This is a genomic window from Methylobacterium sp. GC_Met_3 (assembly GCF_026540775.1).
Taxonomy (GTDB): Bacteria; Pseudomonadota; Alphaproteobacteria; order Rhizobiales; family Beijerinckiaceae; genus Methylobacterium.
On record NZ_JALNUL010000005.1, the window covers coordinates 210132 to 266658 of the forward strand.

Here is a 56527-nt window from a genome sequence, read left to right on the forward strand (position 1 = left end):
GATGCAGCCGAGCGCCATCAGGGCGTTGAGCTGCATGCCGTCCGCCTCGTTGAATTCGTTGGCGATCCGGGACGCGATGGTCGAGCCGGGATCGAAGATCGAGGCCGAGAGGCGGTTGGCGTTGCCGACCACGAAGGTCACCGCCATGGTCTCGCCGAGCGCACGGCCGAGGCCGAGCATGATCGCGCCGATGATCGACACCGAGGCGTGCCGGATCAGGACGAAGCGCGTCACCTCCCAGGTGGTGCAGCCGACGCCGTAGGCGCTCTCGCGCAGGATCGTGGGGATCTGGTCGAGCATGTCGCGGGCGATCGAGGCCACGAACGGCACGATCATGATCGCCAGGATGATGCCGGCGGTGAGCACGCCGACGCCCGAGGGGATGCGGGCATACAGCACGGTCCCGACGATCGGCAGGCCCTCGACGATGTTCGAGATCGGGATCTCGACGAAGCGGGCGAAGAGCGGGGCGAAGATGAACAGGCCCCACATTCCGTAGATGATGCTCGGCACGGCGGCGAGCAGCTCGATCGTCATCGCGACTGGCTTGCGCGCCCAGCCGGGGCAGAGCTGCGTCAGGTAGATGGCGATGCCGAGTGAGACCGGGACGCCGATCACGAGGGCCAGGAGCGCCGACATCACCGTTCCGATCACGGCCACGAGCGCGCCGTACTGTTCGGTCCCGACGTTCCAGACGCTGGAGGTCAGGAAGCCGAAGCCGAATTCCCGGAAGGCCGGCAGGCCGCCGTAGACGATGGAGCCGATGATCCCCACGAGGACGGTCAGCACCAGCAACGCCGCGCCGTACGCGCAGCCGCGGAACACGGCGTCCATGTTCCGGCTCGGTCCCTTCCGCGCCGCCGACGTACGGGTTCGGCCGAGGGCAATCGTTTCAGTCAAAGCAGACATCCGCGGTTCTCTGCGAAGGATAACGTGGTAGCGCGGCGGGATCTCAGAAGCGAGGGAGGAGGTCGAAGCCTCCTCCCCGTTGGACTTACATGTTGTAAACCGGCTTCCCGTCCTTGCCCTTCACGTTCTTCCACTCTTCGTGGATCAGCGCCACGACGTTGTCCGGCAGCGGAACATAGTCGAGATCCGAGGCAAGCTTGTCGCCGTTCTTGTACGCCCAGTCGAAGAACTTGAGCACATCGGCGGCCTTGGCCGGATCGGCCGGGTCCTTGTGGACCAGGATGAAGGTCGCCGCCGTGATCGGCCACGCATCCTCGCCCGCCTGATTGGTGAGCGAGATGCCGAAGCCGGGGGCCGACTTCCAGTCCGCGCTGGCGGCCGCCGCCTGAAACGCCTTGTCGTCGGGCTGCGGGAACTTGCCGGCTTTGTTCTGCAGCAGGGCGTAGGCCAGCTTGTTCTGCTTGGCGTAAGCCGACTCGACGTAGCCGACGGAATTCGGCACCTGCTTCACGGTGGCGGTCACGCCCTCGTTGCCCTTGCCGCCCTGACCGACCGGCCAGGAGATCGTCGTGGCCGCGCCGTACTCCTTCTTCCACGTCTCCGAAGCCTGGGACAGGTAGGTGGTGAAGATGTTGGTCGTGCCCGAGGCGTCGGAGCGGTAGACCGGCGTGATGTTCGTGTCGGGCAGCTTCAGACCGTCATTGAGCTTCGCGATCCGCGGATCAGTCCACTTGGCGATCTTCCCGGCGTAGATGTCGGCGAGCACGTCGCCGGTCAGCTTGAGCTTGCCCGGCTCGATTCCCGCGATGTTCACCACCGGCACCACGCCGCCCATCACGGTGGGGAACTGGACAAGGCCGTCCTTGGCCAGCTGCTCGCCCTTCAGCGGCGCATCGGTGGCGCCGAAATCGACCGTCTTGGCCTGGATCTGCTTGATCCCGCCGCCGGATCCGATCGATTGATAGTTAAGACCCGAGCCGGATTCCTTCCGGTAGGCCTCGGCCCACTTCGAGTAGACCGGGAAGGGGAACGTAGCCCCGGCTCCGGTGATGTCGGCGGCCAGCGCCGCAGACGCCAGCTGTACCGTCGCAAGGCCGACGGCGAGCGCGTAAGCGAAGGGTCTCATGGAATCTCCGTTGCCGTCGGGCTGGAGCCTGCGCTGCTCCGCCGGCATGCTCATGCCCGCGGCAGAGCCTTGCGGCCGATCCTTGAGAGATCCAGCGCCAGCCGCCCGATGGCTGCGCGGTTACGACAGGTAGATGACACCGGCATGACATCGCGCCGCAGGTCGTGCGGCACGGTTCGCGGGTCTCGCGCGTTCCTACCGGCAACGGCGCGGGAAGGGACTGGGAACCGTGGAGGGCGAACACGCCGATTCAGCGACGGAAACCGATCCGAACTGGCTTGCCCTGCATGCCGAACGGGAGGCGGTGGAGCGCGCCCTGACTCTCGCGCAGGCACGTCAGAAGTTCAGCGGCGATCCGGAGGCGGCTGCGGCAGCGCGGCGCGAGGAGGCGGATCTGCTGAAAGATCTCGACCGGGTCCTCACCCTGATTCGAGCAGCCGAGTATCGGCGGCGGCCTGGGGCGCGCCGCTGGTGAAGCGTTCGAAAGCCGGATCGCGTTAGCCGACCCGGCGCAGCTCCCGCTCCTTCTGGCGCAGGCGCAGAAGCAGCTCGACATGGGTGTCGGTGATCGGCTGCGTATCGACGCTGCCTTCATAGACGGTGCGCAGCGAGAGGCCGAGCCGACGCGTGTCGATCGTCCGCTTCGGAGGCTGTCCCACGTGCGAAAGTTCCTCGGAATCGACGCCTGACAGCTTCATGGCTCCCTCTCGTCCTTCGGCCGCTCCAGATCGCTGCGGCGCCGGGATGCGAAGAGAGTCACCAAGAATGGTTAACGAACCGTTACCGTGAACCAATGGTTAAGCTTACCTGTCAGTTAACCGTCAGCGCCCTGAAGAAGCCGCGCAGCCGCCGCGCGGGCTTCATCGGTCACCGTTGCCCCCGCGAGCATCCGGGCAATCTCCTCCCGGCGCTCGGCCACCGGCAGGCTGGCGACCCGGGTAGCGACACGGCCGGCCCCTTTCACGGGCGCCTTCGCGATCAGGAAATGCGTCTCGGCGCGAGCCGCGACCTGCGGCGCATGGGTGACGGCAACCACCTGTACGGTCGCGGCCAGGCGTGCGAGGCGCAGCCCGATGGCATCCGCGACGGCACCGCCGACGCCGGTGTCGATCTCGTCGAAGATCAGGGTCGGGGCCGAACCCTTGTCGGCCAGCACCACCTTCAGGGCGAGCATGAACCGCGACAACTCGCCGCCCGAGGCGACCTTCATCATCGGTCCAGGCTTGGTGCCGGGATTGGTCTGCGCCCAGAACTCGACCCTGTCGGTGCCGGCCGGATCGCGCGATTCCGGGTCGGTGACGATCTCGGTGATGAACCGAGCGCGCTCGAGCTTCAGGGGTGGCAGCTCGGCCTTCACGGCGGCGTCGAGCTGCTTGGCGGCGCGGCGGCGACCGGCACTCAGCTTCTCGGCGGCCTCGGCATAGGCAGCCTCCGCGGTGGCAAGAGTCTGTTCGAGGCCTGCCAGTGCCGCTTCGCCGGCATCGATCGCCGCAACGTCGCCGGCGTAGCGCTCGGCAAGCACCGCAAGATCGTCGGCCGCGACGTCGTATTTGCGGGCGCCCGCCCGCAGCGCGAACAGCCGTTCCTCGACCCGCTCGAGGTCGCGGGGATCGAACTCGGTCTCCGCCACCGCCGCGTCGAGCACGGCACGGGCCTCGTCGAGGGCCACGATCGCGGCGTCGAGGGCGTTGACGCAGGGATCGACGAGGGCGGGGAGCTGCGACGCGCGGCGCTCCAGTTTGCGCAGGGCGGCCGAGATGTGGGGCACCCCGGAATGGGTCCCGCCCACCGCTTCCAACGCCGCATTGAGTTCGCGCGCGACCTTCTCGGATTGCTGCATGATGCTGCGGCGTTCGGCGAGCTGAGCCTCCTCGCCGGGTTGCGGCGCGAGTGCGGCCAGCTCCTCCACGGCGTGACGCAGAAAATCGGCCTCCTTGCGGGCCGCCTCCACCCGCGCGCGGTGCTCGGCGAGGTCGGATCGGGCGGTGCGGACCGCGCGGGCGGCCGCCGCGACCTTGGTGAGCTGGCCCTGTAGTCCGCCGAACGCATCGAGGATCGCCCGGTGCGAGGCCGGATCGGCCAACGCCCGGTCGTCGTGTTGTCCGTGGATCTCGACCAGGGCCGCGCCGATCGCGCGCAGGACCTGGACGCCCACCGGCTGGTCGTTGACGAAGGCGCGGGTGCGGCCGTCCGCCATCTGGCTCCGGCGCAGGATCAGATCGCCCTCCGTGTCGATCTCGGCCTCCGTGGCGATCCGGCGAGCCGGATGGTCCAGGGGCAGATCGAACACGGCGGTGACGACGCCCTGCGCCTCACCGTGCCGGACGAGGCGGCCATCGCCACGCCCGCCCAGCGCCAGCGCGAAGGCGTCGAGCAGGATCGATTTGCCCGCGCCCGTCTCCCCGGTCAGGACGCTGAGGCCCGTCCGGAAATTCAGTTCGAGACGGTCGATCAGAACGATGTCGCGGATCGCGAGCTGCGCCAGCATGCGGCGGGGGCATTCCTCAGGAGGGGACCGCAGACATAAGGCCGTCGCGGCGCCGATTCACCCCAAAAATGCGACGCACAATGGGAAAGGCCCGGAGCGAACGCTCCGGGCCTCAACGTGTTCGTGGCGGCCGACCTGTCCTATCAGGGTTTCGAAAGGTCGAGACCTTTGGAAACCCGGCAAGTAGGTCAAACCGCTTTTCACTCGGCCGATGCGGTCTTACCGGCGACCGAGCGGTAGATCTTCGACAGGAACGAGGCCTTCTCCTCCCGCGGCTCGAGGCCGTTCTGGGCGAGGAGCGCATGCGCGTCCTTGTACCACGAGCTGTCCGGGAAGTTGTGGCCGAGCACCGCGGCGGCGTTTTGCGCCTCCTGGGTGATGCCGAGCGCCCAGTAGGCCTCGGTCAGGCGCTCCAGCGCCTCCTCGGCGTGGCGGGTGGTCTGGTACTTGGAGACCACGTCACGGAAGCGGTTGATCGCCGCCGGGAAGTTGCGCCGCTCCAGGTAGAAGCGCCCGACTTCCATCTCCTTGCCGGCGAGCTGATCGCGGGTGATCTGGATCTTCGCCTTCGCGTCGATGGCGTATTCCGAGGTCGGATACTTCTGGACAAGTTCCTGAAGCGCCGTCAGCGCCTTCTCGGACCGCTCCTGATCGCGGGTCACATCCGGGATCTGCTTATAGTTCGACATCGCCATCAGGTACTGCGCGTAGGCCGCATCCTTGCTGGCCGGGTGCCGCTGCAGGTAGCGCTTCGAGGCGCTGATCGCGTCGTCGTACTTCTGGCCTTCGTAGTTGGCGTAAGCCGTCATGAGCAGCGCCTTCCGGGACCACTCGGAATACTGGTACTGCTTGTCGAGGCTGTCGAACTTCTTGACCGCGCCGTCGTAGTCGCTGTCCTCAAGCTTGGCCAAGCCATCGCTGTAGAGCTTGTCGGCCGGAATGTCCGGAACGACCTCCGGCTTGTACTTCTCGGAAAACAGATTGGTCGGGTCGAAATCGCAGCCGCCCAGGCCCAGGCCGAGGATGGCCACGAGAGGCGCCGCGAAGGCTGCCGCCCGGCGGAAACGAATGGTGACAGGCATCTGGCGCTCTTTCCCGGAAGCGGCGCCATCCCGCGCCGTCATGCCATCGCGTGCGTGGATCCGGCCTTCTGAGCCGAACCCGCCGTTCACGGACCGTTAAACCGTGACGTTTGATTCGGGCACGAAAGCGGCAAGGCTGAGGCGGTACGGAACGATCGCCAAGTGTGGCTTGCGGACCACAGGTTGATCGTCAGAGGTCGCCCGCGAAGGCGGCGATGCCCAAACCGACGCCGAGTTCCGAGAGGACGGTCTCGCGGCGCGGGCCCTGCGCCTCGACGATCGCGTAATTGGCCCGGTCGGCCAGAAGGGCGGAGAGGACACCGACATTCATCCGGTGGCCGCCGCAATAGGAGCGGTACGCGCCCTGGATCGGCAGGCCGGCCAAGGCGAGGTCGCCGATCGCGTCGAGGATCTTGTGGCGGACGAATTCGTCCGGGAAGCGCAGACCTTCGGGGTTGACCACCGCGGTTTCGCCGACCGCCACGGTGTTCTCCAGGGAAGCACCGAGGGCGAAGCCCGCCTTCCAGTAGCGTTCCACGTCCCGCATCATCCCGAAGGTGCGGGCACCGGCGATCTCACGGCGGTAGGTGGCGGGCGAGAGGTCCATGGCCCGGCGCGAGCGGCCGATGACCGGGCTCTTGAAATCGATCTCCACATCAAGGCGGAAGCCCCGGTCGATCGGCCGGAGTTCCGCGAAGGACCGGCCGGTCTCGATGCGGACGTGTTGCAGCACCTTGAGCCAGCGCCGGGGCGCGCCGCATGTGGCGATTCCGACCTGATCGATCGCCTTCACGAAGGGAAGTGCGGAGCCGTCGAGGATGGGCATCTCGGGCCCGTCGATCTCGATCAGGGCGTTGTCGACGCCCAGCCCGTAGAGGGCGGACATCAGATGCTCGACGGTTGCCACCGCCCCCGTCTCGACGTCGCCCAGGACGGTGCAGAGCTCCGTGGCGGAAACGAGGGCATGATGCGCCTTGATCAGGCGGTCATTGCCGTGGGGCGTGCCGGTGCGGAGGAAAGCAATACCGTGATTGGCGGGTGCGGGCCTGAGCGTGATCTCGGCGGGGTTCCCGGAATGAACCCCGATACCCGAGAGAGTCGCCGGCCCCTTAAGGGTCGTCTGTTTCAGCGTACGCATTCCTTAGCCCCCGGCCGCGATCAGGCTCCGCCATTCCAACCGGGAATGGGCGAACACTGACTGATCCGTCCGCTGCTTGATGCCCCTGCTCACGCAATCAGGTTGTATCCCGATGCATGTCTCGTCGGTCTTGATGCTTCTATAGCTGCACCGCACAGGGCAGCCAAATCACGGATTCTTACGCTCTGTTACAGACACGCTTGCGGTCCGGCAGACGCAAAATGCTGTGAGATCAAGGGCTTAAAAAGTGGTTAACGCGTGGCTAACCCAGGGCCGATCTGTGTCATGGATGCACCACGGGTCCCCGCTTCCCACAGCTCAAGCATCTGCGAGCGCGCCAAAGTCCCAGATGGCCCTAACCTGAAGTTGAATATGTCCAACGCGAAAGGCCGGCGGTCGCCCGCCGGCCCTCCCCGTCGCCGCAGTGCAGCGGCTGATTAATTCGCCTGGCGGCGGAGGAAAGCCGGGATCTCCAGCTGGTCGTCGTCCATCATCCGGCTCTGGGGCGCGACGCGGCCCTGGGCGTCGAGATGGCCCTGGGCCGGACGGTATTGCGGGACTGCTGGCGTGGCCGGTGCGCGCGGTGCCGGCGGCACGTGGGGCTGGGCCATCTGGGGCAGCGGCGCGGCCGGGTTCGCCCGGGCCGCGGGCGCACCCTCGATCTCGTCGCGCCGACCGCCGAAGCCCACCGTAGCCAGCCGCCGCAGGAGCGAGGTCCGCTTCGATTCCGGAGCCGCCTCCTCCGCCGCGCGATTGGCCAGGATCTGGTTCTGGGCGATCGGCGGCAGCTCGTGGATCTGCGGCATGCGCGGGGCGCGGGCGAGCGGCGTGCCGCCCGGGGCGGCCGGGCGCGGCGGCACGAACGGACCTGCCTGGTACTGCGGCGCGGGCTCGGCCGGCAACGGCGCGGGCGGCGGGGTGAAGTGGGCCGCAGCGCGGGGCTGGACCGGAGCGAGCACCACGTCGTCGCGGTTCATCGGGGCGGCGGGCTCGCGGTTGACCAGCGCCTCGGACCGCATCTCGGGGGCCTGAAGCGGCGCGGGGGCCGGCATCTGGCTGGTGATGGGGGCCGGAGCGACCGATTCCGTGCGGATACTCGGCACCGGCGAGGCGGCGCGCGTACGGGCCTCGGCGCGCAGGCGCTCGGCAACCTCGGCGATACGCTGCTCGGTCTCGGCGATGGCCGGGTTGTTGGGCGAGTTCGCTGAGATCAGGGCCGGCTCGATGCCGGTGGCAACCACCGACACGCGGATGATGCCGTCCAGGCTCTCGTCGAAGGTGGCGCCCAGGATGATGTTGGCGTCCTGATCGACCTCCTCGCGGATGCGGGTGGCGGCCTCGTCGAGCTCGTACAGGGTTAGGTCGGAGCCGCCGGTGATCGAGATCAGCAGGCCGCGGGCGCCCTTCATCGAGACGTCGTCGAGCAGCGGGTTGGCGATGGCGGCCTCAGCGGCGCGGTTGGCGCGCTTCTCGCCCGACGCCTCACCTGTGCCCATCATGGCCTTGCCCATGCCGCGCATGATCGCCCGCACGTCGGCGAAGTCGAGGTTGATGAGACCCTCCTTCACCATCAGGTCGGTGATGCAGGCGACGCCCGAGTAGAGCACCTGGTCGGCCATCGCGAAGGCGTCCGCGAAGGTGGTCTTCTCGTTGGCGACCCGGAACAGGTTCTGGTTCGGGATCACGATCAGGGTGTCGACCGCGGCCTGCAACTCCTGGATGCCGCTCTCGGCGGTCCGCATCCGGCGGACGCCCTCGAACTGGAACGGCTTGGTGACGACGCCGACCGTCAGGATTCCCATGTCGCGGGCCGCCCGGGCGATGACCGGCGCCGCGCCGGTGCCGGTGCCGCCGCCCATGCCGGCGGTGATGAAGCACATGTGTGCGCCCGAGAGCTGATCGCGGATCTCGTCGATCACCTCGTCGGCGGCGGCCGAGCCGACCTCCGGGTGCGAGCCGGCGCCGAGGCCCTGGGTCACGCCCAGACCCATCTGGATCACCCGCTCGGCCTTCGAGGAGGTGAGCGCCTGCGCGTCGGTGTTGGCCACGACGAACTCGCAGCCCAGCAGGCCCGACTCAATCATGTTGTTGACCGCGTTGCCGCCGGCGCCACCGACGCCGAAGACGGTGATGCGGGGCTTCAGTTCCCGGATGTCCGGCGCCTGGAGGGTGATGGCCATGGTGTCGAGCCTCTCGCTAACTGTGCTGTCCGTGCGACGCCGTGGCGCCGGATACTCTTCGACCCACCCGTGGGGTGGGGGCGAAACCTAGAAGCTGTCCCGGAGCCAGCGGCCGACCCGGTTCAGGTAGTTGTCGGTTCCGGTGGCCGCGAAGGCGCTGTGCCCACGCGGCTCGAAATGCTCGGCATGGGCGACCTGCGGGTAGACCAGCAGACCGACCGCCGCCGAGAAGGCCGGGCCCTTGGCGGCTTCCGGCAGGCCGCGGATCCCGAGGGGGCGGCCGATCCGAACCTGACCCTGGAGGATGCGGCGAGCGACCTCCGGCAGGCCGACGAGCTGGCTGGCGCCGCCGGTGAGCACCACCCGCCGGCCGGCTTGCGCCGCGAAGCCGGCCTCGCGGAGCCGGTCGCGCACCAGCTCGATCACCTCCTCGACCCGCGGCTTGATGATCCGCACGAGCTGCGAGCGCGGGATGTGGGCCGGGGCCTCGCCCTCGTCCTCGCCGACGCCGTGGACCGCGATCATGTCCCGGTCGTCGGAGGGGGTTGAGAGGGCCGAGCCGTAGAGGGTCTTCAGCCGCTCGGCCGCCGCCATGCGGGTCGAGAGCCCCCGGGCGATATCCATGGTGACGTGGTGACCGCCGACCGCCACCGCGTCCGCATGGACGAGGTGCCCGCCCGAGAACACGCCGACGCTGGTCGTGCCGCCGCCCATATCGACGACGCAGACGCCCATCTCGGCCTCGTCGTCGACGAGTGCCGAGAGGCCGGCCGCGTAGGGCGTGGCGATCACCGCCTCGACCCCGAGATGGCAATGCTCCACCGCCAGCATGACATTGCGCGCCGCAGCCAACTCGCTGGTGACGACGTGCAGATCGACGCTCAGCGCCTCGCCGATCATGCCCGACGGGTCGATCACCGCCCCCTGCCCGTCCAGCGCGTAGCCGGTAGGGAGCGCGTGGAGCACGGCCCGGCCGGGGCTGACGCCGTGGGCGCTCGCGGTCTCGAGCACCCGCTCGACGTCGCTGCCCGTGACGGTGCCGGAGCGGACGTTCACCCGCGCCTGGAAATGCTGGGAGGCCAACCGGCCACCCGACATGTTGACGATGACCGACTGGACCTCGACCTTGGCCATCCGCTCGGCGGCGTGGACCGCCTGACGAATCGCGCCCTCGGCGGCGGCGAGATCGACGATGGCGCCGCCCTTCAGCCCGAGCGAGCGCTGATGGCCGATGCCGATGATGCGCGCGAGGTGCGTGCGGCCGCGCAGCGTGGAGAGCGCTTCGGCGGGCTGCAGCTCGGCGATGAGGCAGACCACCTTGCTCGTCCCGATGTCGAGCACCGAGAGGGTGGTCGAGCGTCGGGCCGAGAGCGGCTTCAGGCGCGGCGTGAGGCCGTGTTGGCTGTGCATTGACGCTACCAAACGCGGGGTGCGGGACGGGCGGAGATCGATCGGAAGGGCATCAGCTGGCCGCGCCCTTCTTCTTCGCCTTCTGGGCTTCCGCGCGGGTTGCGGCGGCCTCCTCGGTCAGGCGCACCACGACGCGGTCCGACATGCGCAGATCCACCGCGATGATGTCCTTTTCCAGGAGGCCGGCCTCGCGCTCGAACCGGACGAGACGGGCGAGCGCGGCGGCCGGGTCGACCTCCGGCAGGCGTACATCGACGCCGTCGAGCTTGAGGGTCCAGCGCCGGCCGGAGACGTAGGTGCCGGCCTTGATCCGGTCGGCGAGCGGGCCGGCGGCGGCGACCAGCGCCAGGTATTCCGGCAGCTTGGTGTTGGCCTCTTCGCCGACCACCAGGGGCAGGCTGGCGTAGCGGTCGTCCCGCATCGCGTCGATCACCGTGCCGTCGGCCGCGATGACGCTGAGCTCACCGTTCTTCTGCCAGAGGGCGGCGGGCTCGCGCTCCACCTGCATGATGGCGATCTCGTTGGGGTAGATCTTGCGCACCGAAGCCTGGGCGATCAACGGCACGCGCAGCAGCTTTTCGCGCACGGCGCCGACGTCGAGGAACGGCACCGAGGAGCGCCAGTCGATGCCGGCCGCAGCCAGGACTTCGCGATCGTACATCCGGGAGATGCCCGAGATGGTTACGCGCTCGACGCCGAAGCCGAGAACCCGCGCCGCGATATCAAGGGGGCGTCCCTGCTCGGCCACGAAGGAGTCATAGCGCCCGCTTGCCACGAAGCCGGCAAGCGCAAAGGCCGCGAAGGTCATGGAGACGGCGACGGTTCCGGTCCCGCGGGACAGGCGTGCGCCCAGGCGCTGGCCGGAGCGCGCGCGGCGAACCGAGAGCGACCGGGACGGGAGCCGGCCCATCACAGCCCCGGCGAAACGCGCGGGACCGCTCCGGCCGGCGGCGTCGCCGCTCAGCGATTCAGGGAAGCGTCCTCCACCATCCATCGGACGAGCTCACCGAAGCTAAGGCCCGCATGGGCCGCCATATCCGGCACAAGGCTCGTCTGGGTCATGCCGGGTTGCGTGTTGACCTCGAGAACCACGAGTCGGCCGGTTCCACCCGGCGTGTCGTCGAATCGAAGGTCGGCACGGCTGACGCCCCGGCAGCCCAGTGCTTGATGCGCCGTTAACGACAGTTCTTGGACACGCTGGTAAACATTTGGTTTAAGTTCGGCCGGCAGCACGTGGACCGAGCCCCCGGGCGCATATTTCGCGTCGTAGTCGTACCAGTCCCCCGTGGCGGCCTTCACCTCGATCACCCCCAGTGCCTTGTCGCCCATCACCCCGCAGGTGAGTTCGCGGCCGGCTATGTAAGGTTCTGCAAGGACTTGCTCGCCGTAGGTCCAGGCGTCCGAGCCCAGGATCTGGGGCGGATGCGAGCGCCCGTCGCGGACGATGATCACCCCCATGGATGAGCCCTCGGCGATCGGCTTCACCACGTAGGGTGGCGGCAGGGCGTGTGTCCGGGCGGCCTCGTGACGGTTAACGATCCGGCTCTCCGGCACGTCGATGCCGGCCGCGCGCATGGCGGTCTTCGCCCGCTCCTTGTTCATGGCGAGCGACGAGGCGAGGACGCCGGAGTGGGTGTAGGGGATCTTGAGGATCTCCAGCAGGCCCTGGATCTTGCCGTCCTCCCCGTCCGGGCCGTGCAGCGCGTTGAAGGCCACGTCGGGCCGGAGCGCGGTCAGCACCGTGGCGATGTCGGGCCCGACATCGACGCGCGTGACCCGATAGCCCTCGCCTTCGAGGGCGTCCGCGCAGGCCTTGCCGGAATTGAGCGACACTTCCCGCTCGGCGGAGGTGCCGCCCAGGAGGACGGCGACGTGCTTGGACATGGGGGGGCTCCGGGGCGAGACTTTGTGGGGGGGATCGGCTCATGCCGGGCCGATCAGGCTCTTAATTGCAATGAAAACCTGGGCGGCCGTGTCGGCCGGCAGCGTCCCGATACGGCGCAGGATTCGGGTGGGCTCGATGCAGGCGATCTTGAGCGGGCGAACCACGGAAGCGACGCTGAGGCCGGCCGCGGTACCATCGTCGATGCGGACATCGCCCATGGCCTGCGTGTTGCGCGCACTCGTGATCATCGCGATCCAGACGTAGCCGGCTTCGGCCACAGCCGGCCCCGATACGATGAGGGCGGGGCGCCGCTTCTCCGCCAATCGATCGGAATAGGGAAACGGAACGACTACGACGGTCCCGGCCGGCAGCTCAGAGGTCGGCATAGTCTTCATCGTCGATCGGGCCGGCCCATTCCGTGAAGGCCACGAACGGATCCTCCCCGTCAGGGGGAGCCTTATCGATTCGGATGCCGTCCGGCGTGATCCGGTAGCGCAGGCGGTCCCCCGGCCGGATCGCAAGGTGCTCCCGCACCTCCGGTGGCAGCACGGTCTGGCTCTTCACCGAGACTTTTGAATATGCGGTCCGTGCGAGTTGATCCGCCATGTCAATCCCCCAGAGCCGCCGGACTTACATCTTACCGTCTTACCGCCGAAGTCGCCAATCCGATCCGCCGGATCTCCCAGCGCAGTTCGACGCCGCTGGTCTCCCGCACCCGCTGCCGGACTTCTTCGCCCAGCCCTTCGATGTCGTCCGCGGTGGCAGCGCTGGTGTTGATCAGGAAATTGCAATGCATCTCGCTGACCTGGGCGCCGCCCCGTGTCAGCCCCCGGCAGCCGGCAGCGTCGATGAGCTGCCACGCCTTGCCGCCCGGCGGGTTGGCGAAGGTCGAGCCGCCGGTGCGTTCGCGGATCGGCTGGGCGGCCTCGCGGGCGGCGGTGACCCGCTCCATTTCGGCCTCGATGGCGGCCCGGTCGCCGGGCTTTCCGCGGAACCGAGCGCGGGTGAAGATCACGTCCTCCGGCGCGTCCGAATGCCGATAGGAGAAGCCCATCTCGGCGTGGCTGAACGTGCGGAGCGCGCCCCGGCGGTCGAGGCCGGTTGCCTCGATCAGCACGTCGGTGGTCTCGCCACCATGGGCGCCGGCATTCATGCGCAGCGCGCCGCCGATCGAGCCCGGGATACCGCGGTAGAACGCGAGCCCGTCGAGCCCGGCCTCGGCGGCGGCCTTGGCGAGGCGCATGTCGGGAACGGCTGTGCCGACCGTCAGAGTATCGCCGTCGATCGCGATGCCACCGAACGTCTTTCCCCCTAAGCGGATCACCACGCCGGGCACGCCGCCGTCGCGGACAATCAGGTTGGAACCGAGGCCGATCACCGTCACCGGCACGTCCGGTTCGAGGGCGGCGAGGAGGTGGGCGAGATCCTCCTCATCAGCCGGGGTGAACAGCACCTCGGCCGGTCCGCCGACGCGGAACCATGTGAGATCTCCCAGCGGATGCTCGGCGAGCAGGCGCCCGCGGAGATCGGGCGCGGCGGCGCGGATTCGGTCGTGGAGGGATGCGGTCATTGGTGTTTCTCCCCTCGCCCCGCTTGCGGGGAGAGGGATGCGACGACCTTGTCGTCGTCGCATCGAGGCGGCAGCCGAGGGTGAGGGGGCGGTTCCGGACGTGACTCGACCGGAGCCGCCCCCTTACCTTCGCCCTGTGGGCTCGCCGCGCCGACGACGGGGTTGTCGCGGCCCTCTCCCCGCGCGCGGGGAGAGGGGGGAAGCGCGGCCAGGATGGTGTCCGAGACACCGATGATGTTGTTCACAATCTCTGCGTTCCAGAATCGCAGGACGCGATAGCCCTGCGTGGCCAGCCACGCGTCGCGAACGCGATCATGCTCGCTGTCGGCATGCTGGCCACCGTCGAGTTCGATGATCAGTCGAAGATCCCGGCAGCAGAAATCTGCGACGTATCGGCCGATCGACTCCTGACGGGTGAACTTGAAACCAGCCAGACGCCGGTCGCGCAGGCGATACCAGAGGCGGCGTTCTGCTTCGGTTTGCATCTCGCGTAAGCCCCGCCGGAAACGACTCCGTTCCGGATCGGCTTCGCGCATCCCCTCACTGCCCCCGCGCCGCCAGCTCATCCGGCAGCGCATAAGCCCATTGGGTGATCGTGCCGGCGCCGAGGAACACCACGTAATCGCCCGGCTTGGCGAGGTCGGCGATGATCCCGGCCAGCTCCTCCGGCCGCTCCAGCGCCCGGGCGTCCCGGTGGCCGCGGGACCGCAGGCCCGCCACGAGGCTGTCGCGGTCGAACCCTTCGATCGGCGCTTCGCCGGCCGCGTAGACCGGGGCGACGATCACCGTGTCGGCGTCGTTGAAGCAGGTGCAGAAATCGTCGAAGAGCGATTGCAGCCTTGTGAAGCGGTGCGGCTGCACGATCGCGATCACCCCGTGCTCGGTCGAGGCGCGGGCGGCCTTGAGCACCGCCTTGATCTCCACCGGATGGTGTCCGTAATCGTCGAAGATCGTCGCGCCGTTCCATTCGCCGGTGCGGGTAAAGCGCCGCTTCACGCCGCCGAATCCGGCGAGTGCGTTGCGGATCGCCTCGGGCTTCACGCCGAGTTCGTGGGCTACCGCCAAAGCCGCGGTGGCGTTGAGCGCGTTGTGCTTGCCCGGCATCGGTAGGACCAGATCCTCCATCTCCATCCGGTAGCCCGGACGGCGGTCGCGGATCATCACCCGGAAGCGGCTCTGGCCGCCGCGCAGGTCCACGTCGATCAGGCGCACGTCGGCCTGCGGATTCTCGCCGTAGGTGATGATCCGCCGGTCCTCGATATGGCCGACGAGGTCCTGCACCACCGGATGGTCGGTGCACATCACGGCGAAGCCGTAGAACGGGATGTTGTCGATGAAGCGCCGGAACGCGTCCTTGACCGCCTCGAACGAGCCGAAATGGTCGAGATGCTCGGGATCGATATTGGTGACGATCGCCACGTCGGCGGGCAGCTTGAGGAAGGTGCCGTCGGATTCGTCGGCCTCCACCACCATCCAGTCGCCCTCACCCATCCGGGCGTTGGTGCCGTAGGCATTGATGATGCCGCCGTTGATCACGGTCGGATCGAGGTTGCCGGCATCCAGCAGGGTCGCGACCAGGGACGTGGTCGTGGTCTTGCCGTGCGTGCCCGCGATGGCGACGCAGGATTTGAAGCGCATCAGCTCGGCCAGCATCTCGGCCCGGCGCACCACGGGCAGGCGGCGCTCCCGGGCGGATTCCAGCTCCGGGTTGTCGCGCTGGATCGCGGTCGAGACCACGACCAGCGCGGCCTCCGCGACGTTGTCCGCGTTGTGGCCCACGAAGGTGCGCATGCCCTTCTCGGCGAGACGGCGGACATTGGCGTTGTCGTTGGCATCCGAGCCCTGCACCGTGTAGCCGAGATTGTGCATCACCTCGGCGATGCCGGACATGCCGATGCCGCCGATGCCGATGAAGTGGATGGGACCGAGCTTGTCGGGCAGCTTCATGGGTCGAACCGTCTGGTGGCGGGATCGCCGGTGCGGAATCCCGTAAGGATCAGGTGCGGGCCGCCGTCTTGACGACGACCTCGGCCAGCCGTTCGGCGGCATCATGGATGCCCGCGCTTCTGGCCGCATCGGCCGCCGCGGTCAATTTTGCCGGCGTTGCGAAGCAGGCGGTCAGCTCTGCGGCGAGGCGATCCGGGGTGAAGTCCGACTGCTTCACGGCCAAAGCGGCGCCGATGGCGTCGAGGGTCGCGGCGTTGGCAGCCTGGTCCTGATCGAGCGAGCCGGGCAGCGGCACGAGGATCGCCGGACGACCGATCGCTGCGAGTTCCGAGACCGTCGAGGCGCCCGAGCGCCCGACCACGAGGTGGCTTGCCGCCATCCGGGCGGGCAGGTCTTTAAAGAACGGCGCCGCCTCGATCCCGGCGAGACCCATCGCAAGGTAGCGGTTCTGCACCGCCGTCAGATCCTCGGGTCGAACCTGCTGCACGAGGTGCAGCCGGGCGCGCAGGGCGTCAGGCAGGCGCGCGAGCGCCTCGGGCACGACCTCGCCCATGACCCGAGCACCCTGGCTGCCGCCGAATACCAGAAGGCGCAGAACGTCACCGTCGCCGAAGGCAGGGTACGCGACCTTCGCGGCCTCGATCACCGCTGGGCGAAGCGGGTTGCCGGTGTGGATGCGCGGGGCCTTCGCCTTGTCGGGCACCCCGCGCACCACCTTGAAGCCCGTGGCGATGGTGCGCGCGCCCCGCGCCAGGAAGGCGTTGGCCCGGCCCATCACGGCGTTCTGCTCGTGCAGGATCGTCGGGACCCGCAGGATCTGGCCAGCGAGCACCGGCGGCACGGTCGGGTAGCCGCCGAAGCCCACGATGGCGGCCGGGTTGATCCGGCGGATCTCCTTGGCGGCGACGCCGAAACCGCGGCCGAGCGTCAGAACGGCATTGGCCCGTTTCAGCGGAGAGCGGCCCGAGGGCGTCGCGGACGCGATGGTGATGACCTCGGAAGCCGGGAACTCGGAGGCGATCGAATCGACCCGGGCATCGGTGGCGAGCGCCACCCGGATGCCGCGGGCGCGGAGCGCGTGGGCGAGGCTCTCGGCCGGGAACAGGTGGCCGCCGGTGCCGCCCGCGCAGAGCAGGATCGTGGGGGTGAAGACCGTCACCGCATCACTCCGGCCACGGTGGCGGGTGCGGTGCCGGGGGGCTTCTGGCTGAGCAGGATGGTGCGCGGACGCTTCCGGGTCAGGGCGACGAGGAAGCCCGTGCCGAGCGCCAGCGATATCAGCGACGAGCCGCCGTAGGACACGAAGGGCAGCGTCATACCCTTGGCGGGCATCAGCTGGGTGTTCACCGCCATGTTGATGCACGCCTGCAAGCCGAAGAGTGTGGTCAGGCCGGTGATCGCCAGCCGCGAGAACGTGTCGTCGGTGCGCCGGGCGAGCTTGAGGCCGCGCAGCACGATGAAGGCGAACAGCGCCACGAGGCAGAGGCAGACGATCACGCCGAACTCCTCGCCGGTGACCGAGAAGATGAAGTCGGTGTGGGCGTCCGGCAGGTGCCGCTTGGCCACGCCCTCCCCCGGCCCGGTGCCGAACCAGCCGCCCGAGCGGAAGGATTCGCGCGACCAGAAATCCTGGAAGCCGCCGCCGGAATCCCGGTCGAGGAACTTGTTGAAGCGCTCGCGCACGTGGTGGAAGAACAGGTAAGCCGCAAACACGCCCCCGAGCCCGAGCACCCCGAGCACCGCGACCCAGATCAGGTGCAGGCCGGCCACGAAGAACAGCGCGCACCACACCATGGTAATCAGCATGGTCTGGCCGAAATCGGGCTGAAGCAGCAGCGGCACGATGGTGATCGGCAGGAGCAGCATCGCCAGGAAGCCGCCGGGCATGTCGCGGCGCTGCGCCCCCTCCGAGAACGCCCACGCGGACACCACCACGAAGGCCGGCTTCACGAATTCCGAGGGCTGGAGGCCGAAGGGGCCGAACTGGATCCAGCGATGTGCGCCCTTGATCTCGGGGCCGAACTTGCCGGCGAGCAGGCAGAGGGCGACGCCGCAGATCCAGGTGACCAGAGCCAGCCGGCGGATGCCGCGCAGGGACAGGAACGAGACCGCGCAGATCAGCAGGATGGTCGGCGCGAGGTACATCGCCTGCCGGTTCAGGAAGTAAAAGGTCGGCAGGCCGATGCGCTCGGCGACCGGCGGGCCGCCGCCCATCAGGAAGACGAGGCCGGCGACCATGAGCGCGAACAGGGCCGCGAGCAGGCCGCGGTCCACGGTCCACCACCAATCTGTCAGGGGGGTGCGTTCAGCACGTGACATCATGCCGGGTAACGACTCCAGTCCGTGCGGACGACGATCCGCGCGGGTCGGGCTGGATCCTGTGCAGGAATGGTAAACGGAGCCTTATGGCGGGCCGCGTCCGCGCGCGCTGCGGCGGCGACGGATCAAGCATACTGGTATCCGAATACTGGACTTAAGATACGCTATGTTAATTTTGGTAACGCAACTTGCAGGTGTATTTACCCGGCGACACGGAGCGTGAGGCGTCCGGTCCGCCAACCGGAAGTCGGCACGCCATGTTCAAGACCCTGAACGTCCGTGAAGCCCAGGCCAAGCTCGCGGCCCTCGACCGGGTCCAGGGCGTGATCGAATTCGATCTGAACGGCCGGATCCTCTCGGCGAACCAGAACTTCCTCGATGTCGTCGGCTATACGCTGCCCGAGATCGTCGGCCAGCATCACAGCCTGTTCCTGGAGCCGGCCCAGCGCGACTCGGCCGACTATCGGGCGTTCTGGGAACGGCTGCGGGCCGGGACGTTCGAGACCGGGCAGTTCCAGCGGAGCGGTCGCGGCGGCCGCCCGATCTGGATCCAGGCCTCCTACAACCCGATGCTCGACGGTCGCGGCCGGCCCTACAAGGTGGTGAAGTTCGCCACCGACATCACCCGGCAAAGGACCGAAGAGGCCGATCGCGCCGGCCAGATCGCGGCGATCGACAAGGTGCAGGCGGTCATCGCCTTCGACCTCGACGGCACCGTGATCGAGGCTAACGACAACTTCTTGGCGGTCATGGGCTATGACCGCACCGAGGTCGTGGGGCAGCATCACAGCCGGTTCGTCGAGCCGGGCTACCGGGACAGCGAGGCCTACCGCGCCTTCTGGGCGGCTCTGCGCAACGGAAGCTATCAGGCGGCGCAGTTCCGCCGGATCGGCAAGGGTGGCCGCGAGGTCTGGATCCAGGCCTCCTACAATCCGATCCTGGATGCGGCCGGGCGCCCCTACAAGGTGGTGAAGTTCGCCACCGACATCAGCGAGCAGGTTCGCCTGTTCGCCGACCTGCGCACGCTCATCGATCAGAATTTCGGCGAGATCGAGCAGGCCGTGTCGCATTCGACCCAGGCGGCCGTGCTGGCCTCCTCGGCCGCCGATTCGACCTCCGGCAATGTCCAGACCGTTGCCGCTGCCGCCGAGGAACTGGCGGCGTCGGTGGCCGAGATGTCCCAGAGCATCGTGCGCTCCCAGAGCGCCACCGACACCGCCTATGCCTGCGTTCAGGATGCCGACGCCCATACGAAGCGGCTCGCCCTCACCGCGACCGCGATGACGGGCATCGTCGGCTTGATCCAGAACATCGCCGGCCAGATCAATCTGCTGGCGCTCAACGCCACGATCGAGGCGGCGCGCGCCGGCGAGGCCGGACGGGGTTTTGCCGTGGTGGCGTCCGAGGTGAAGGCTTTGGCCGATCAGGCCGCCCGCGCCACCGGCCAGATCAACGGCGAGATCGCCAGCATACAGCGGGTCTCGCAGGAGGTGGTGGTGGCGCTGGGCTCGATCGGGGCTTCGGTCTCGGTGATGCGGGAGACAGTGGTGGCGACGGCGGCCGCCATCGAGGAGCAGAGTGCGGTGACGCGCGACCTTGCCGAGAACATGCAGAGCGCCTCCGGCGCGGTCACGGCGATCACGGGCAATATCGGCGCGATCGTGCAGTCGGTGGCCGGCGTCTCGCAGGCGGTGGGGACGACCCGCGAGGCCGCCAAGGTACTGGCGCGCTGAGCTTCCCTCAGTCGAGCGCCTGCACCAGCTCGCGGAACCGGTTGCCGCGCACTTCGAAGTTCGGAAACTGATCGTAGGACGCGCAGGCCGGCGAGAGCAGCACCACCGGCTCGGGGGCGCCCGAAGCGGCGGCGTTCTCGGCGGCTTTCGGGACTGCCACCTCCAGTGACTCGCAGCGGGTGTAAGGTACGGCGCCGTCCAGGGTCGCCGCAAAGGCGTCGGACGCCGCACCGATCAGGTAGGCATGGGCGACCCGCTCGAAATACGGCACCAGCGGGAAGATTCCCCCATCCTTGGCCTTGCCGCCGAGGATCCAGTGGATGTCCCGGAAGGCCAGGAGTGCCTTCTCGGTGGAATCGGCGTTGGTCGCCTTGGAATCGTTGACGAACAGCACGGGGCCGCGCCGTCCGACCTCTTCCATCCGATGCGGCAGGCCCGGGAACGAGGTCAGCCCGGCCTGGATCTGCTCGCTCGACAGACCGAGCGCTCGCGCCACCACCGCCGCGACCGCCGCGTTTTGCCAGTTGTGGGCGCCCCGCAGCGAGCCGATCCCGTTCACATCGGCGAGCGCCGTGCCGTCCGGTTCACGGACGATGCCGTCGCGCACCGTCAGGGCATCGGTGGCGAGCACCTCACCGTGGGGCACGTGGACACGCACGAGGTCGATGCCGCGCCTTTCGGCGATGGTGCGGCTCGGTGCATCGTCGATGCCGACAATCGCGAGCCCTGCGCCCTGGATCAGACGCTCCTTGATGGCGGCGTACTGCTCCATGGTGCCGTGACGGTCGAGATGGTCGGGGGTGATGTTCATCAGCACGCCGATGCTCGGGTCGAGGCCCGGCGTGAGGTCGATCTGGAAGGACGACATCTCGATTACGTGGACGCGGTCCGCGGAGGGCGGCTCCAGCGACAGGATCGCGGTGCCGATATTGCCGCCCATCTGCACGTCGCGGCCCGCCTGGGCCAGGACATGGGCGATTAGCGCCGTGGTGGTCGATTTGCCGTTGGTCCCGGTGATCGCCACGAACGGTGCCCCCGGCGCCTGCGCCCGGCGCTCGCGGCAGAACAGCTCGATGTCGCCGATGATCTCGACGCCGGCTTCCTTGGCAAGGCGGACGCTCCAATGCGGTTCCGGGTGGGTCAGGGGAACGCCTGGGCTCAGCACCAGGGCGGAGAGGCCTGACCAGTCGGACACACGCAGATTCTCGATGCCGATTCCAGCGTCCTGCGCGCGGACGCGGCTATCGGCGTTGTCGTCCCACGCCCGCACATCGGCACCGCCCGCCTTCAAGGCCAGCGCCGTGGCGAGTCCGGAGCCGCCGAGACCGAACAGGGCAACGGTTTTTTCCTGAAAGACGGTGACGGGTGTCATGCGGAACTCTGGATGCGGCAGTCGATCCGACCGGTCCCACTCACGCCCTCATCCTGAGGTGCTGCGCAGCAGCCTCGAAGGAGGGCTCCAGGGCTCGCGCGGCTGGCTGGAGGCCTCCTTCGAGGCCTCCGCTACGCTCCGGCACCTCAGGATGAGGGCCAGACAGGGATCTGGCCGCTCAAGACAGTTATTTAGCACACTTCTTCAGCGCAGCTTCAGCGTCGCCAAGCCCGCCAGCGCCAGGATCACCGCGATGATCCAGAACCGGATCACGACCTGCGGCTCCTTCCAGCCCTTCTGCTCGAAATGGTGGTGGATCGGCGCCATCCGGAAGACGCGCTTGCCCGTCAGCTTGAACGAGGCGACCTGGATGATCACCGACATCATCTCCAGGACGAACAGGCCGCCAACGATCGCCAGGACGATCTCGTGCTTGGTCGCCACCGCGATGCTGCCGAGCAGGCCGCCGAGCGCGAGCGAGCCGGTATCGCCCATGAAGATCTGGGCCGGCGGTGCGTTAAACCAGAGGAAGCCGAGGCCGGCTCCGATCACCGCGCCGCAGACTACGGCGAGTTCGCCTGTGTCGCGGACGTAGTTCACCTGCAGGTAGCTCGCCGTGAAGGAATTGCCCACGAGGTAGGCGATGAACCCGAAGGTGCCGCAGGCGATCATCACCGGCACGATGGCGAGCCCGTCGAGTCCGTCGGTCATGTTTACGGAATTGCCGGCGCCGACGATCACGAAGGCGCCGAACAGCGGGTAGAACCAGCCGAGGTTCAGCAGCGCGTCCTTGAAGACCGGGAAGGCGAGCTGGTTCTGCAGCGCGGAGGGGGAATAGACCGCGACGGTGACGCAGGCCGCGAGCGCGATCACAGCCTCCAAGGCCAATCGGAACTTGCCGGAGAAGCCCTTGTGCGACTGCTTCGTCACCTTGAGGTAGTCGTCGTAGAACCCGATCGCCCCGAACCCGAGCGTGACGGTCAGCGTCACCCAGACGTAGTGGTTGCGGGGGTTGGCCCACAGCAGGATCGCCACCACGGCGCCCGCCAGGATCATCAGGCCGCCCATGGTCGGGGTGCCGCGCTTGGTCAGCAGATGGGTCTGCGGCCCGTCCTCGCGGATCGGCTGACCCTTGCCCTGCCGGATCCGCAGGAGCGAGATGATCCAGGGGCCGAACCAGAACACGAACAGGCCCGCCGTGAACAGCGCGCCGCCGGTGCGGAAGGTGATGTAGCGGAACACGTTCAGCGGCGTGAAGCTGCCGCTCAGTTCCGAGAGAAGGTACAGCATGCGGGCGCTCGGCCCCTTCGTTCAGGCGAGGGTTTCAGGGAGCGGCACCGATCGTCCATGACGCTGGGCCGCATCGATCAACTCAGGCGCGCGATCAGGGGGCCGTCGCGAGGGCGCGCCGCGCCGGGTCGTCCGCGTAGCGGGCTTTCAGCGCGTCGACAATCCGGCCCATGCGGCTACCGTTCGATCCCTTGATCATGACGGCATCCCCGGGCCGCAGGATCCGCGTGATCGGCTCGATCAGGTCGGCGGCGGTGTCGGCCACGCCGGCTCGGCGGCTGACCGGGAGCGCCTCGAACAGGTGGCGCGTCAGCGGGCCGGCCGCGAAGACGAGATCGATATGCGCGGCCTCGACCGCCTCGGCGAGGCCGCGATGGAGGTCCGGGGCGGCGGCGCCGAGTTCCAGCATGTCGCCGAGCACCGCGATGCGGCGCCCGCGCGGTCCGGTCTCGATGCCGGCGAGCGTCGCCAACGCCGCCCGGACCGCCGCCGGGTTGGCGTTGTAGCTCTCATCGATGAGGTAGGCGGTGCCGCCGTCGATCTCGAGGGCGGTCCGCGCCCCGCGCCCGGCGGGTGGGGACAGCGTGCCGAGCGACAGCGCGGCCCGGGCGAGGTCGGCGCCGAGCGCGTGGATCACCGCCATGACGCCGAGCGAGTTCAAAGCCGTGTGCCGGCCGGCGGTCCCGAGCTTGTAGGTGACGGCCTCACCCATCACCACCGCGTCCACCACCGAGAGATCGGGGCGCAGCACGATCCGCTGGGCGCGGACATCGGCCTGCGGGTGCTCACCGAAGCTGACGATCCGGCCGGCCCGGGACGCCTGCGCGTGGGCGACGAGGCGGTCGAAATGCGGGCCGTCCCGGTTGATGATGGCGACGCCGCCGGGCTGGAGCCCGGAGAAGATCTCGCCCTTGGCATCCGCGATGGCGGCGAGCGAGGCGAAATGCTCGATATGGACCGGCTCGACCGTGGTGATCAGGGCGATGTCGGGGCGAACCTGCGCGGTCAGCGGCACGATCTCAGCGGCGTGGTTCATGCCGATCTCGAACACGCCGTAGCGCGTCGAAGCGGGCATCCGGGCCAGCGTCAGCGGGACGCCCCAATGGTTGTTGTAGGAGGCCGCCGAGGCATGGGTCTCGCCCTGCTCGGACAGGACGTGGCGCAGGGCCTCCTTGGTGCCGGTCTTGCCGACGGAGCCCGTCACCGCCACCACCTGAGCCGTGGTTCGGGCGCGGGCGGCCGCGCCGAGGCGGACCATCGCGGTCAGGACCGGATCCTCGCCGATCTCCGGCACCGCCAGCAGGGGGCCGTGCGCCGCCAGCGCGTCGGCGCGATCCTGGCGCACCAGTGCGGCGCCGGCTCCGCGCCCCAGGGCGTCGGCGACGAAGTCATGGCCGTCGCGCGCCTCGCCCCGGATGGCGAAGAACAGGTCGCCGGGTTGCAGCGTCCGGGTGTCGATCGAGGCGCCGCCGATCGGCTGCTCGGCGCCGATCAGGCGGCCGCCGGTGGCGGCTTCGAGCTCCGCGCGGGTCCAAAGTGCGGTCATGGTCAATCCCCGTCGCCGTCAGGCGGCCGCGTCGGCGATGGCGGCACGCAGGATCGCGTGGTCCGAGAACGGTAGGGTGCGATCTCCCACGATCTGGCCGGTTTCATGACCTTTGCCGGCTACGACCAGCACGTCGCCGGGCCCGAGGCGGTCCACGGCTGTCCGGATCGCCGCTTCCCGGTCGCCGATCTCCTCGGCGCCCGGGGCCGCGGCCAGGATCGCTTGGCGGATCGCGGCGGGCTCTTCGGTGCGCGGGTTGTCGTCGGTGATGATGACCGTGTCGGCGAGACGCTGCGCGATGGCCCCCATCAGCGGGCGCTTGCCCCGGTCGCGGTCGCCACCACAGCCGAACACCACCACGAGCTGGCCGGACGCGAAGGGGCGCAGCGCCGTCAGCACGCTCTCCAGCGCCTCGGGCTTGTGGGCGTAGTCGACGAGGCAGAGGCCGCCCCGCGCCTCCCCGATCCGCTCCATGCGGCCGGGCACGCCGGTGAGATGGTCCAGAGCGGCGAACACACCGTCCGGGTCGGCTGCGCCGGCCGGGGTGGCGAGCGCGAGGCCGGCCGCCACCAGGGCGTTCTCGACCTGGAATTGACCGACGAGCGGCAGACGCAACGTGCGGACGCGTTCCCGTTCGATGAGCCGGACCGCCTGGGCGAATCCTTCCGTCTGGACGGACTCGATCCGCAGGTCGCGGCCGGCGCGGCCGACCGTGCGCACAGGCCGCCCGGCCTCCCCGGCGGCGGCAATCACCCGGTCGGAATAGGCCCCGTCGGCGTTGACCACCGCCGGGCACCCTGCTGGCAGGAGCTCCGTAAAAAGCCTCATCTTGGCTGCGAGATACTCTTCGATGCTCGCGTGATAATCGAGGTGATCGCGCCCGAGATTGGTGAAGCCCGCCGCAATGAGCCGTACGCCATCGAGGCGGCGCTGCTCGATTCCGTGCGAAGACGCCTCCATGGCGAGGTCGGTCACGCCCTCCTGCGCCAGGCGCGCCAGGGTCTCGTGCAGCGTCACCGGGTCCGGCGTGGTGAGCGAGCCGTATTGCGCACCGCGGTTGGTGACGATCCCGACGGTGCCGAGGCTCGCCGCGTCGCGGCCGAGGCGGGCCAGGATCTGGCGCACGAAGTCGGCGACGGAACTCTTGCCCGCGGTGCCGGTCACCGCCACCACGCTGTCCGGCTGCCATCCGGCAAACCGCGCAGCGGCCAGCGCCAGAGCCCTGCGGGCGTCCGCTACGGGCACCCAGGCCACCGCCTCCGGCAGATCAGCCGGACGCGCGCCCTCACCCGCCACCGCCACGGCGCCGCGATTGGCCGCCTGGGGGGCGAACCGACGCCCGTCAGCCTTTGTACCTGGCACGGCGACGAACACCGTGCCGGTGGCGACCTGCCGGCTGTCGGCGGTCAAGCCCGTCACCGCCAGATCCGCGGTGCCGATAGGGGCTTCTGGGAAGAGATCGGCGAGCCGGGCCGTCATGACACCTCCCTCACGGACCGCCGAGCTGATTGATATGGTAGGCGTTGAGCTTGACCATCTGGGGGAACGGACGCACCGGCGGCTCGAATTGCGGCGGCAGGCCCAGGATCGGCGCCACGCGCTCGATCACCTTGCCGGTGACCACGCCCGCGTTCCAGGCCGCCGTCGCGTAGCCGCCGGATTCCGGCAGGCCCTGCGGCTCGTCCATGATGGTGACGAACAGGTATTTCGGGTCGTTCATCGGCGCCGCCGCCATGAAGGTCGTGAACAGGCGGTTGTGGATGTAGCGGCCGCCGATCACCTTCTCGGCCGTGCCGGTCTTGCCGCCCACGAAGTAGTAAGGGATCGCCGCCTTCTTGGCCGAGCCCTCGGAGGCGTTGAGGCGCATGATGTAGCGCATCGCCTCGGAGGTCGCACCCGACAGGACGTGGGTGGAGCGTGCCTTGTCGTCGGGATTCGCCTTGAGGAAGGTTGGGGTGATCAGGTCGCCGCCATTGGCGATGGCCGCCACGGCCGACGCCGCCTGGATCGGCGCCACCGCGATGCCGTGGCCGAACGCGATGGTGATGGTGTTGATCTCGGTCCAGCGGGACGGGACGATCGGTGCCGCGCTTTCGGGCAGCTCGGTGCGCAGCCGGTCGAGCAGGCCCATCTTCTTCAGGAACGCCTTGTGGCCGGGCACGCCGACGCCCAAGGCCATCTTGGCCGAGCCGATGTTGGAGGAATGCGTGAACACCTCCGGCATGGTGATGACCCGGTTGGTGCCGTGATACTCGTGGATCTTCTGGCGGCCCCAATTCAACACGCCGCCGCGGGTGTCGAAGGTCGAGTTGACGTTATACTTGCCGGAATCGAGCGCCATGGCGAGCGTCATCGCCTTGAAGGTCGAGCCCATTTCGTAGACGCCGACATTCATCCGGTTGATCCGGTCGGGCGAGAGCGCGTCCTTCGGGTCGTTCGGGTCGAAGTCGGGCATCGAGACCAGGGCGATGACCTCACCGGTCTTCACGTCGAGGATCATCGAGGCGCCGGCCTTGGCCTTGAAGTGGTCGATGCCCCAGGCCAGCTCGTCGCGCACCGCGAATTGGGCGCGCAGATCGATCGAGAGCTGCACCGGCTTCAGGTCGGCCTGCTTGTTGATCAGCCCGAAGCTGTTCAGCGCCTGCAGACCGGTGGAGTCGATGTACTTTTCCATGCCGGCGATGCCGACGCCGTCGAGGTTGGTGGCGCCCAGGATGTGGGCGGCCGCAGTCCCGTTCGGGTAGACCCGCTTGTGGTCGGGCAGGAAGCCGATGCCCGGGATGCCGAGCCGGTGAACCTCGGCCTGCTGCTTCGGGGTCAGCTCGCGCTTCACCCAGACGAAGCCCGCGCCGCTGCGGCCCTTTCGCGAGGACAGCTTGGCGCGCAGCTCCGAGGCATTCAGCTCGGGGAGCACTGCGGTGAGCAGCTCGACCGCCTCATCCTTGTCGTAGATGTTGCCGGGTTCGGCGAAGACCGAGACGGTGCGGATGTCGGTGGCCAGGATCTCGCCGTTCCGGTCGACGATGTCGGGCCGGAACGCCGTCGAGGAAGCGGCCGCTACCCGGTGCTCCTGGCTGGGCGGCTCCCCGAAGATCGCCATCGCCAGGAGCTTCGCCGAGATCGTGCCGAACACGCCGACGAAGACCAGCCCGACGAGCGCGACGCGCATGTGCGACCGCTCGATCGCCAGCCGGAACATGCTGCGCACGAACGCCTTGGCGCGGTCGGCGCGCGGCTCCGGCGGCAGCGCCTCCTCGGGGATCGGGCGCGGCGCGGAGGCGGCAAGCGCCAGGGCGGCGGCCTCCAGAAGCGCAGCCTCGTGCTCCGACACGCCGGTGTCCGGCGCCGCAGCGGCTTCGTCTGGGGTCTGGTCGGTGTCTTGGGACACGGGTGACTACCTCGAAGCGCTCGTCGGGGTGCGGGTCGTGGTGACGGTGCCGGTGATCGAGCCGGTGGTGCGCGGCTCGGGTCCGCCCTTGTCCTTGGGGGTCGCGGTGGCGGCGAGCAGCCGGCCGATTTCGTCGCCGCGCTCCTGCCGGGCGGGCAGGTCCGAGAGACGCGCCAGATGGCTGGTGCCGATCGGTTCCAGGGCAAGGTGCTTGTCGACGGCGGCCTGGAGGCGGTCGGGCCGCGTGAGGAGCTGCCACTCGGCGCGCAGCACCGCGATCGCCTGGCGCTCCTTGTGCAGCGCCGTCTGCAGCTTCGAGACCTGACCGCCCTGATAGAGCGTGTCGTACTTGATCGAGTAGGCGTAGATCGCCGAGGCCACGAGCCCGACGACCGCCAGAAGGTTGAGAAGGCGGATCATCGGCGGTGGCCCCCGCGGGCGGCTTCGGGAAGGCTCGCGAGTCCGGTCAGCGCCGCCAGCGGCTCCGGCACCGCGGATTCCGTACGCGCGGCGGCGCGCAGCTTGGCCGAGCGGGCGCGCGGGTTGCGCGCGATCTCGGCCTCGCCCGGCAGGACCGGGCCCTTGGTCACGAGGTTGAAGCTCCGCGTAACCTCGGCTTGCGTGCCGGGCTGGTGCCGTGAGCCCTGGGCGGACCGGCCGCTGCGGGCGGCAAAGAACTGCTTGACGATCCGGTCCTCCAGGGAATGGAACGTCACGACCGCGAGCCGCCCGCCGGGCCGGAGCACCCGCTCGGCCGCGTGCAGCGCCCGCACCAATTCGCCGAGTTCATCGTTGACCGCGATCCGCAGGCCCTGGAACGTCCGCGTCGCCGGGTGGATGTGGCTGCCGGGCTCGACCCGGACCACGCCGGCGACCAGCTCGGCGAGCTGCGCAGTCGTCTCGATCCGGCCGCGGCGGCGGGCCTCGTGGATGGCCCGCGCGACGGCACGCGAGCGCCGCTCCTCGCCGTAATGGTAGATGATGTCGGCCAACGCCGTCTCTTCGGCCTCGTTGACGAGGTCCGCGGCGCTCGGGCCGTCGCTGCCCATGCGCATGTCGAGGGGGCCGTCGAAGCGGAACGAGAAACCGCGCTCCGGCGCGTCGAGCTGCATGGACGAGACGCCGATATCGAGCACGACGTAGTCCGCCTGCGCCTCACCCGCCTCGGCGAGGAGGGTGTCGAGTTCGCCGAAGCGGCCAGAGACCAGACGGAGGCGACCCTTGGCGGCGGTGACCAGGGCCTGCCCGGCCGCGATCGCGCTCGGGTCCCGGTCGATGGCGATGATGTTCAGGGCCGGATCCCGCTCCAGAAGCGCGCCTGTGTAGCCGCCGGCGCCGAACGTGCCGTCGACCGCGAGGCCGCCGTCGGTTCGCAACGCGGCCGCCACTTCGTCGAGCAGGACGGGGATGTGCGGCGCGCCCGCACCGCGCTGGTTCGCCGGGTCGTGACCCTCCGGCAGGGGACGCCGCCGGGTCATGCGCGCCTCGGCGTGGCGACGCGGAACGGGGCGGGATAGCGGCGCGGTCCGGAAAGCCGGTCGCGAATGCGGCTCAAGCGTCTCATGGTGCCCTGGGCCGGGCCGCCCGAGGGCGGCACACGTGACGGGAACGGCACCGGATGCAGCGTGCGCAAAACGCCGCGCACGGAGGGGCCCTGCGGCGAGGCAGGTTGCGCCCGGCGATCCGATACGCGCCGTTGACGGGAGGATGCCGGGTATCATGGGCCTCGGAGGATCGTCAACGGACACGCTTGGCGCTGCCGCGCGAACCGATCTGACCCCCGCAAGGTTAACCGAAGGTTTTTACCGCGCGGTAAATCGCACGTCCGCACAGGCCGTCGCGGGCGATGTCCGCCGGCGGTAAGCCCTTGTGCCCGTGCGAAATTTCCGGTGGCGGTGGATCAGCCGGCCTATAAGCCGGGTTCTGTAGGGCCGGCGCGCTTGCGCACGCCGACGTGGCGGCCATTCCTCTGGGACGGTCGTTGCCGACCGCCTCGAGCAACCAACCCGGGCGACTGGCCTGGAGAGAAGGCCTGCCCCTCTTGCGAAGGGCGCGCCGCCCCTATTCGGTCTTGCTCCCGGTGGGGTTTGCCATGCCGTCCGCGTTGCCGCGTCCGCGGTGCGCTCTTACCGCACCCTTTCACCCTGACCCCGGACGCGTCCGGGGCGGTCTGCTCTCTGTGGCACTATCCCTGGGGTCGCCCCCGCCGGACGTTATCCGGCACCGTCTCTCCATGGAGCCCGGACTTTCCTCCCCGGACGCGTGAAGCGTCCGGAGCGGCCGCCCGGCCGGCTGATCCAGCGGGCAGATGCGCTCGCGGATCAGTCCGGGTCAAGGACGGATCACCAGGTGCCGGTGTTCTCCATGGAGGTCCAGGGCTCCTGCGGCTCCTTGGGGCCCCCCTTCTGGAGGATCTCGATCGAGATGCCGTCCGGCGACTTCACGAAGGCCATGTAGCCGTCGCGGGGCGGCCGGTTGATCGTCACGCCCTTGTCCCGGAGCTTGGCGCAGAAGGCGTAGATGTCATCGATTTGATAGGCGAGGTGCCCGAAATTGCGGCCGCCCGAATAGGTCTCCGGGTCCCAATTGTAGGTCAGTTCGACCAGCGGGGACTTCGTCTCCTTGGCCCGGGCGGCATCGCCGGGGGCCGCCAGGAAGACCAGGGTGAAGCGGCCCTTCTCGTTCTCGACGCGCCGGACCTCCTGCAGGCCGAACGTGTCGACGTAGAAGGCGAGCGCCCGGTCGAGATCGGCCACCCGGACCATGGTGTGCAGAAATTCCATCGCGGGAGATCCCTCTGTTGCGGCGAGGGCCAACACGACGCCCTCAGGAAGACCGACATGGCCTGCTCGGCCGCGGCTCATCGCACTCCTAGCTAGAGCGCGCCCCGGACCGCGGGTAGACCGGATGCGGCTTGGGCCCGGAGCACACGGCCGGCGCGGCCGCGTTGCACCGGGCGCGCCGAGCGACCAGAAGGGACCGCAGCAAACACCCGAAGTGAGGGCCGCATGCGCACCGAGACGCCGCCGCTGATCCGCTTGGAGGAGTACCGTCCGAGCGACTACCTGATCGATCGCGTCGATCTCGACATTCGCCTCGATCCGCACGCCACCCGGATCGACGCAACCCTGGCGCTGCGCCCGAACCCGGCCGGCATCCCGGATGCGCCCCTGAACCTCGACGGCGATGACCTGCATTTGGTGTCGGTGGCCCTCGACGGCGCTGCGCTCGCATCGGACGCCTACACGGCGTCCCCGGCGGGCCTGAGCCTGCTCGCCCCGCCCCGAAAACCCTTCACCCTGCGGCTCGTCACCGAAGTCGATCCCACCGCCAACACCAAGCTGATGGGGCTCTACCGCTCAAGCGGGGTCTACTGCACCCAATGCGAGGCCGATGGCTTCCGCCGCATCACCTACTTCCTCGACCGCCCCGACGTCATGGCTGTCTACACCACCCGGATCGAGGCCAACCGAACCGAGGCGCCGGTTCTGCTGGGCAATGGCAACCTCGTCGAATCGGGCGCGGTCGGCACCGACCGGCACTTCGCGGTCTGGCACGATCCGCATCCGAAACCCGCCTACCTGTTCGCCCTCGTCGGCGGCCGGCTGGGGAAGGTCGAGACCCGCTTCACCACCATGGAGGGGCGTCCCGTGACCTGCGCGGTCTATGTCGAGCCCGGCAAGGAGCCCCGGGCGGACTACGCCCTCGACGCCGTGATCCGCTCCATGGCCTGGGACGAGACGGCGTTCGGCCGACCCTACGACCTCGACGCGTTCAACGTCGTGGCCGTCTCGGACTTCAACATGGGCGCCATGGAGAACAAGGGGCTCAACATCTTCAACGACAAATACGTGCTGGCGAGCCCCGAGACGGCGACCGACGGCGACTACGCGGCGATCGAGGCGATCATCGCCCACGAGTACTTTCACAACTGGTCGGGCAACCGCGTCACCTGCCGCGACTGGTTCCAGCTGTGCCTGAAGGAGGGCCTGACGGTCTTCCGCGATCAGGAATTCTCCTCCGACATGCGCTCCCGGCCGGTGCACCGGATCGCCGAGGTGCGTGGCCTCCGGGCGCGCCAGTTCCCCGAGGATGCCGGGCCGCTGCGCCATCCGGTCCGGCCCCGGGCCTATGCGGAGATCAACAACTTCTACACGGCGACCGTCTACGATAAGGGCGCCGAGATCGTCCGGATGCTGCGCACCCTGATCGGCACGCAGGCGTTCCGAACCGGCATGGACCGGTACTTCGCTGACAATGACGGGCGCGCCGCCACCGTCGAGGATTTTCTCTCGGCCTTCGCAACCGTCACCGGGCGCAATCTCACGGCCTTCGCCCGCTGGTACGAGCGCCCCGGCACGCCGCGCCTGTCGATCTCCGGCCACTACGATCCGCAAGGCGCCCGCTACACCCTGCGGCTCGCGCAGAGCCTGCCCGATGCCGACGGGCAAGAGGGGCCGCCGCTGGTGATCCCGGTCGCCCTCGGCCTCGTCGGCGCGTCGGGACCGCTGACCGATGCGACCTGCGCCCAGGTGCGGGACGGCGTGTTCGTCCTCGACCGTCCGGAGGCCGAGATCGTCTTCGAGGGCGTCACCGAGGAGCCGGTGCCGTCCGTGCTGCGGGACTTCTCGGCGCCGGTCCGCCTCGACCTCGCGTTGACCGATGCACAACGCATGCGCCTGCTGGCGCATGACAGCGACCCGTTCAACAGCTGGCAGGCCGCGCAGGACGTCGCCCTTCGGCTGATCCTCGAACCCGATGCCGGCCGCATGGAGGCCTTCGCAGAGGCGCTCGGCCGTTTCCTCGACGGCGAGGCGCTCGCCGATCCGGCCTTTGCGGCCCTGGTGCTGGCGCTGCCGAGTGAGGGCGAAGCCGCCGACGCCCTGCCGGCCGACGTCGATCCCGATGCGATTCATCGGGCGCGCTTCGAGCTGCGGTCCTATCTCGGCCAGACGCTAAGGCCGCGCTTCGAGCGGATCGACGCTGCCCTCGCGCCGGTTGCCGGGGCGCCCTACAGCCCCGACGCGGCCTCGGCGGGACGCCGATCGCTCCGCAACGCCGCCCTCGACCTGATTGCGGCGGGTGACCCCGAAGCCGGCGCGCGACGGGCCGCCGATCGGTTGGCGGACGCCACCAACATGACCGATCGCCTCGCCGCCCTGGCCACGCTCGCACTGATCCCGGGCGAGGCCCGCGAGGCGGCGCTCGCGGACTTCGCCGCGCGCTATGCCGACGAACCCCTCGTCCTCGACAAGTGGTTCGCCATCCAGGCCCAGATCCCGGAGGCCGGGACATTGGAGCGAATCAGCCGGCTGCAGGGCCATCCTGCCTTCACGCTCACCAACCCGAATCGGGTGCGCGCCCTGATCGGCAGCTTCGCGTTCGGCAACCCGACTCAGTTCGCGAGGGCCGACGGCGCCGGTTTTTCGTGCGTGGTCAAGACAGTTGCGGCGCTCGACTCGACCAATCCGCAGGTTGCAGCGCGCCTGCTGACGGCCTTCGGATCCTGGCGTCGGCTGGAAAAATCGCGGGCGGCCAAAGCCGCCGAAATGCTCAACGGGATCAAGGCGATCCCGGGCCTCTCCCGGGACTCCGCCGACATTCTCGCGCGTACCCTGGGAGGCGGCTAAGCACTTGCATTGACGGTAGAAATTGATTCTTCGGCACCGTTGCAACAAGCGCTTGGCGTCAAGCCCGTATGGTAAAAAAGCCGTGGACAAACCGCCCCGCGGGGTGATTGTATTCACACAGATTCGGGGGGCCGAGCGCTCCGCCCAGTCGCAGTTTCCACGGGCGAGGTTCGGCCATGCCGGAGGCGGGTTCCGCTTCCTTCTCCGCGCGTGCGGATTCGACTCGTGCCGTATCCTGGCCAAGTCGCACGCCGGAGACCCGGTTCGGCCAAGCTGAACGCTGGCTGCGCTTTGCCGTGCCGGGAACGCTGGCGGTCTTTCTGGCCTGCCTGTGCGGGCTCGCCGCGCTCCACATCCGGGGCCAGCGTGCTGAGATCCTGGCTGTCGCCCAGGCGGAGCTCGAAGGGTTCGCACGCTTGGCCGCGCGGGCCATCGGTCCCACCGGAAGCGTGGGCGCGGATCTGCGCCCTCTGATGCCGGAGAGCGGCCGGCATCCGGGCCGGCGACTGCTGCTGATCCGGCCCGACACCCGCATCGTCGCCGCCCATCCGCCCCTCCCGGCCGATCTCCAGACCCTGTCCCAGGTCCTCGGCGCTAGCGAGCCGCTCTCCGGCCTCAGCGAGCGCGCGGGCGCCATCGCCCTCGACCTCCCGGGCGGCGAAACCGTGCTGGCCGCCATGCACAGCCTGCCGGGTGGCACCGGGCAGGTAGCCGTGCTCCAGCCGGTCGAGCCGCTGCTGCGCGGCTGGACCGCCCGGACTCGGGATCAGATCGTTTTGATCGCCGCTGCCGCCATCGTGATCGTCGGGGTCGGGCTCGCCTACGGGCTCCAGACCCGACAAGCGGCCCGGGCCGACCGCGCCCGCGAGACGATCCGCGGCCGCCTCGAGACCGCCCTGCGCCGGGGCGGCTGCGGCCTGTGGGATTGGGATGTCGCCCGGGGCCGGATCTACTGGTCCGATTCGATGTACGGCCTGCTCGGATATCGGCGGCAGCACGAGTATCTCTCGTTCGGGGACGTCAATGGCCTCGTTCACCCCGACGACGGCGACCTCTACAGCCTCGCCCGCGGCGTGGCGGCCAACCAGACCCATATCGATCACGCCTTCCGCATGCGCGGCGCCGACGGGGCCTATGTCTGGTTTCGCGCCCGGGCCGAGGTGGTGGTGAACGCCGTCGATGGAAGCCGGCATCTCGTCGGCATTGCCACCGACATCAGCGAGCAGCGCGCCCTCGAAGAGACCAACGCGGCGGCCGACATGCGCCTGCGCGACGCCGTCGAGGCGATCTCGGAGGCGTTCGTCCTCTGGGATACCGGCAACCGGCTGGTCCTGTGCAATTCGAAGTTCCGCCATCTCCACGCCCTCAGCCCGGAGGACGCCCGGTCGGGCCAGAGCTACGTGGACGTGATGCGGCGGGGCGTGCTGCCGCAGATCCGGCGCGAATCGGGCGATGTCGGCCTGGTGCCCGGCGGCGCGACGGCCAGGACCTTCGAGGCCGAACTGGCGGATGGCCGGTGGCTCCAGATCAGCGAGCGGCGCACCAAGGACGGCGGCTACGTCTCGGTCGGGACCGATATCACCAGCCTGAAGCGCCATCAGGAGCAGCTCCAGGCTTCGGAGCGCGAGCTGATCGAGACCGTGAAGGACCTCAAGCGCTCCCGCCGGACCCTGGAACTCCAGACCCAGCAGCTCGCCGACCTCGCCGAGCGCTACCTCGACCAGAAGGCCGTCGCCGAGGCGGCGAACCAGGCCAAGTCGGAGTTCCTGGCCAACATGAGCCACGAGCTGCGCACGCCGCTCAACGCGATCATCGGTTTCGCCGACGTGATGGAGAACGCGGTTCTCGGCCCCCTCGGGACGCCCCGCTACACCGAATATTGCCGCGACATCCGCGAGAGCGGTTCGCACCTCCTGTCCATGATCGACGACATCCTCGACATGGCCCGGCTCGAGGCGCGCCGCGTGCGGCTGAACCCCCGGACGGTCTCGGCCGAGGCCGCAGTGTCGTCGGCGATCGCGCCCTTCGCGGCGGTCGCCGACGAGAAGGCGATCACCATCACCACCGACATGCCGCCGGATCTCGACCTGCTGGCCGATCCGAGCGCGCTGCAACAGATCCTGGCCAACCTCGTCCAGAACGCGGTGAAGTTCACGCCGGCCGGTGGGCGGGTCGCCGTGCGCGCGCGCCGCGCAGGCGCCAGCACGCATCTCTACGTGGTCGATAACGGCATCGGCATCCGGCGCGCGGACCTCGTGCGGCTCGGCCGGCCGTTCACCCAGGTCGAGGCGCAGATGACCCGCAGCCACAAGGGTTCGGGGCTGGGGCTCGCCATCACGCGCTCGATGGTGGAACTGCACGGCGGGTCGCTGCGCATCCGCTCCGAAGAAACGGTCGGCACCATCGTCCTCGTGCGCCTCCCGGCCGCGAATCTGGACCGCCCGGACCCGATCGGGGCCGAGCGCACTCTCGCTGCACCCCGGCGCGACCGCCGCACAGCGACAACGGTCGCGGCCTAGCGAACTCCCCGCCGGCCCGGACATTGCGCGTCAGCGCCGCGGATCGAGGCCACCGAGCCGGGCCATGCGGCCCTGTTCCGCATGCCAGCGTGCATCCGCCACGGCCCGCGCGAGGCTCCGGATGCGCCAGCGGCGGTAGAGGACGAGGATCGGGTTGCCGCGCAGCCTGGCTTGATGGCGCTGGAGGCGCCGGATCAGGTCCGGCAACTGGGCCGAGGCCGCATCGCCGGTGGCGATCTCGATCGCGCGCAGTTCGGCCCGGAGCCCCGCCTTCCAGTCTTCCATCTTGCCCGAGCCTCCGCGCTGAAACCGCCGGCGGGCTCGCCCGCGCGGTGAAGCCATCCGGGTCACGAAAACCGTCGGGGCCGCGGCATGACTGCACGCCCTGCAAACCCGCGCCATAGGGATGGGTTTACGCCTCAGACGATCCGTTCGGCGGATCATGCACGGAAGATACGATCGATGCGCTCCCGAACACGATTGCGCGTCAGCGTCGCGACGCTGCTCAGCCTTTTCGCCGCGCCCGCGCTGGCGCAGAGCACCGGCTACGTAACCGGTTTTCCCGGCAAGGATCCCGCGGGCGACGAGGAGATCGGCTGGGGCCCGGCTTACCGGCCGGAAACGAGCTTCGCGCAGCCCGGGACACCGCCGACGCCCGGCGAGATCGCCGGCCGGGCCTATCGCGCCCGGACCGGCCACGGCGTCTACGATCGCGTCGAGGGCGACGGGTCTCGCCGCACGCGGTAGGTTCGTGCCCGGTTGTGTCGCATCGTGCTCCGAACGGCCGGAATCGCCTCTCCCGGACGGTACCCTACCGCCGCCGCAGAACCCGCCTGGCGGCGGTCCGCGCCTCCCGCTCGAACCGGGCGAGCCGGAGACGGCGCTCCAGGGACAGCGCGTGGCCGCCCGGCGGAAGCGCGATGATCTCCGCGATCGGAGTTCGATCCCGGTAGAGGCTCTCCAGGGCCGACCCGTCGAGGGTTGCAGAATCGAGGCGTTCGGCGAAGCCGGTCTCGTGGCAAGCGCGGACGATCTCGGCCTCCAAGAGCAATCCGGGGGCGTGGCTGCGAAGATCCTCGTCGTAGGCGGTCTTCAACAGTGTGGCGATGCCGCCGCCGACCAGCGCAAGGCTGACTGCAATGGGCCGGCCATCGAGGGTGAGGGCGTCCGCCCGGATGCCCACCGGTCCCGAACCGTCCGTGAACAGAGCATGGGCCAACCTGTCGGTCTCGGGACGGCAGGCCATTGCGGTGCCGGCCTGCCCCTTCCAGCCGGCGCGTTCCAGGGTGAGGAACGACGAGACCAAGCGGGCAAGGTCCGCCCCCGACGTCGCGCTCTCGAACCCGACGGTGCCGGCCTCCGCCAGTCGGCGGGTTCGGCGGCGCAGATCCTTGAATCGCGACCGGTTCGGGTGACCGGCCAGGAAGGCGTCGTAGTCGGCGCGGCGGTCCATCACCGGCCGGTCGAAGGCTGCCACGGTGCCCAGGACCCAGCCGCGGGCCCGCATGGCCGCCAGCATGTCCGGCACCGCACCCTCCTGGGTCGGCAGGAGCGGCCAGCGCCAGGCGCCACCGCCGGACGCCGCTTCGAGGCCGGCGACGAGGTCGTGCGCGTACGCGGCGCGCTCCGGCCCCTCGGCGATCAGGGGCGCCGTGGCGGTCACGAAGGGCGAGAGGAACGGCCGCATCACCCGGCCGCCAAGGGCGGAGACGTCGCGGGTCGGCGCGCAGGGCAGGAGCGCGACCAGCCGTTCCCCGCGCCTGACGGCGACGAAGCGCAGGCCGGCCGGCAGCAACCCGGCGGCTTCGTGCGCCGCCAGGACAGGCCGTGAAAAGTGCGGGTGCGGCTGGGCGGCGGTCGCGAACAGCCCGTCCCAGCTTTCTGCCTCCGGCGCCGCGGCGTCGGTGATCGATTGTTCGGACCGGCGGACGGCCAGAGTGGCGCGATTCATCGGACGGCTCCCGCGGACCAGATTGGTGTCGGCAGCCCGTGGATCCGGCCAGCGGCGTGGGCGAGGAAGCCGGCCCGCGCTACGGTGGCGACCGCCACCGACACGGCCGCGCCGAGCGCCCCCAGGGCTGGGACCAGGGCGAGACACAGGCCGGCGGCGGCGATGAGCGCACCGGCGGTTATCGCGGCACAGCGCCGCTCACCGCCCAGCATGGTGAGAAGATCCTCGCCCGGCCCGAACAGACTTGCGGCGACGCTTCCGGCCACGAGCACGCACAGGATCGGGATGCTGTCGTTGAGCCCCGCACCGAACATCGCCAGGAGCAACGGAGAGGCGGCCAGGATCGCGCCGCCTACTGCGACCGTCGCGGCCGCGGTCAGGTGGGCTTGGCGCCGGACGAGTTCGGCCAGGAGGAAGCGGTTCTTCACCGCGTGGGCGGCGCTGTAGCGCTGCAGGGTCGCGGCACTGACGGCGAAATGCACGAAGACCACGAATTGCTGGATCCGGGTCGCGGCGAAATAGACCCCTACCTCGGCCGGGCTCACAAGCGCGCCCAGCACGATGACATCGACGAAGGTAAAGCCGGCATTGGCGAGATCGATCGCGGCGATCGGCAGGCTCGTGCCGAGCCAGGTCCGCCAGTGGTAGCGGTTCGGCCCGTCTGCCAGCTCCCGGCGCAGCCGGGTGATGAGCAGGGTCGCCTGAAGGGCCGTCGCGACGGCGGCGGCCACCAGCATGCAGCCCATGGCGACCTCGGCGCGCGGCGGGGCGCCGAGCAGGACCGCCGCGATCATGCAGGCCATCATCAGGGTCTGACGCAGGAGGTAGGGCGGCGCGATGGCGAGCCCGATCCAGTTCTGGCTGCGGGCCACGCCCTCCAGATAATCCTGGAGCGCGAAGAGCGGCATCACGCAGAGTGCGACTGCGATCGGAGCCCTGTAGGCCGGCGCGAACAGCTCCGGCTCGAGGACCAGCAGCGCCGCGCCGAGGCCCGCGACCGAGAGCGTTGCCCCCCCGGTCATGAACGCGCCGGCGCGGATGTAGCCGCGGGCGAGGTCGAGATCGCCCTGGACCTGGTTGGCGGGCACGAACCGGCAGGCGCCCTGCGACAGACCGAGCGTCAGCGTATGGCCGAGCATCGCGGTCCAGACCCAGACGGAGGCGAAGATGCCGTAGGCGTCCCAGCCCATCAGCCGCGCCGCCAGGACTTGAGCGCCGTACGCGAAACCGGCCGAGCCCACGCGGATCGCGAAGACCGTCAGCGCCACACGCTGCGGGCCGCCGCCGAGGGCGCGCAAACGCCGGAACGTACGGATCGGGAGAGCCGTGGCTGACACTGCGCGTTCCAGGCCGAACTCAGGTTGACGGGACGCCGACCTGCGGTTGTCCGGTCTAACCCGGTGCGCGTTGCGCCCCGGTTAAGGGCGGCGTGGCTGGTGCGGCCTTCGGCTCTAGGGGCGTTTCGGTCTTCGCGAGCGACTTCACGATCGTGAGCGCCACGTGCTCGGCCATGCAGCGCAGGCCGAGATCGTTGAGCCGGAACTGACGCCCCAGGAAGTGCCCCTCCCCCCGGTCGATGCGGCTCGACAGGTAGTGCAGCGCCTCGTAGCGCCGCACCAGCGGGACCTGCTGCTGCGTCGCCACGGTCCGCACGGCTTCGACGATCCGGTTGTAATCGGCATCCGCAGCCATGCTGGCGGTATAGATCGGGTCGACCAGAACCACGTCGATCCCGTGGGACCGGATCCAGGTCACCGCTTCGGCGAGCGCGGACTCGAAGGCCTCGGCATCCACCCGGGCGATGGCGTCATGGGTGCCGACCTGCCAGACGACCAGATCGGGTTCGGCCTCCACCACCATGGTCCGCAGGCGCTCGGCAGCGCCGGACGCGATCTCGCCCGGAAGGCCGCGGTGGTCGATCACCACATCGACTTTCGGCAGGGCCCGTTCCAGGGCCGCCTCCAGCTTGGCCGGATAGGAGGCGGATGCGCCTGGTGCCGCAGAGCCACCGATCGCCAGCAGTTTGATCGGCCGCTTCTCGGCGAGCGCCGCCTGGACGGCGCCCAGCTTGGCAGCCGTATAGAGCTGCGCACCCGGCACCCGGCATTCGAGCGATAAGCTCGGCTCGCTGGCACTCGGGTCCGCCATCTGTTCGGCACGGGGTAGCGATGCCGAGGCGGCCAGCATTACGGCTGCCAGGATCGCGGCCTGTCGGGACGGCCGTGGTCGGACCGTACTCACGGCCGCAGCCTCGGAGCCTTGCTGCGGGTACGCCACTCGACGAACCATGCGGTCAATCCCAGCCCGATCAGGCCCGAGCCAGCGACCAGCATATCAATCAGCAGGCCGCCGCCGGTCTGGAAACGCACCAGCTGCCCGATCAGGCTCAGGATCGAGCCCATCGAGAAGACAGCCAGGGAGTTCCGTCCCAGCTGGGTCAGGTAGCCGACGATGCTGCCGATTCGGGGGGCGAGCAATGCGTAAACGGGGGCAAACGCCAACAATACCCCTAGAAAGTGTACAAGACGCGCCGGCGTGAGATAGGTCTTCTCGAACGTGAACAGCAGACGCGGCTCCGGAACCAGCATCGGATCCGGCCGGATCTCGGTTACTGCGAGCACGATCCCGGCCAGTACGATGACGATACCGGCGGGAAACAGCCGGCGCGCCCACCGGCGCACGAAGTCGGACCGGGCATTCCATCGCTGCAGCAGGAAGCCCAGAACCAGAAGCACTTGCCAACAGAACGGATCGAAATACCAATCCCCCTCCCCGGGCCAGGACGGCAGGTTCCATTCGAACACAAGGCTCGCGAGGTAGATGCCTCCGGACAGGATCAGGGTCCCCACGAGGCTGTAGCGGCCGACCAGCACGAAGAGCGGCGCGACCCCGATCAGCAGCACGTAGAGCGGCAGGATGTTGAAGTAGCCGAGCTGGTAGGTCAGCAGCACCATCCCGCAGACCGATTGGATCGGGTCGGCGAAGAAGCCGCCGGCATTGTGCCATTCGAGGATCAGCGGATTGTCGAGCAGCAGCGCCGCACCCGCGATGATGGCCAGGGCCATCAGCATCACGGTGAGCTGCGCCCGGTAAACCTCGACGGTCCTGTTCAGCAGCCGCACCACACTCTTGCCCGCGGGCTCAGGGACCCCGTCGCGGCCGCGGGTCGCGATGCCGATCGACCACCCGGCCAGGAATACGAACAGCTCGGCGGCGTCCGAGATGCCGTATTGCGAGAAGGTGTAGCGCTCGAAGGTGTTGCCGGGAATGTGATTGATGAAGATCGTTACCAGGGCGAAGCCGCGCCAGAAGTCGATCGCGTTGGGGTCCCGCATCGTCGCGGCGGCTCCGAATTTCGATGCGTCCGCGGGGTTGGCGGCTAGCGGCGGCCCCTGATACGGCGCCGCGTCGGGTCTGCAAAGGCGAACAAAGGGGGGATCGCACCCGCGCGTCGAACCGGAACGTCACAGCCGCGTTACGTCCCGGCACGGAGCCCTACGACCGATGACCCGCCCGATCACCATCCCCAGCCTCACCATCCTCCTGGCCATCCTGGCGGCGGACGCCGCCCTTGCGCAGGCTCAGACCGGAACGGGCGGCGGGCCGACCTCGACGGTGACGGCACCCAACGCCTCGTCGGTGGGGCGGGTCATGCCGCCGAGCCGCGGCGCGGGCGCGGCGACCGCCGACGACAGGCGCGAGCGCACGCCGCGCGAGGCGGAGAACGACAAGGTGATGCGCGGGATCTGCATCGGTTGCGCCCCGCGCTAGCGCGCGGTCTACTTGCCCCGGCGCAGCCGCAGGTCGTCCTCACTCTCGCGGGACAGCCGCAGCAGGTTCTGACCGTAGCTGGTCTTGGCGAACATCTGGCCGCGGGCCACCAGCTGATCGCGGTTGATGAAGCCCTGCAGGTAGGCGATCTCCTCCAGGCAGGCCACCTGAAGGCCCTGGCGGTGCTGCAGGGTGCGCACGAACTCGCTCGCCTCCAGCAGGCTGTCGTGGGTGCCGGTGTCGAGCCACGCGTAGCCGCGCGACATCCGCTCCACGTGGAGTTCGCCGCGCTGGAGATAGGCTTCGTTGACGCTGGTGATCTCAAGCTCGCCGCGGGGCGAGGGCTTCACGTCGGCGGCGATGTCGAGAACCTGGTTGTCGTAGAAGTACAGCCCGGTCACCGCCCAGGTCGATTCCGGGTTCTGCGGCTTCTCGACGATCTTGGTCGGCCGGCCGGACTTGTCGAGATTGACCACGCCGTAGGCCTGCGGGTTTTCGACGTGGTAGGCGAACACCGTCGCACCCTTCTTGCGTACGGCCGCGCGCTCGAGAAGCTCGCCCATGCCGGCGCCGAAGAACAGGTTGTCGCCGAGGATCAGCGCCACATCGTCGTCGCCGACGAAATCCCGCCCGATGATGAAGGCCTGGGCGAGACCTTCCGGCCGCGGCTGCAGCGCGTAGGAGAATTGCAGGCCGAACTGCTCCCCGGTGCCGAACAGGCGCTTGTAGTTGTCGAGGTGCTCCGGCGACGAGATGATCAGGATCTCGCGGATGCCGGCCAGCATCAGCACCGAGACCGGATAGTAGATCATCGGCTTGTCGTAGACCGGCAGGAGCTGCTTGTTGATCGACAGCGTGGCCGGATGCAGGCGCGTGCCGGATCCGCCGGCCAGGACGATGCCCTTCATGGCTTGGATACTCCCTCTGAAACCGGCCTGATGAGCCGGTCCAGGATGTCGTCGAGCGCCGCCTGCCAGAAGCGGGGCTGAAGGTCGTACGCCTCGGTGAGGCTGGCCGTGGACAGGCGCGAATTGGCCGGGCGCCGGGCCGGGGTCGGATAGGCGGAGGTCGGGATGCCCTTGACCGGGACGGAGCGGCCGCCGCGCCGGGCGGAGCCTGCCACGATCGCCTCCGCGAAGCCGCACCACGTCGTGTCGCCAGCATTCACGCAGTGGAACGTGCCGGTGGGCGCGGCCTCGTCGGTCGCGAGCCGCTTCGCGATCGCCGCGAGCGCTGCCGCGAGATCGGCAGCCGAGGTCGGGCAGCCGTGCTGGTCGTCGACGACGGTCAGGGCGTCGCGCTCGGCCGCCAGACGCAGCATCGTCTTGACGAAGTTGCCCCGGTGCGGGCTCACCACCCAGGCGGTCCGGACGATCGCGTGGCGGGGGTTGCCGGTGCGCACCGCCAGCTCGCCCGCGGCCTTGCTGGCCCCGTAGACGCTCCGCGGGTCGATCGGTTCGTCGGGCCGGTAGGCGCCCTTCGGCTTGGTGCCGGCGAAGACGTAGTCGGTCGAGACGTGGACGAGCGGGATCTTTCTCGCGGCCGTCGCCGCCGCCAGAATCGCCGGGCCGAGTGCGTTGAGGCGCCAGGCCGCGACCACCTCGGACTCGGCCTTGTCGACCGCCGTGTAGGCGGCGGTGTTGATCACCGCCCGGTAGGCGCGATTATCGAGGACCGCCGCGACCGCATCTGCATCGGTGATGTCGAGCTCGGACCGGTCCGGCGCGTGGACCGTGACGCCGGCCTGCCCGGACAGGGCCCGCAACTCGGTCCCGACCTGACCCGCACCGCCAAGGACGAGGATGTCCATCAGGCGTTCAGCCCCAGGCGTTCGCCCTTGTAGCGGCCCTCGCGGATCAGGCGCCACCAGCTCTCATTGTCGAGGTACCAAGCGACGGTCTCTTCCAGCGCCTGCTCGAACGTCTTCTGCGGCCGCCAGCCGAGTTCGGACTCGGCCTTGGTGCAATCGATCGCGTAGCGCCGGTCATGGCCCGGCCGGTCGGCCACGAAGCTGATCAGTTGCTCGTGCGGCGCGCTCTGGGGGCGCAACCGGTCGAAGGCGGCGCACAGGCCCTTTACCACCGCGAGGTTGTTGCGCACCGCCCGACCGCCGAGCAGGTAGGTCTCGCCGATACGGCCGCGCTCCAGCACGGCGACGAGTCCCTTGGCGTGGTCTTCCACGTGGATCCAGTCGCGCTCGTTCTGGCCGTCGCCGTAGACCGGAAGCTTCTTCCCCTCCAGGGCGTTGAGGATCATCAGCGGGATCAGTTTTTCCGGAAAGTGGCGCGGCCCGTAATTGTTCGAGCAGTTCGTCACCAGCACCGGCAGGCCGTAGGTCTCGTGCCACGCCCGGGCGAGGTGGTCGGAGGCCGCCTTCGAGGCCGAGTAGGGCGAGCGCGGATCGTAGCGGCTCTCCTCCGTGAAGAAGCCGCCCGGCGGCAGCGAGCCGTAGACCTCGTCGGTGGAGACGTGGAGGAACCGGAAGCCTGCCTTGTCGGTCTCCGGCAGGGATTCGTAGTACCCGCGGGCGCCGTCCAGCATGGTCTGCGTGCCGATGACGTTGGTGCGCACGAAGGCGCCCGGATCGGTGATCGAGCGGTCGACATGGCTCTCGGCGGCCAGATGCATCACCGCCTGCGGCTTGAACACGGCAAACGCCTTCTGCACGGCGGCGTGATCGCAGATATCCGCCTCGACGAGGCGGTGGCGCGGGTTGTCGGCGAGCGGGGACAGGGAGATCGGATTGGCCGCATAGGTCATCGCGTCGAGGGTGCAGACCTCGTGGCCGAGATCGTTGACGAGGTGCAGCACCAGCGCCGAGCCGATGAAGCCGCAGCCTCCGGTCACCAGGATGCGCATGGTCGAGTACCTCTTCGGAAAGTCGGAAACGGGTTGGCCGGGCCTCACAAGACGGTCGGCCGTGACGGAATTACGGCCGATGGGCCGCGGCGCTCAGAAGACGGGACCGAGATCGCCGAGTCTCGGGGCACGGCGATCCTTGTCCGACAGGATGGCGGCCTCGCCCGAGACCGGCCACGGAATGCCGATCTCCGGATCGTTCCAGGCGAGCGCCCGATCATGCTCGGGGCTGTAGTACGCGTCCACCTTGTAGGCGACCATCACGTCGGGAGTGAGCGTGCAGAAGCCGTGGGCGAAGCCGTGCGGGATGAAGAGCTGCGTACCCGTTTCGGCATCGAGCGTCACGGCCACGTACTTGCCGTAGGTCGGCGAGCCGCTGCGAATGTCGACCGCCACGTCGAGAATGGCGCCCTGCAGGACCCGGATGAGCTTGGCCTGCGCCTGGGGGGCGATCTGGAAGTGCAGGCCGCGGATCGTGCCCTGCGGCGCCGAGAAGGACTGGTTGTCCTGAAGGAAGGTGTTGGTGATGCCGGCCCGTCCCATGGCGTCGACGCGGAACGTCTCGGAGAACCAGCCGCGCGCATCGCCGAGGCGCTTCGGCACGATGCGCTTCACCTCAGGAATTTCGGTTTCGATGACGTCCATTCCAGCGCCCTTCCCGCGGGTCCCGTGGCGCGGCGCGGCGACTGCCCGGGCGCCTGCCTGTTTCGAACCGGGCGTCCGCCTCGACGAACCCAACCTCGGTGATCGCGTTGCGACTTCCGGTCATTCGCCATCCGTGTCAAGGCGTGCGCCTGCGGTGCGGAATGCGTGGGACCCGATGAACGGTCAGGCGGAGCGGTCCGTAGAGACGCTGCTGCGCACCCAGATTATCGATCCGAATTGCGCCTGGAGTCTCGGGAGCTACGGCGCCGTCGCGGTTTTCGGCCGGAATCCCGATGAGCCAGCGCGCCCCCTCGACGACGGGCGGATCGCGCTGACGACGGATCGCGGTGCGATCGCCCTCGCGGTATCGTCAGCCCTGCGGCCGTTCGCCTACGAGACCGGTTTCACCGGCGGCTGGAGCCAAACGGTCGCGCTCTGCCTGCCGGCCGCGGCCTGCGCAATGGGTCGGCGCGCGGTGCTGACCGAACTCGGCCCGGATGCCGCGGCGGTCCGGCCGCAGGACCGCGACGGCATCCTGTTCGATCTCGGCCTCAGCCTGGAAGCGGTCGATGCCTGCGTGCGCGTAACCGATCCGGCCCTGACCGGGCGCCTGCGGGCCATGACCGGCCGACCGCTGTTCGAGGCCGGCAATCCCGCCGTTCTCGCGCTCAAGGTGTCGAATCCGCATCGCGTGTTCGTCGCTCGCCTGGGGCGGATCGAGATCTACACGGCCATTCCGGCTCCGGACGGCATCGGCGATCCGGGGCCGCACAGCCACATCCTGCCGAAGCTCCTTCGGATGCGGCGGACGCATGCGGCCACCGCGCCGATCCCGCATGGCTGGGTGCCCGTCGCAGCCTTGCACCCAGCCCATCCGGGCAAGGATGCGTCCGGCCTGTCGATCCCGTTCGATGCGGGGCGCCATGCTGCGTTCGAACGCCTGCTCGATGCATGGGGCGACCCCGGCCTCGTTGCCCTGCGGCGCGCCGTCCTGTCCGGCGAAGTCCCAGATCCGGTTCTGGCGGATGGGCGGTTCGCCCGCTTGGCCATCCGGGCTGCACGGGCGCAACGGGCGGCCATGGATGCGTGAGCGCTGGATCGCCGGCTCCGAGCGATCCTACGGAATCCCGATCATTTTGTGGGTTTGGAGCGACAGCCGCCAGCGGGCGTCGCGCCGGCAATAGGCGATCGCGGCTTCCGTGCTGGCCACGCGGCCTGGTCCATCGAGGGGCTGAAGGAAGCGGTGGCGGAAGTCGAGGCCAACGTAGTCCGCCGGATCGGCATCCGCCTGCGGATAGACCAGCTTCAATTCATGGCCGGTGGTCTGCGCGAGCGGGTTGCGCCCCTTCGGACTGACGCAGATCCAGTCGATGCCCGGGGGGGCTGCAAGCGTGCCGTTGGTCTCGATCGCGATCTCGAAGTGACGCGCGTGCACGGCCGCGATCAGCGGCGCGTCGAGCTGAAGCAGAGGCTCGCCGCCCGTGAACACCACGTACCGGTTCTCTGGACCTCCGGCCCAGGTCGCCGCGATGGCGGAGGCCAGCGTCTCCGCGTCGGCGAACCGACCGCCCCCCTCCCCGTCGAAACCGACAAAATCGGTATCGCAGAATCGGCAGGCTGCGGCGGCGCGGTCGGCTTCGCGCCCCGACCAGAGATTGCACCCGGTGAAACGGCAGAACACGGCCGCGCGCCCCGCCTGGGCGCCCTCCCCCTGAAGGGTGTGGAAAAGTTCCTTGACCGCGTAACTCACTGTCGTCCCAGCCGTCGTGCCGCGCGATGGCCCGCGCGGCGTGTCGGTGGCAGATAGGCGCTGTGCGTAGCGGAGACCACAGACAACCACGCCGCGCAGGGCCGCGCTCCGCTCTCGCCTTGCTCTTGCCACGGTGGGCACGTTGATGCCGTAACGCAGCGCAGCGACTGAATCTGGCCGCTCGGGTTGTGCCCTTTACCCGGCCCGTCGGCCGGACCTGCGGTGCCGCGCGGTACCGATCCTGGCGATCCTCTGACGAGTCGGACACACATGTCCTCTTCCCTCCTCCGGCGCCTTTCCGTCGGGTTCGCGGCGCTGACGGGTCTCCTCGGGGCGAGCGTCGCCGGGATCCGGGCCGCGGAGGCGGTTACGGTGCCGATCCTCGTGGCGGACGTGGATTCGGGGAAGGTGATCTACGCGCAGGCGCCGACCGATCCCTGGTACCCGGCCTCGATCACGAAACTGATGACCACCTACGTCGCGCTCGACCTCGTGCGCCAGGGCAAGGTCTCGCTCGATTCGATGATCACCATCTCGGCCGCCGCGGCCGCCGAGCCGCCCTCGAAGATGGGCTTCAAGCCGGGGACGCAGCTCACCCTCGACAACGCCCTCAAGATCATCATGGTCAAGTCGGCCAACGACATCGCCTTCGCGATCGGCGAGAATCTCGGCGGTTCGGTCGACAACTTCGCTGCGCTGATGAACGAGACCGCCCAGCGGATCGGCATGCGCGACAGCCACTGGTACAACCCCAACGGCCTGCCCGATCCGCGCCAGTGGACCTCGGCCCGCGACATGGCGGTGCTGGCCCGTGCGCTGATCCGCGACTTCCCGGATTCCCACGACCTGTTCTCGATCTCGGCGATCCAGTTCGGCCGCGCCGTCATGGCGAACCACAACGGTCTGCTGGGGCGCTATCCCGGCACGGACGGGATGAAGACCGGCTTCATCTGCTCGGGCGGCTTCAACGTGGTGGCCACCGCCACACGTAATGGCCGCCGGATCGTCACCATCGTGATGGGCCAGCCGACGCCGCGCGAGCGCGACGTGAAGGCCGCCGACCTGTTCGACTACGCCTTCAGCCAGAGCGCCGGCTGGACGAGCCCGACGCTCGACGCGCTGCCGGCCTCCGCCCTGCCCCAGCCGCCGGACATGCGGCCGTTCGTGTGCGGCGGCAAGAAGGCTCCGGCGATCGAGGATGGCCCCGGAGCCATCAGCGCCTCCGGTTCTGCGGCGCAGCTGATCGGTGGCGCCGCAGCCAACTCGCCGGCCCTGGCGATGGCAGCCTTCTCGAACCCGGCCCTGCGCGCCCGCACCCTGCCGCCGCGGGCGCCGCTGGAGCCGATTGCCGTCTGGATCGGCCGTAACCCGGCCGAGGGCCAGCAGATCCTCGACGCGCAGGAAGCCGAGCAGAAGGCCTCGGTCGCCAACAGTCGCGCCGCCAAGCTCGAAGCCGCCAAGGCCAAGCGCATCGCGGCGATCGAGGCCGCCAAGGAGGCGCGTGCGGCACGGGCAGAACGCGCGAACGCTGCCAAGGAAGCCTCCAAGGAAGCCGCTAAATCCGCTCCCAAGCCCGCGCCGAAGGTCGCCGCCAAGCCGGCCCACGCGCTCCCCCGTTCGGTCAGCGCCTACACCGCCGCGACAGCACCGTCGATGCCGGAGGCCAAGCCGGGCAAAGGGCTAGCCAAGCCGGCCGCGAAGACCGCCGCGCACAAGCCGGCCCCTGCCAAGAAACCGGCCAACAAGAAGGCGTCCGCGGACGAGTAAGCGCTCCCGGGGAACGGCTTGGCGCGTTGCCGTAGGCCTCGGGGACCCTTACCTCGACGGGTATGTCGATCAGCCCCGCGCCCGCCCCCGATCCGAGACGCCCCGAGCCGATCCCGCTTACGGTGCTCACGGGATTTCTGGGATCCGGCAAGACCACGCTGCTGAACCGGCTCCTGCGCGATCCGGCGCTCGCCGACACGGTGGTGATCGTCAACGAGTTCGGCGAAATCGGTCTCGATCACCTGCTGATCGAGACGGTCGACGAGGACATGATCCTGTTGGGCGCCGGCTGCCTGTGCTGCACGGTGCGGGGCGACCTGATCGCGACCCTCGAAGACCTCCTGCGCAAGCGCGACAACGGGCGGATCGGGGCCTTCCGGCGCGTGGTGATCGAGACCACCGGTCTCGCCGATCCCGCGCCGATCCTGCACGCGTTGATCTATCACCCCTATCTGGTGCTCCGGTTCCGCCTCCAGGCCGTGCTGACGGTGGTGGATGCGTTGACGGGGGCCGTCACCCTCGACGCGCATCCCGAGGCGGTCCGGCAGGCGGCGATCGCCGATCGGATCGTTCTCACCAAGACCGATCTCGCGAGCGATACCAGCGCGATCCGGGCGCGGCTTGCCGCCCTCAATCCCGTAGCGCCGATCCTCGCACCCGATGCACCGGCCGAGACGCTGCTCGGTGGCCTGTTCGGCCTCGACGGCAAAGGCGCCGATGTGCGCGCGTGGCTGGGCGATGAGGGGCTCGCGCGCATGGCTCAGGCTGAGGCGGACGTGAACCGGCACGACGCGTCGATCCAGGCTGTCTGCCTGACCAGCGCGGCGCCTGTGCCGCGCGCCGCCTTCGAGATGTTCATGGACCTGCTCCGGTCCGGCCATGGGGCGAAGCTGTTGCGGCTCAAAGGGATCGTGGCCCTCGCAGAGGATCCCGAACGGCCCCTGGTGGTGCATGGCGTCCAGCACGTCTTCCACGCGCCGATGACTTTGCCGAGCTGGCCGGATCCCGATCATACCTCCCGTCTGGTCCTGATCCTGAAGGATCTCGATCCGGCCTTCGTCCAACGGCTCTGGGACGCCTTCCTGGGCCGCCCACGCATCGATGCGCCGGACGCCGCCGCCCTCACCGACAATCCCCTCGCGATCCCGGGGCCCTGACGCTTCGCAAGCGCGGCATCGGCATTGAAACGCTCGACCCAGATGGCGCTTCAGCGGCGCCGATGCGTCCCAAAATGGGACGAAGCGTCGAGAGGCAGGACACGCGATGGCGCCACGCTTCACCGTGATACAGGGCGGCCAGTCCGGCGCACCCGGATGCGCGGCGGCATTCGCCGCGGGGCCGGAACTGGACCGGACCTCCGCGTGGCGGGTCGATCTTCGTCGGCCCGGCGGCGTGGATGCGGCTTCCGTGGCGGCCTGGCGGGCGATGCTCGTCCGGAACGCCGTGACCGACCCGCTGCGCGATCCCGACCATCTGCTCCCCCTCGCCCAGCATCGGGCCGCCGGAAGCCGGGTGGCGATCGCCCTGGTCTGGGACCGCGATGCGGAGACCGGGCGGGAGGCGCTGCAGGGCGTCATGCCGTTGGCAATGCCACATCCGATCTGGGGTGGACGGGCGCGTCCCTGGCAGCCGGCTGAGGCTCAGATCACCGCCCTGGTCGGGCAGGCCGCTGCCGAAGCCGTCGACCGGGCGCTGCGGGACCGGCTCGGAGCCCTGCGCCGTCCGATCCGGCTTGCCGGAGCATTGGAGCCCGCTCGTGAGACGCCGCGGTTTCGTCCCGTGCTGGCGTCGGCCCGGTCAGCCCGGTCGCGATCGATCCCAACGCCGAGCCTCATCGGGATTCGTCCCGCCGGATGGGAGGCGCCCACCTCCGAGATCCGTACGGTGACCGAGCCGCAGGCCGTGCGCGACGCGGTGGAGACCTTCCTCGCGCTCGATGCGCGCACCGCGCGGCATCCGATCATCGCCGATCCGGCGGAGGCATCGCTGGTTCGTGTGGTAAGCCGCCTGTTCGGGCGCCGTGGCGCGCTGCGGGTGGAATTCCTGCGCCGGGCCGGCGAAATCGTCGCCGGCACCCTCCATCTCGGTGCGGGTCCGGCCTCGATCCCATGGCGGCGGGCGCGGGCTTAGAGCCGTGCCCGACCGCGTTGCGATCGCGCGCGGCTCTAAGTCGATGTTGTGACGCGCTCTCTTGCGCCGAACCGGTGTCCACTTCGGCGGAGAGCGCTCTGAACGGTCAATCAGCCGCGCAGGCTGGCCCTGTCCGGGCCGCAGCCGGGACGCTAGCTGCCCGGCATGGCGCGCGACACCCTCCACGGCCTCCCATCCTCACCGCGCCGGGCGCCCGCCAAGCCGGTTCGACCGATCAACGCTGATGAGGCCGAACGGGTCGCCGCCGTGATGACCCGGTTCTCCGAGGCCGATCCGGATCCGAAAGCCGGGTTCGACGACACCGATCCGTTCCGGCTGCTGGTGACCGTGCTGCTCTCCGCCCAGTCCACCGGCCCGACGGTCGCACGGATCGCGGAGGCGCTGTTCAGTACCGTGCGCGATCCGGCCGGCATGCTGGCGCTGGGCGAGGCGCGCATCCTTGAGATCATCCGATCGGTCGGGCTCGGGCCCTCCAAGGCGCGCAACATCGTGAAGCTGTCGGCGGCGCTGATCGCCGAACACGGCGGCGCCGTGCCGCGGAGTTCCGTCGCGATGCGCAGCCTGCCGGGCATCGGCCGCAAGAGCGCCGAGGTCACGGCCAACTTCGCCTTCCACGAGCCGGTGATTGCGGTCGACACCCACGTGTTCCGGGTCTCGAACCGGATCCCGCTCGCATCCGGTGCGACCGTGGATGCCGTCGCGGACGGCCTCGCGCGCCTCGTGCCGGAGCGGTTCAAGGACGGGGCCCATGTCTGGCTGTTCCGCCACGGACGCGACATCTGCACGGCCCGGAAACCCGCCTGCCCGCGCTGCCCGATTTCGGACCTCTGCCTCTGGCCCGGCAAGGAGATATGACCGCAGCGATCTGAGCGCCGCTATTCGTTCTCGCCGAACCGGTTGGCGAGCAGAGCCTCGATGGCATCGAGGCATGTTTCAGCATCCTGGCCCACGGCCGTGACGGCGATGCGCGTGCCCATGGCGGCGCCGAGGGTCAGTAGCCCCATGATCGAGCGTCCGCCCACGGTCTCACCCGCCCGGGTGACCGTGACAGTCGAGTCGTAGCGCTCGACGGTCTGCACGAATTTCGCGGAGGCCCGGGCGTGTAGGCCGCGGCGGTTGATGATCGGCAATAGACGGAGGAAGCCCCCCTCCGGCACCGGGGGATCGTCGTCCGTCTCGAAAAGGTCGTCCATCGCCCTTGGTGTTTCCCGCCCGATCCGCGGCCGTCGGGGCCGCTTGCGCCGAACCTAACTCTTTGTCGGGGCGTGTCTATCCCGAAGGCTTACCCATCCCCGCCGATGCCCGGCCTGCGTCCACTGCGTCACCACTCGTATTCGGCGCCGACGCCGAGGCTGGTCCGGCCGTCGCTGCCCGCCTCGCCCTTCAGCTTGATCCGCCGGGTGACGTCGAAATCCACGCCGACGGCCGTATCGGCCGGCTTCGCGCCGGCTTTCACGCCGACGCTGACCCGATCCGAGATGTAGCGCGAGGCGCCGAGCGCCGGGCCGCCGCTGGCCCCTGTCGAGACGTCCAGGCTGTCGAGGCCGAGGCCCTTGCGTGCCTGCTCGAACACGTCGGGACCCGAGGCGCCGCCCGAGAGCTGCGCCACGGCCTGGGCGAGCTGCAGCGCCTGGAACGGCGAGAGCCCGCCCGCCGCCTTCTTGAACAGCAGGCGTGACAGGATCTCGTCCTGCGGCAGCACCGGATCGGAGGTCAGACCGAATTGGGGCGCGTCGGCCGGTCCGGTCACCGCCACCCGTGCGGTTACGTCCCCGGCCTTGGTCTCGGCGGCAAAGTCGAGTTCCGGGGTGGTCAGGCTGCCGGCGAAGGTCAGCCGGCCGCGGCTGAAATCGAGGCGCTGGCCGACGAGCTCGAAGCGGCCGCGCCGCATCGCAAAGGCCCCGACCGCATTGGGCGCGAGCGAGGTTCCGGTGATCCGCAAGGCGCCACCGAGTTCGGCATCGATGCCGCGCCCGCGGACGAAGATCCGGCCCGGGGCATCGACCGCGACGTCCAGCGTTGCGTTGAAGGGGACGGCGGGCTTCTTCGACCTGCGACCGGGCGCAGATGCGGCCTTTCGCGCGGCCTGCTGGGCCAAGCGCGCACGCACCTCAGGCGGCGTGTTGACGTGGCGCACCCCCGGCAGGGGCCGGACGGTGGCGGGGAGCCGGTCGGGTACGGCAACGTCGATCGAAGCGACATCGACCCGGCCTGAGATCCGCGGCGTCCGGGCCAGTGGGCCGGACAGGGTGAGGTCGAGGCTTGAAATCGCGGTCATCAGCGGGCTGGACACCAACTCGGCCCGCTCCGCGACGACGTGGAACTGCCCGGGGAAATCCGGTTCCAGTGCCACGCGCCCCGTCACGGAGACGCGCCCGCCGTTCCGGGTTGCCGCGGTCAGGCGCTCGACCACGAGGCTGTCGCCCCGGCCACTGATCCGCCCTTCGATCCCGGTGAGGCGGATCCCGTTGAGCGGATCGGTGAAGCTGCCTCCGGAAAGCGTCGCCGCACCCTGAGCCCGGGGGGCCGCGAGTGTCCCGGTCACGCCGCCGTCGATGGCGATGGCCCCGGCGACACTCTGGCCGCCGACGCTCAGCAGGGAATTGGCGAGCGCCGCATCGAGGGTGCCCCGGCCGCGCAGGTCGAGCGGGCCGCCCGGCTCGATCGGGAGCTTACCCGCCACCGTCAGGGCCACGCCGCGGCCGGCGGTGACCCGTCCGTCCACGCTGGCCTGCCCGTCCGACAGGATACCCTTTGCGCTGGCATCGATCGCCGGCAAGCCCGCCTGCCGTGTCTGCGGCGCCACCAGCTTGGAAACGCTTAGCGCGTAGTGCCCCTCCGGTCGGCTGGCCGGCCCGTGCAGGTCCGCCTCGCCGTCGAGGCTCCCCGAGAGGGTGAGGTCCGGTGCGGCGATCCGGGCCAGCGACAGGGGCAGCGCCCGGATCGCGACCTTCAGGTCGAGGTCGCGTCCGGCCCGGCCCGCGACCGTCACGCGGCCGCTCCCGGCCGCAATGGCGAGCCCGTCGATCACGGCGCCGCCGTCCTGCAAGGTGATCGCCGCCGGCCCAACCAGGGCGAAGCGGTCGTTCCCGCGGGCGGCCGAGAGGCGCTGGATCTCGATGCGCGTGTCGGCGGCCGGCACGATCCGCGCCGCCCCGTCGAGGCCGAAGCCGCGGGCTTTGGCGCTCAGCGTGACATCGCTGAAGGCCGGGCTGCCGTTGGCGACAAGCCGGACGGTGTCGATCTGCTGGCCGGCTGTCACGAGGCGGTCGGCGTCGAGGCGCCCGTCGAGCACCGGATGGGCACGCAGATCGCGGCCCCTCAGGTCGGCGTCGAGGCGGGTCAGGGTCGTACCGCCGTAGCGCAGGGCGGCTCCGGTGGCCTGGATCGACGCGTCCTGGCGACCGTCGTCGCGGGCCAGTGTCACGGCCGCATTGAGGCGCCCGGCCATGGGCTCGGGGGCGAGCGGTGCGACGTCCTCGAGATTGTCGGCTCGTACCGTGAGTGAGCCGGCCGAGAGCCACGTCTCGGCCGCGACCGAGACGTTGCCGGTGACCGCCACCGATCCGAGATTCAGTGCAAGCCGGTCGAGCACCCAATCGTCCCCGGCGCGGGACGCGTGGGCATCGCCGGTCAACGCCTTGCCGGCCACGTCGCCGGAGAGCCGCAGGCTGCCATCGGGTGCCAGGAGCGCATCTTTGAGAGCAGCCTCGGCTCGCAGGCCGCGGACCGGCTTGCCATCCGCGGTGGCGGTGGGCGCGGTGAGCGTCGCCGCGAGGTTCGGATGCTCCAGGGAACCGGTCAGCCAGGCATCGACCGCGGCGCGGCCGGTGAGACGGCTATCGAGATCCGACAGGCTTCGAAGGTCCAGTCGGCCGGTTACGTCGGCAAGCTCCGAGGTCGCCTCGCCCTGCAGCGTCGCGGAGAGGCCCTGTCCCTCCAACCGCAGGTGATCGAACCCGTAGCCCTCATAGGACCGCGACACCCGCCCCTGCAGCGAGGGCGTGCGACCCAGGATGCGGTCGGCCGTCGTGATCCCGGTCGCAAGGCCGGTCGTCGAAACCGAAAGATCGGCCGCGACGGCTTTCCGGGCCGGATCGCCGCTGAGCTTTGCCTTCGCATCCAGCGATCCGGCGAGCCCGCGCCCGGCGAGGCCGGAGAAGACTGCAAGATCCGGCAGCGCGGCATCGAGCGTACCGGTCAGCGTGTTCTGCCCGATCCGGCCGGTATAGCCGGCTCGGGCCGTCTCGGAATCGAGCCGGAGCGTGGTGACGTCGATCACCCCGTCCGGCCCGGCGGCCGCTCGGAGCGTGAGCTGCGCCCGGCTTCCGATGGCCCGACGCAGGGCCGGGTCGGCGAGCCGCAGGCCTGCGACCGTGCCATCGGCGCTGATGGCGAAACGCTGCGCCGAGGGCTCGCCCCGTGGCGTCACATCCAGGCGCGCCTCGACCCGATCGAGCGCGGAATCGCGGCTGCGGACGCTCGCCGCGTCGAGGGTGCCGTGGATCGTCGGGGCCGCGATGGGTCCCTTGAGGCTGCCATCGAACGTCAGTTTGCCGATCTTGGCCTCGCCTGCCTTCGTCACGCTGCCTTCGGTGGGCAGGGCCCGAGCCTGAAGCGTCAGATCGGCGCTTCGGTCGGCGCCGAGGGTTCCGCCGGCGACGAGCCGGGCGGTGCGGGAAGTCAGCTCCAGCCGATCGATCCGGAAGGCGCCGCTATCCGCGAAGGCGAGGCCGCCGGCGAGCTGCGTCGTGCCCGCGAATACGGACGCCGCCGGCCCCGGCACCAGACCTTCGATCCGCGCCGCCAGATCCAGGGCGAGCCGTCGCTCGGCGCCGATTCGCGAGATCCGGGCGCCGCCCTTCGCGTTGATCTCCGGGCCGGCCGTGAAATCGAGCTTGGCCGCAAACGCGTCGAGCGTCCCCGTCCCGTCGAGATCGAAATTGATCGGCGGCGTTCCAGGCAGGTTGGCCGCCTTCGAGAGCAGGCCGCCTGCGGGCTCCACCAGATTCGCCTTCAACTCAAGTTTGTCGCCGGTCGGCACGTAGAGTACGCTAAGCAGGAAGCGCCCGGCCGCGTCGAGACGCTGCGCCCGGGCCTTGATCTCCAGGCCCTCGCTCGCCGCGCCCAGCCGGGCACGGCCCTCGGCGGACAGCCGGGCGGGCTGCCCGGCCACCGCTTCGCCGAGGACAAGTTCGGCCAGCTTGAAGTCCTTGATCTCGACCTTCACCGGCAGATCCGGCAGCAGCTTGCCGTCGGGTTTCGCCTCCGGCGGCGTCGGGCCGGGCACCGGGCGGCGCAGCATCTCGATCTGCCCGATTTCGAGGCTGTCGACTTCGAGCCGGCCCGACAGCAGGGCAAGCCGGCGCCAGACGATGCGCGCCTTGTCGAGCTTGAGCCAGACACCGTCGCGGTCGCTGACGGCGACGTCGCGGATGGTGGCGTCGGACGACAGGGCCCCATCGACCGCGCCGATCGCCACGCGCGACGACGGTGTGGAGAGCGCCCGGGACAGGAGCCCGCCGAGCACGGATTTATCGCCTTCATCGGCCCAGCTTCGCGGCGCCGCGGCCGACACGAGCATCGCGAGGCAGAGCAGGACGAGGCTCAGACCACCACGCCCCATACGAACAACGGTTCGCCGCCGTGCTTCGGTGCGTCCGGTCAGTTCAGCCATTCAGAACGCCTGCCCCAGGCTGAGATACAGGACCGCCGGCCGGACATGGCCACCCTTGTAGGGGTCGAGCGGGAAGGCGAGATCCGCGCGGATCGGGCCGATCCCGGTGTAGTAGCGCAGGCCGATGCCGACCGATTTCCGGATCTTCTCGTCGAAATCCGGCAGCGCAGAGGCGAACGCGGTGCCTGCGTCGAAGAACGGCACCACGCCGATCGTGTCGGTGATCTTGATGCGCGCTTCGAGCGAGGCTTCCAGCAGGCTGCGCCCGCCGATCGGCAGATTGAACGGGCCGATCGGCCCGAGGGTCCGGTACGGATAGCCGCGCACCGAGCCGCCGCCACCGGCGAAGAAGCGGAAATTGTCCGGGATCTCACCCAGCGGCGCACCCGAGACCGATCCGAAGCCGATCCGCCCGGCGAGGATG

Annotated in this window: 49 protein-coding genes and 1 other RNA gene (2 of these 50 only partly in view); 11 read left to right on the forward strand and 39 right to left on the reverse strand. The window is 69.5% G+C overall.

Features of this window, described 5'->3' with window-relative positions:
* Together pstC and pstS are read right to left on the reverse strand one after the other, a co-directional pair.
* A protein-coding gene (gene pstC / locus OXS27_RS10085; protein WP_267355926.1) for a phosphate ABC transporter permease subunit PstC crosses the window boundary here: on the reverse strand, positions 1–909 show its 5' portion. Its footprint begins 69 nt before the window's first position; only the first 909 of its 978 coding nucleotides appear in the window; its start codon is at positions 907–909; its stop codon lies beyond the left edge, outside the window.
* An 85-nt stretch (positions 910–994) separates the two neighbouring features.
* Positions 995–2035: a phosphate ABC transporter substrate-binding protein PstS gene (pstS, locus tag OXS27_RS10090; RefSeq protein ID WP_243920525.1), complete on the reverse strand. Its 1041-nt coding sequence runs from the start codon at positions 2033–2035 to the stop codon at positions 995–997.
* Positions 2036–2264: 229 nt separating this feature from the next.
* Between pstS and OXS27_RS10095 the strand changes: the two genes are divergently transcribed.
* Positions 2265–2510, forward strand: coding sequence for a hypothetical protein (locus OXS27_RS10095; RefSeq protein ID WP_243920527.1), 246 nt, complete (start codon positions 2265–2267; stop codon positions 2508–2510).
* 22 nt (positions 2511–2532) lie between these two features.
* On the opposite strand, the gene OXS27_RS10100 is transcribed toward OXS27_RS10095, so the two are convergent.
* From OXS27_RS10100 to OXS27_RS10170, 15 genes are all read right to left on the reverse strand, one after another.
* Positions 2533–2733, reverse strand: a complete 201-nt coding sequence (locus OXS27_RS10100; RefSeq protein WP_243920530.1) for a hypothetical protein — start codon at positions 2731–2733, stop codon at positions 2533–2535.
* A gap of 116 nt (positions 2734–2849) precedes the next feature.
* Positions 2850–4523: a DNA repair protein RecN gene (gene recN, locus OXS27_RS10105; protein ID WP_267355929.1), complete on the reverse strand. Its 1674-nt coding sequence runs from the start codon at positions 4521–4523 to the stop codon at positions 2850–2852.
* A gap of 200 nt (positions 4524–4723) precedes the next feature.
* Positions 4724–5605: an outer membrane protein assembly factor BamD gene (locus OXS27_RS10110; protein ID WP_243920534.1), complete on the reverse strand. Its 882-nt coding sequence runs from the start codon at positions 5603–5605 to the stop codon at positions 4724–4726.
* Positions 5606–5795: 190 nt separating this feature from the next.
* Positions 5796–6743: a UDP-3-O-acyl-N-acetylglucosamine deacetylase gene (gene lpxC, locus OXS27_RS10115; RefSeq protein WP_267355932.1), complete on the reverse strand. Its 948-nt coding sequence runs from the start codon at positions 6741–6743 to the stop codon at positions 5796–5798.
* 437 nt (positions 6744–7180) lie between these two features.
* Positions 7181–8923 carry a cell division protein FtsZ gene (gene ftsZ / locus OXS27_RS10120; RefSeq protein ID WP_267355934.1) on the reverse strand — a complete coding sequence of 581 codons (1743 nt, stop codon included), beginning with the start codon at positions 8921–8923 and terminating at the stop codon, positions 7181–7183.
* 87 nt (positions 8924–9010) lie between these two features.
* Entirely contained in the window at positions 9011–10333 is a 1323-nt protein-coding gene (gene ftsA, locus OXS27_RS10125) for a cell division protein FtsA (protein ID WP_243920540.1), read from the reverse strand.
* 52 nt (positions 10334–10385) lie between these two features.
* Positions 10386–11327 (reverse strand): cell division protein FtsQ/DivIB, encoded by a 942-nt coding sequence (locus OXS27_RS10130; RefSeq protein ID WP_267355936.1) that lies wholly within the window; start codon positions 11325–11327, stop codon positions 10386–10388.
* Positions 11294–12217 carry a D-alanine--D-alanine ligase gene (locus OXS27_RS10135; RefSeq protein WP_243920544.1) on the reverse strand — a complete coding sequence of 308 codons (924 nt, stop codon included), beginning with the start codon at positions 12215–12217 and terminating at the stop codon, positions 11294–11296. The genes OXS27_RS10130 and OXS27_RS10135 overlap by 34 nt, the downstream gene beginning before the upstream one ends.
* Positions 12218–12256: 39 nt before the next feature.
* Positions 12257–12604 carry a type II toxin-antitoxin system PemK/MazF family toxin gene (locus OXS27_RS10140; RefSeq protein ID WP_243920546.1) on the reverse strand — a complete coding sequence of 116 codons (348 nt, stop codon included), beginning with the start codon at positions 12602–12604 and terminating at the stop codon, positions 12257–12259.
* Complete coding sequence (locus OXS27_RS10145; protein WP_243920548.1) at positions 12591–12824, reverse strand: AbrB/MazE/SpoVT family DNA-binding domain-containing protein; 234 nt, start codon at positions 12822–12824, stop codon at positions 12591–12593. The genes OXS27_RS10140 and OXS27_RS10145 overlap by 14 nt, the downstream gene beginning before the upstream one ends.
* Positions 12825–12855: 31 nt before the next feature.
* Positions 12856–13788, reverse strand: a complete 933-nt coding sequence (gene murB, locus OXS27_RS10150) for a UDP-N-acetylmuramate dehydrogenase (protein WP_267355940.1) — start codon at positions 13786–13788, stop codon at positions 12856–12858.
* Positions 13785–14324, reverse strand: coding sequence for an endonuclease domain-containing protein (locus tag OXS27_RS10155; protein WP_267355942.1), 540 nt, complete (start codon positions 14322–14324; stop codon positions 13785–13787). Before OXS27_RS10155 ends, murB begins: the two co-directional genes overlap by 4 nt.
* Before the next feature lie 4 nt (positions 14325–14328).
* Complete coding sequence (gene murC / locus OXS27_RS10160) at positions 14329–15735, reverse strand: UDP-N-acetylmuramate--L-alanine ligase (protein ID WP_267355943.1); 1407 nt, start codon at positions 15733–15735, stop codon at positions 14329–14331.
* 49 nt (positions 15736–15784) lie between these two features.
* The gene (murG, locus tag OXS27_RS10165; RefSeq protein ID WP_243920554.1) at positions 15785–16894 is read right to left on the reverse strand and encodes an undecaprenyldiphospho-muramoylpentapeptide beta-N-acetylglucosaminyltransferase; all 1110 of its coding nucleotides are present in this window, start codon (positions 16892–16894) and stop codon (positions 15785–15787) included.
* Positions 16891–18057, reverse strand: a complete 1167-nt coding sequence (locus OXS27_RS10170) for a putative peptidoglycan glycosyltransferase FtsW (protein ID WP_243920556.1) — start codon at positions 18055–18057, stop codon at positions 16891–16893. Before OXS27_RS10170 ends, murG begins: the two co-directional genes overlap by 4 nt.
* Positions 18058–18311: 254 nt before the next feature.
* Here OXS27_RS10170 and OXS27_RS10175 point away from each other — a divergent pair, with 254 nt between their 5' ends.
* On the forward strand, positions 18312–19787 hold the full coding sequence (locus tag OXS27_RS10175; protein ID WP_267355946.1) for a PAS domain-containing methyl-accepting chemotaxis protein: 1476 nt from the start codon (positions 18312–18314) through the stop codon (positions 19785–19787).
* Positions 19788–19794: 7 nt separating this feature from the next.
* Here OXS27_RS10175 and murD read toward each other — a convergent pair whose 3' ends face one another.
* The 9 genes from murD to OXS27_RS10220 all read right to left on the reverse strand — a co-directional run bounded on the left by murD (position 19795) and on the right by OXS27_RS10220 (position 30166).
* Positions 19795–21159 carry a UDP-N-acetylmuramoyl-L-alanine--D-glutamate ligase gene (murD, locus tag OXS27_RS10180; protein WP_267355948.1) on the reverse strand — a complete coding sequence of 455 codons (1365 nt, stop codon included), beginning with the start codon at positions 21157–21159 and terminating at the stop codon, positions 19795–19797.
* A 204-nt stretch (positions 21160–21363) separates the two neighbouring features.
* The gene (gene mraY, locus OXS27_RS10185) at positions 21364–22449 is read right to left on the reverse strand and encodes a phospho-N-acetylmuramoyl-pentapeptide-transferase (RefSeq protein WP_243920563.1); all 1086 of its coding nucleotides are present in this window, start codon (positions 22447–22449) and stop codon (positions 21364–21366) included.
* Positions 22450–22543: 94 nt separating this feature from the next.
* Complete coding sequence (locus OXS27_RS10190; RefSeq protein WP_267355950.1) at positions 22544–23995, reverse strand: UDP-N-acetylmuramoylalanyl-D-glutamyl-2,6-diaminopimelate--D-alanyl-D-alanine ligase; 1452 nt, start codon at positions 23993–23995, stop codon at positions 22544–22546.
* Between the two features lie 18 nt (positions 23996–24013).
* Positions 24014–25474, reverse strand: coding sequence for a UDP-N-acetylmuramoyl-L-alanyl-D-glutamate--2,6-diaminopimelate ligase (locus OXS27_RS10195; protein ID WP_267355952.1), 1461 nt, complete (start codon positions 25472–25474; stop codon positions 24014–24016).
* A 10-nt stretch (positions 25475–25484) separates the two neighbouring features.
* Positions 25485–27383: a penicillin-binding protein 2 gene (locus OXS27_RS10200; protein WP_243920569.1), complete on the reverse strand. Its 1899-nt coding sequence runs from the start codon at positions 27381–27383 to the stop codon at positions 25485–25487.
* Positions 27384–27389: 6 nt separating this feature from the next.
* Positions 27390–27803 (reverse strand): hypothetical protein, encoded by a 414-nt coding sequence (locus OXS27_RS10205; RefSeq protein WP_267355954.1) that lies wholly within the window; start codon positions 27801–27803, stop codon positions 27390–27392.
* Entirely contained in the window at positions 27800–28861 is a 1062-nt protein-coding gene (gene rsmH / locus OXS27_RS10210; protein WP_243920573.1) for a 16S rRNA (cytosine(1402)-N(4))-methyltransferase RsmH, read from the reverse strand. The genes OXS27_RS10205 and rsmH overlap by 4 nt, the downstream gene beginning before the upstream one ends.
* 418 nt (positions 28862–29279) lie before the next feature.
* Positions 29280–29679, reverse strand: an RNA gene (rnpB, locus tag OXS27_RS10215) — RNase P RNA component class A.
* Between the two features lie 46 nt (positions 29680–29725).
* Positions 29726–30166 carry a VOC family protein gene (locus OXS27_RS10220; RefSeq protein ID WP_267355957.1) on the reverse strand — a complete coding sequence of 147 codons (441 nt, stop codon included), beginning with the start codon at positions 30164–30166 and terminating at the stop codon, positions 29726–29728.
* A gap of 225 nt (positions 30167–30391) precedes the next feature.
* On the opposite strand from OXS27_RS10220, the gene pepN reads away from it, so the two are divergent.
* Positions 30392–33013, forward strand: coding sequence for an aminopeptidase N (gene pepN, locus OXS27_RS10225; protein WP_267355959.1), 2622 nt, complete (start codon positions 30392–30394; stop codon positions 33011–33013).
* 176 nt (positions 33014–33189) lie between these two features.
* Positions 33190–35532 (forward strand): PAS domain-containing sensor histidine kinase, encoded by a 2343-nt coding sequence (locus OXS27_RS10230; RefSeq protein WP_267355961.1) that lies wholly within the window; start codon positions 33190–33192, stop codon positions 35530–35532.
* A gap of 30 nt (positions 35533–35562) precedes the next feature.
* Here the strand turns inward: OXS27_RS10230 and OXS27_RS10235 are convergent, their stop codons facing one another.
* The gene (locus tag OXS27_RS10235) at positions 35563–35817 is read right to left on the reverse strand and encodes a hypothetical protein (RefSeq protein ID WP_243920582.1); all 255 of its coding nucleotides are present in this window, start codon (positions 35815–35817) and stop codon (positions 35563–35565) included.
* A 177-nt stretch (positions 35818–35994) separates the two neighbouring features.
* Between OXS27_RS10235 and OXS27_RS10240 the strand changes: the two genes are divergently transcribed.
* The gene (locus tag OXS27_RS10240; RefSeq protein WP_267355963.1) at positions 35995–36279 is read left to right on the forward strand and encodes a hypothetical protein; all 285 of its coding nucleotides are present in this window, start codon (positions 35995–35997) and stop codon (positions 36277–36279) included.
* A gap of 64 nt (positions 36280–36343) precedes the next feature.
* Here the strand turns inward: OXS27_RS10240 and OXS27_RS10245 are convergent, their stop codons facing one another.
* From OXS27_RS10245 to OXS27_RS10260, 4 genes are read right to left on the reverse strand one after another with little or no spacing between them, the layout of a single operon-like run.
* Positions 36344–37483 carry a GNAT family N-acetyltransferase gene (locus tag OXS27_RS10245; protein ID WP_267355965.1) on the reverse strand — a complete coding sequence of 380 codons (1140 nt, stop codon included), beginning with the start codon at positions 37481–37483 and terminating at the stop codon, positions 36344–36346.
* Positions 37480–38820 carry a lipopolysaccharide biosynthesis protein gene (locus OXS27_RS10250; RefSeq protein ID WP_267355967.1) on the reverse strand — a complete coding sequence of 447 codons (1341 nt, stop codon included), beginning with the start codon at positions 38818–38820 and terminating at the stop codon, positions 37480–37482. Before OXS27_RS10250 ends, OXS27_RS10245 begins: the two co-directional genes overlap by 4 nt.
* 55 nt (positions 38821–38875) lie before the next feature.
* Positions 38876–39670, reverse strand: coding sequence for an SGNH/GDSL hydrolase family protein (locus OXS27_RS10255; RefSeq protein ID WP_267356001.1), 795 nt, complete (start codon positions 39668–39670; stop codon positions 38876–38878).
* A 50-nt stretch (positions 39671–39720) separates the two neighbouring features.
* A complete protein-coding gene (locus OXS27_RS10260; protein WP_267355969.1) occupies positions 39721–40818 on the reverse strand; it encodes an OpgC domain-containing protein in 1098 nt (365 codons plus the stop codon).
* A 169-nt stretch (positions 40819–40987) separates the two neighbouring features.
* Here OXS27_RS10260 and OXS27_RS10265 point away from each other — a divergent pair, with 169 nt between their 5' ends.
* Positions 40988–41254, forward strand: a complete 267-nt coding sequence (locus tag OXS27_RS10265; RefSeq protein WP_243920592.1) for a hypothetical protein — start codon at positions 40988–40990, stop codon at positions 41252–41254.
* An 8-nt stretch (positions 41255–41262) separates the two neighbouring features.
* Here OXS27_RS10265 and rfbA read toward each other — a convergent pair whose 3' ends face one another.
* From rfbA to rfbC, 4 genes are all read right to left on the reverse strand, one after another.
* Positions 41263–42162, reverse strand: coding sequence for a glucose-1-phosphate thymidylyltransferase RfbA (rfbA, locus tag OXS27_RS10270; protein ID WP_267355971.1), 900 nt, complete (start codon positions 42160–42162; stop codon positions 41263–41265).
* Positions 42159–43064: a dTDP-4-dehydrorhamnose reductase gene (rfbD, locus tag OXS27_RS10275; protein WP_267355973.1), complete on the reverse strand. Its 906-nt coding sequence runs from the start codon at positions 43062–43064 to the stop codon at positions 42159–42161. Before rfbD ends, rfbA begins: the two co-directional genes overlap by 4 nt.
* Positions 43064–44113 carry a dTDP-glucose 4,6-dehydratase gene (rfbB, locus tag OXS27_RS10280; RefSeq protein ID WP_267355975.1) on the reverse strand — a complete coding sequence of 350 codons (1050 nt, stop codon included), beginning with the start codon at positions 44111–44113 and terminating at the stop codon, positions 43064–43066. Before rfbB ends, rfbD begins: the two co-directional genes overlap by 1 nt.
* 93 nt (positions 44114–44206) lie before the next feature.
* A complete protein-coding gene (gene rfbC / locus OXS27_RS10285) occupies positions 44207–44758 on the reverse strand; it encodes a dTDP-4-dehydrorhamnose 3,5-epimerase (RefSeq protein WP_267355977.1) in 552 nt (183 codons plus the stop codon).
* Positions 44759–44933: 175 nt separating this feature from the next.
* Between rfbC and OXS27_RS10290 the strand changes: the two genes are divergently transcribed.
* Positions 44934–45848 (forward strand): hypothetical protein, encoded by a 915-nt coding sequence (locus OXS27_RS10290; RefSeq protein WP_267355979.1) that lies wholly within the window; start codon positions 44934–44936, stop codon positions 45846–45848.
* A gap of 27 nt (positions 45849–45875) precedes the next feature.
* On the opposite strand, the gene queE is transcribed toward OXS27_RS10290, so the two are convergent.
* Entirely contained in the window at positions 45876–46508 is a 633-nt protein-coding gene (gene queE, locus OXS27_RS10295; protein ID WP_267355981.1) for a 7-carboxy-7-deazaguanine synthase, read from the reverse strand.
* Positions 46509–46778: 270 nt separating this feature from the next.
* Here queE and OXS27_RS10300 point away from each other — a divergent pair, with 270 nt between their 5' ends.
* The 4 genes from OXS27_RS10300 to nth all read left to right on the forward strand — a co-directional run bounded on the left by OXS27_RS10300 (position 46779) and on the right by nth (position 51281).
* The gene (locus OXS27_RS10300; RefSeq protein WP_267355983.1) at positions 46779–48275 is read left to right on the forward strand and encodes a serine hydrolase; all 1497 of its coding nucleotides are present in this window, start codon (positions 46779–46781) and stop codon (positions 48273–48275) included.
* A 62-nt stretch (positions 48276–48337) separates the two neighbouring features.
* A complete protein-coding gene (locus OXS27_RS10305; protein WP_243920607.1) occupies positions 48338–49432 on the forward strand; it encodes a GTP-binding protein in 1095 nt (364 codons plus the stop codon).
* Between the two features lie 106 nt (positions 49433–49538).
* Positions 49539–50405 carry a GNAT family N-acetyltransferase gene (locus tag OXS27_RS10310; RefSeq protein WP_267355985.1) on the forward strand — a complete coding sequence of 289 codons (867 nt, stop codon included), beginning with the start codon at positions 49539–49541 and terminating at the stop codon, positions 50403–50405.
* Positions 50406–50570: 165 nt separating this feature from the next.
* The gene (gene nth, locus OXS27_RS10315; protein ID WP_267355988.1) at positions 50571–51281 is read left to right on the forward strand and encodes an endonuclease III; all 711 of its coding nucleotides are present in this window, start codon (positions 50571–50573) and stop codon (positions 51279–51281) included.
* 20 nt (positions 51282–51301) lie between these two features.
* Here nth and OXS27_RS10320 read toward each other — a convergent pair whose 3' ends face one another.
* From OXS27_RS10320 to OXS27_RS10330, 3 genes are all read right to left on the reverse strand, one after another.
* On the reverse strand, positions 51302–51619 hold the full coding sequence (locus OXS27_RS10320) for an HPr family phosphocarrier protein (RefSeq protein ID WP_267355990.1): 318 nt from the start codon (positions 51617–51619) through the stop codon (positions 51302–51304).
* Between the two features lie 128 nt (positions 51620–51747).
* On the reverse strand, positions 51748–56010 hold the full coding sequence (locus tag OXS27_RS10325) for a translocation/assembly module TamB domain-containing protein (protein WP_267356003.1): 4263 nt from the start codon (positions 56008–56010) through the stop codon (positions 51748–51750).
* Positions 56011–56103: 93 nt separating this feature from the next.
* A protein-coding gene (locus OXS27_RS10330; protein WP_267356005.1) for a BamA/TamA family outer membrane protein crosses the window boundary here: on the reverse strand, positions 56104–56527 show its final stretch. It continues 1514 nt past the right edge of the window; only the last 424 of its 1938 coding nucleotides appear in the window; its start codon lies off the right edge, out of view; the stop codon is at positions 56104–56106.

Excerpts from the sequence above, each read along its gene's own strand:
- pstS (WP_243920525.1), bottom strand. The coding sequence starts at position 2,035 with ATGAGACCCTTCGCTTACGCGCTCGCCGTCGGCCTTGCGACGGTACAG.
- OXS27_RS10100 (WP_243920530.1), bottom strand. The coding sequence starts at position 2,733 with ATGAAGCTGTCAGGCGTCGATTCCGAGGAACTTTCGCACGTGGGACAG.
- recN (WP_267355929.1), bottom strand. The coding sequence starts at position 4,523 with ATGCTGGCGCAGCTCGCGATCCGCGACATCGTTCTGATCGACCGTCTC.
- OXS27_RS10110 (WP_243920534.1), bottom strand. The coding sequence starts at position 5,605 with ATGCCTGTCACCATTCGTTTCCGCCGGGCGGCAGCCTTCGCGGCGCCT.
- lpxC (WP_267355932.1), bottom strand. The coding sequence starts at position 6,743 with ATGCGTACGCTGAAACAGACGACCCTTAAGGGGCCGGCGACTCTCTCG.
- ftsZ (WP_267355934.1), bottom strand. The coding sequence starts at position 8,923 with ATGGCCATCACCCTCCAGGCGCCGGACATCCGGGAACTGAAGCCCCGC.
- ftsA (WP_243920540.1), bottom strand. The coding sequence starts at position 10,333 with ATGCACAGCCAACACGGCCTCACGCCGCGCCTGAAGCCGCTCTCGGCC.
- OXS27_RS10130 (WP_267355936.1), bottom strand. The coding sequence starts at position 11,327 with ATGGATGGTGGAGGACGCTTCCCTGAATCGCTGAGCGGCGACGCCGCC.
- OXS27_RS10135 (WP_243920544.1), bottom strand. The coding sequence starts at position 12,217 with ATGTCCAAGCACGTCGCCGTCCTCCTGGGCGGCACCTCCGCCGAGCGG.
- OXS27_RS10140 (WP_243920546.1), bottom strand. The coding sequence starts at position 12,604 with ATGCCGACCTCTGAGCTGCCGGCCGGGACCGTCGTAGTCGTTCCGTTT.
- OXS27_RS10145 (WP_243920548.1), bottom strand. The coding sequence starts at position 12,824 with ATGGCGGATCAACTCGCACGGACCGCATATTCAAAAGTCTCGGTGAAG.
- murB (WP_267355940.1), bottom strand. The coding sequence starts at position 13,788 with ATGACCGCATCCCTCCACGACCGAATCCGCGCCGCCGCGCCCGATCTC.
- OXS27_RS10155 (WP_267355942.1), bottom strand. The coding sequence starts at position 14,324 with ATGCGCGAAGCCGATCCGGAACGGAGTCGTTTCCGGCGGGGCTTACGC.
- murC (WP_267355943.1), bottom strand. The coding sequence starts at position 15,735 with ATGAAGCTGCCCGACAAGCTCGGTCCCATCCACTTCATCGGCATCGGC.
- OXS27_RS10170 (WP_243920556.1), bottom strand. The coding sequence starts at position 18,057 with ATGATGTCACGTGCTGAACGCACCCCCCTGACAGATTGGTGGTGGACC.
- OXS27_RS10175 (WP_267355946.1), top strand. The coding sequence starts at position 18,312 with ATGTTCAAGACCCTGAACGTCCGTGAAGCCCAGGCCAAGCTCGCGGCC.
- murD (WP_267355948.1), bottom strand. The coding sequence starts at position 21,159 with ATGACACCCGTCACCGTCTTTCAGGAAAAAACCGTTGCCCTGTTCGGT.
- mraY (WP_243920563.1), bottom strand. The coding sequence starts at position 22,449 with ATGCTGTACCTTCTCTCGGAACTGAGCGGCAGCTTCACGCCGCTGAAC.
- OXS27_RS10190 (WP_267355950.1), bottom strand. The coding sequence starts at position 23,995 with ATGACCGCACTTTGGACCCGCGCGGAGCTCGAAGCCGCCACCGGCGGC.
- OXS27_RS10195 (WP_267355952.1), bottom strand. The coding sequence starts at position 25,474 with ATGACGGCCCGGCTCGCCGATCTCTTCCCAGAAGCCCCTATCGGCACC.
- OXS27_RS10205 (WP_267355954.1), bottom strand. The coding sequence starts at position 27,803 with ATGATCCGCCTTCTCAACCTTCTGGCGGTCGTCGGGCTCGTGGCCTCG.
- rsmH (WP_243920573.1), bottom strand. The coding sequence starts at position 28,861 with ATGACCCGGCGGCGTCCCCTGCCGGAGGGTCACGACCCGGCGAACCAG.
- OXS27_RS10220 (WP_267355957.1), bottom strand. The coding sequence starts at position 30,166 with ATGGAATTTCTGCACACCATGGTCCGGGTGGCCGATCTCGACCGGGCG.
- pepN (WP_267355959.1), top strand. The coding sequence starts at position 30,392 with ATGCGCACCGAGACGCCGCCGCTGATCCGCTTGGAGGAGTACCGTCCG.
- OXS27_RS10230 (WP_267355961.1), top strand. The coding sequence starts at position 33,190 with ATGCCGGAGGCGGGTTCCGCTTCCTTCTCCGCGCGTGCGGATTCGACT.
- OXS27_RS10235 (WP_243920582.1), bottom strand. The coding sequence starts at position 35,817 with ATGGAAGACTGGAAGGCGGGGCTCCGGGCCGAACTGCGCGCGATCGAG.
- OXS27_RS10240 (WP_267355963.1), top strand. The coding sequence starts at position 35,995 with ATGCGCTCCCGAACACGATTGCGCGTCAGCGTCGCGACGCTGCTCAGC.
- OXS27_RS10245 (WP_267355965.1), bottom strand. The coding sequence starts at position 37,483 with ATGAATCGCGCCACTCTGGCCGTCCGCCGGTCCGAACAATCGATCACC.
- OXS27_RS10255 (WP_267356001.1), bottom strand. The coding sequence starts at position 39,670 with ATGCTGGCCGCCTCGGCATCGCTACCCCGTGCCGAACAGATGGCGGAC.
- OXS27_RS10260 (WP_267355969.1), bottom strand. The coding sequence starts at position 40,818 with ATGCGGGACCCCAACGCGATCGACTTCTGGCGCGGCTTCGCCCTGGTA.
- OXS27_RS10265 (WP_243920592.1), top strand. The coding sequence starts at position 40,988 with ATGACCCGCCCGATCACCATCCCCAGCCTCACCATCCTCCTGGCCATC.
- rfbA (WP_267355971.1), bottom strand. The coding sequence starts at position 42,162 with ATGAAGGGCATCGTCCTGGCCGGCGGATCCGGCACGCGCCTGCATCCG.
- rfbD (WP_267355973.1), bottom strand. The coding sequence starts at position 43,064 with ATGGACATCCTCGTCCTTGGCGGTGCGGGTCAGGTCGGGACCGAGTTG.
- rfbB (WP_267355975.1), bottom strand. The coding sequence starts at position 44,113 with ATGCGCATCCTGGTGACCGGAGGCTGCGGCTTCATCGGCTCGGCGCTG.
- rfbC (WP_267355977.1), bottom strand. The coding sequence starts at position 44,758 with ATGGACGTCATCGAAACCGAAATTCCTGAGGTGAAGCGCATCGTGCCG.
- OXS27_RS10290 (WP_267355979.1), top strand. The coding sequence starts at position 44,934 with ATGAACGGTCAGGCGGAGCGGTCCGTAGAGACGCTGCTGCGCACCCAG.
- OXS27_RS10300 (WP_267355983.1), top strand. The coding sequence starts at position 46,779 with ATGTCCTCTTCCCTCCTCCGGCGCCTTTCCGTCGGGTTCGCGGCGCTG.
- OXS27_RS10305 (WP_243920607.1), top strand. The coding sequence starts at position 48,338 with ATGTCGATCAGCCCCGCGCCCGCCCCCGATCCGAGACGCCCCGAGCCG.
- OXS27_RS10310 (WP_267355985.1), top strand. The coding sequence starts at position 49,539 with ATGGCGCCACGCTTCACCGTGATACAGGGCGGCCAGTCCGGCGCACCC.
- nth (WP_267355988.1), top strand. The coding sequence starts at position 50,571 with ATGGCGCGCGACACCCTCCACGGCCTCCCATCCTCACCGCGCCGGGCG.
- OXS27_RS10320 (WP_267355990.1), bottom strand. The coding sequence starts at position 51,619 with ATGGACGACCTTTTCGAGACGGACGACGATCCCCCGGTGCCGGAGGGG.
- OXS27_RS10325 (WP_267356003.1), bottom strand. The coding sequence starts at position 56,010 with ATGCTCGTGTCGGCCGCGGCGCCGCGAAGCTGGGCCGATGAAGGCGAT.